This is a genomic window from Desulfuromusa kysingii (assembly GCF_900107645.1).
GTDB lineage: Bacteria > Desulfobacterota > Desulfuromonadia > Desulfuromonadales > Geopsychrobacteraceae > Desulfuromusa > Desulfuromusa kysingii.
Window position 1 is genome coordinate 173014 of record NZ_FNQN01000004.1, and the last position, 57671, is coordinate 230684.

The 57671-nt window shown below is 48.7% G+C and carries 47 protein-coding genes, 1 tRNA gene and 1 pseudogene (2 of these 49 only partly in view); 21 read left to right on the forward strand and 28 right to left on the reverse strand.

Annotation, left to right across the window (positions count from 1 at the left end):
- Positions 1-1159 carry the 5' end (the start) of a cation-translocating P-type ATPase gene (locus BLU87_RS08155; protein ID WP_092346582.1) on the reverse strand. 1439 nt of this gene lie to the left of the window's left edge, so the window shows 1159 of its 2598 coding nt (coding positions 1-1159); the start codon lies at positions 1157-1159; the stop codon falls past the left edge of the window.
- Between the two features lie 113 nt (positions 1160-1272).
- Between BLU87_RS08155 and BLU87_RS08160 the strand changes: the two genes are divergently transcribed.
- Positions 1273-1349, forward strand: a tRNA-Pro gene (locus BLU87_RS08160).
- Positions 1350-1581: 232 nt separating this feature from the next.
- Here BLU87_RS08160 and BLU87_RS08165 read toward each other — a convergent pair.
- Positions 1582-2553: a quinone oxidoreductase family protein gene (locus tag BLU87_RS08165; RefSeq protein ID WP_092346585.1), complete on the reverse strand. Its 972-nt coding sequence runs from the start codon at positions 2551-2553 to the stop codon at positions 1582-1584.
- 1154 nt (positions 2554-3707) lie between these two features.
- On the opposite strand from BLU87_RS08165, the gene BLU87_RS08175 reads away from it, so the two are divergent.
- The 3 genes from BLU87_RS08175 (at position 3708) to BLU87_RS08185 (ending at position 7380) form a co-directional block, all read left to right on the forward strand.
- Positions 3708-4937, forward strand: coding sequence for an FIST signal transduction protein (locus BLU87_RS08175; protein ID WP_092346591.1), 1230 nt, complete (start codon positions 3708-3710; stop codon positions 4935-4937).
- Position 4938: 1 nt separating this feature from the next.
- On the forward strand, positions 4939-6630 hold the full coding sequence (locus BLU87_RS08180; RefSeq protein WP_092346594.1) for a hybrid sensor histidine kinase/response regulator: 1692 nt from the start codon (positions 4939-4941) through the stop codon (positions 6628-6630).
- A 384-nt stretch (positions 6631-7014) separates the two neighbouring features.
- A complete protein-coding gene (locus BLU87_RS08185) occupies positions 7015-7380 on the forward strand; it encodes a TM2 domain-containing protein (protein ID WP_092346597.1) in 366 nt (121 codons plus the stop codon).
- A 118-nt stretch (positions 7381-7498) separates the two neighbouring features.
- Here the strand turns inward: BLU87_RS08185 and BLU87_RS08190 are convergent, their stop codons facing one another.
- The 3 genes from BLU87_RS08190 to BLU87_RS08200 form a co-directional block, all read right to left on the reverse strand.
- Complete coding sequence (locus tag BLU87_RS08190) at positions 7499-8401, reverse strand: rod shape-determining protein (protein ID WP_139167498.1); 903 nt, start codon at positions 8399-8401, stop codon at positions 7499-7501.
- Positions 8402-8546: 145 nt separating this feature from the next.
- Positions 8547-8963 carry a nucleoside diphosphate kinase regulator gene (gene rnk, locus BLU87_RS08195; RefSeq protein ID WP_092346603.1) on the reverse strand — a complete coding sequence of 139 codons (417 nt, stop codon included), beginning with the start codon at positions 8961-8963 and terminating at the stop codon, positions 8547-8549.
- 88 nt (positions 8964-9051) lie between these two features.
- Positions 9052-9471: a hypothetical protein gene (locus BLU87_RS08200; RefSeq protein ID WP_092346606.1), complete on the reverse strand. Its 420-nt coding sequence runs from the start codon at positions 9469-9471 to the stop codon at positions 9052-9054.
- Between the two features lie 211 nt (positions 9472-9682).
- Here BLU87_RS08200 and BLU87_RS08205 point away from each other — a divergent pair, with 211 nt between their 5' ends.
- A complete protein-coding gene (locus BLU87_RS08205; protein WP_092346608.1) occupies positions 9683-10621 on the forward strand; it encodes a helix-turn-helix transcriptional regulator in 939 nt (312 codons plus the stop codon).
- 57 nt (positions 10622-10678) lie between these two features.
- Here the strand turns inward: BLU87_RS08205 and BLU87_RS08210 are convergent, their stop codons facing one another.
- The 3 genes from BLU87_RS08210 to BLU87_RS17285 form a co-directional block, all read right to left on the reverse strand.
- Positions 10679-12238: a sensor histidine kinase gene (locus BLU87_RS08210; RefSeq protein WP_092346610.1), complete on the reverse strand. Its 1560-nt coding sequence runs from the start codon at positions 12236-12238 to the stop codon at positions 10679-10681.
- A gap of 247 nt (positions 12239-12485) precedes the next feature.
- Positions 12486-14639 (reverse strand): polyphosphate kinase 1, encoded by a 2154-nt coding sequence (gene ppk1 / locus BLU87_RS08215; RefSeq protein WP_245706418.1) that lies wholly within the window; start codon positions 14637-14639, stop codon positions 12486-12488.
- A 199-nt stretch (positions 14640-14838) separates the two neighbouring features.
- Positions 14839-14988, reverse strand: coding sequence for a hypothetical protein (locus tag BLU87_RS17285; protein WP_175498305.1), 150 nt, complete (start codon positions 14986-14988; stop codon positions 14839-14841).
- A gap of 117 nt (positions 14989-15105) precedes the next feature.
- Here BLU87_RS17285 and BLU87_RS08220 point away from each other — a divergent pair, with 117 nt between their 5' ends.
- The 8 genes from BLU87_RS08220 (at position 15106) to BLU87_RS08255 (ending at position 21720) form a co-directional block, all read left to right on the forward strand.
- Positions 15106-16674, forward strand: coding sequence for a Ppx/GppA phosphatase family protein (locus tag BLU87_RS08220; RefSeq protein WP_092346612.1), 1569 nt, complete (start codon positions 15106-15108; stop codon positions 16672-16674).
- A complete protein-coding gene (locus BLU87_RS08225) occupies positions 16671-17162 on the forward strand; it encodes a SixA phosphatase family protein (RefSeq protein ID WP_092346614.1) in 492 nt (163 codons plus the stop codon). The genes BLU87_RS08220 and BLU87_RS08225 overlap by 4 nt, the downstream gene beginning before the upstream one ends.
- An 18-nt stretch (positions 17163-17180) precedes the next feature.
- Positions 17181-18041: a polyphosphate kinase 2 gene (gene ppk2, locus BLU87_RS08230; protein WP_175498306.1), complete on the forward strand. Its 861-nt coding sequence runs from the start codon at positions 17181-17183 to the stop codon at positions 18039-18041.
- A gap of 288 nt (positions 18042-18329) precedes the next feature.
- Positions 18330-19853 (forward strand): CHAD domain-containing protein, encoded by a 1524-nt coding sequence (locus tag BLU87_RS08235; protein ID WP_092346616.1) that lies wholly within the window; start codon positions 18330-18332, stop codon positions 19851-19853.
- Entirely contained in the window at positions 19850-20602 is a 753-nt protein-coding gene (locus tag BLU87_RS08240) for a ParA family protein (protein ID WP_092346619.1), read from the forward strand. The genes BLU87_RS08235 and BLU87_RS08240 overlap by 4 nt, the downstream gene beginning before the upstream one ends.
- Positions 20602-21123, forward strand: coding sequence for a CYTH domain-containing protein (locus BLU87_RS08245; protein ID WP_092346622.1), 522 nt, complete (start codon positions 20602-20604; stop codon positions 21121-21123). The genes BLU87_RS08240 and BLU87_RS08245 overlap by 1 nt, the downstream gene beginning before the upstream one ends.
- Entirely contained in the window at positions 21120-21299 is a 180-nt protein-coding gene (locus tag BLU87_RS08250; protein WP_092346625.1) for a hypothetical protein, read from the forward strand. The genes BLU87_RS08245 and BLU87_RS08250 overlap by 4 nt, the downstream gene beginning before the upstream one ends.
- Before the next feature lie 25 nt (positions 21300-21324).
- The gene (locus tag BLU87_RS08255; protein ID WP_175498307.1) at positions 21325-21720 is read left to right on the forward strand and encodes a helix-hairpin-helix domain-containing protein; all 396 of its coding nucleotides are present in this window, start codon (positions 21325-21327) and stop codon (positions 21718-21720) included.
- Between the two features lie 331 nt (positions 21721-22051).
- On the opposite strand, the gene BLU87_RS08260 is transcribed toward BLU87_RS08255, so the two are convergent.
- The 3 genes from BLU87_RS08260 to BLU87_RS08270 are packed head-to-tail and all read right to left on the reverse strand — an operon-like array spanning position 22052 to position 26961.
- Positions 22052-23269, reverse strand: a complete 1218-nt coding sequence (locus BLU87_RS08260) for a hybrid sensor histidine kinase/response regulator (protein ID WP_092346631.1) — start codon at positions 23267-23269, stop codon at positions 22052-22054.
- Positions 23250-24524: a radical SAM protein gene (locus tag BLU87_RS08265; RefSeq protein WP_092346634.1), complete on the reverse strand. Its 1275-nt coding sequence runs from the start codon at positions 24522-24524 to the stop codon at positions 23250-23252. Before BLU87_RS08265 ends, BLU87_RS08260 begins: the two co-directional genes overlap by 20 nt.
- A 4-nt stretch (positions 24525-24528) precedes the next feature.
- Entirely contained in the window at positions 24529-26961 is a 2433-nt protein-coding gene (locus BLU87_RS08270) for a glycosyltransferase (RefSeq protein WP_092346638.1), read from the reverse strand.
- Positions 26962-27264: 303 nt separating this feature from the next.
- Here BLU87_RS08270 and BLU87_RS08275 point away from each other — a divergent pair, with 303 nt between their 5' ends.
- Complete coding sequence (locus tag BLU87_RS08275) at positions 27265-28779, forward strand: hypothetical protein (protein ID WP_092346641.1); 1515 nt, start codon at positions 27265-27267, stop codon at positions 28777-28779.
- 134 nt (positions 28780-28913) lie between these two features.
- Here the strand turns inward: BLU87_RS08275 and BLU87_RS08280 are convergent.
- A pseudogene (locus BLU87_RS08280) lies at positions 28914-29564 on the reverse strand (IS256 family transposase); the annotation flags it as partial.
- A 688-nt stretch (positions 29565-30252) separates the two neighbouring features.
- On the opposite strand from BLU87_RS08280, the gene BLU87_RS08285 reads away from it, so the two are divergent.
- The 5 genes from BLU87_RS08285 (at position 30253) to BLU87_RS08305 (ending at position 36558) form a co-directional block, all read left to right on the forward strand.
- Positions 30253-32688 carry a hypothetical protein gene (locus BLU87_RS08285; protein ID WP_092346644.1) on the forward strand — a complete coding sequence of 812 codons (2436 nt, stop codon included), beginning with the start codon at positions 30253-30255 and terminating at the stop codon, positions 32686-32688.
- A complete protein-coding gene (locus BLU87_RS08290) occupies positions 32663-33703 on the forward strand; it encodes a phosphatidylserine decarboxylase (RefSeq protein WP_092346647.1) in 1041 nt (346 codons plus the stop codon). The genes BLU87_RS08285 and BLU87_RS08290 overlap by 26 nt, the downstream gene beginning before the upstream one ends.
- Complete coding sequence (locus BLU87_RS08295; protein ID WP_092346650.1) at positions 33696-34736, forward strand: prolipoprotein diacylglyceryl transferase family protein; 1041 nt, start codon at positions 33696-33698, stop codon at positions 34734-34736. The genes BLU87_RS08290 and BLU87_RS08295 overlap by 8 nt, the downstream gene beginning before the upstream one ends.
- A 186-nt stretch (positions 34737-34922) precedes the next feature.
- Positions 34923-35267: a hypothetical protein gene (locus BLU87_RS08300; RefSeq protein ID WP_092346653.1), complete on the forward strand. Its 345-nt coding sequence runs from the start codon at positions 34923-34925 to the stop codon at positions 35265-35267.
- Between the two features lie 211 nt (positions 35268-35478).
- Positions 35479-36558, forward strand: coding sequence for a metallophosphoesterase family protein (locus BLU87_RS08305; protein ID WP_092346656.1), 1080 nt, complete (start codon positions 35479-35481; stop codon positions 36556-36558).
- A gap of 151 nt (positions 36559-36709) precedes the next feature.
- Here BLU87_RS08305 and BLU87_RS08310 read toward each other — a convergent pair whose 3' ends face one another.
- The 14 genes from BLU87_RS08310 to BLU87_RS08375 all read right to left on the reverse strand — a co-directional run bounded on the left by BLU87_RS08310 (position 36710) and on the right by BLU87_RS08375 (position 55088).
- Positions 36710-37837 carry an ABC transporter permease gene (locus tag BLU87_RS08310; RefSeq protein WP_092346659.1) on the reverse strand — a complete coding sequence of 376 codons (1128 nt, stop codon included), beginning with the start codon at positions 37835-37837 and terminating at the stop codon, positions 36710-36712.
- 2 nt (positions 37838-37839) lie between these two features.
- Complete coding sequence (rbbA, locus tag BLU87_RS08315) at positions 37840-40569, reverse strand: ribosome-associated ATPase/putative transporter RbbA (protein WP_092346662.1); 2730 nt, start codon at positions 40567-40569, stop codon at positions 37840-37842.
- Between the two features lies 1 nt (position 40570).
- On the reverse strand, positions 40571-41575 hold the full coding sequence (locus BLU87_RS08320; RefSeq protein WP_092346665.1) for an HlyD family secretion protein: 1005 nt from the start codon (positions 41573-41575) through the stop codon (positions 40571-40573).
- A gap of 20 nt (positions 41576-41595) precedes the next feature.
- Positions 41596-43989 carry a TolC family protein gene (locus tag BLU87_RS08325; RefSeq protein ID WP_092346668.1) on the reverse strand — a complete coding sequence of 798 codons (2394 nt, stop codon included), beginning with the start codon at positions 43987-43989 and terminating at the stop codon, positions 41596-41598.
- 141 nt (positions 43990-44130) lie between these two features.
- Positions 44131-45954, reverse strand: coding sequence for an ATP-dependent zinc metalloprotease FtsH (gene ftsH, locus BLU87_RS08330; protein WP_092346671.1), 1824 nt, complete (start codon positions 45952-45954; stop codon positions 44131-44133).
- Between the two features lie 362 nt (positions 45955-46316).
- The gene (locus tag BLU87_RS08335; RefSeq protein ID WP_175498308.1) at positions 46317-46688 is read right to left on the reverse strand and encodes a chaperone modulator CbpM; all 372 of its coding nucleotides are present in this window, start codon (positions 46686-46688) and stop codon (positions 46317-46319) included.
- Positions 46689-46743: 55 nt separating this feature from the next.
- Positions 46744-47706, reverse strand: coding sequence for a DnaJ C-terminal domain-containing protein (locus tag BLU87_RS08340; protein WP_092346677.1), 963 nt, complete (start codon positions 47704-47706; stop codon positions 46744-46746).
- Between the two features lie 80 nt (positions 47707-47786).
- Positions 47787-48290, reverse strand: coding sequence for a nucleotide exchange factor GrpE (locus BLU87_RS08345; protein WP_092346680.1), 504 nt, complete (start codon positions 48288-48290; stop codon positions 47787-47789).
- 289 nt (positions 48291-48579) lie between these two features.
- The gene (locus BLU87_RS08350; RefSeq protein ID WP_092346682.1) at positions 48580-49341 is read right to left on the reverse strand and encodes a sulfite exporter TauE/SafE family protein; all 762 of its coding nucleotides are present in this window, start codon (positions 49339-49341) and stop codon (positions 48580-48582) included.
- A 279-nt stretch (positions 49342-49620) separates the two neighbouring features.
- Complete coding sequence (locus BLU87_RS08355) at positions 49621-50217, reverse strand: FmdE family protein (protein WP_092346685.1); 597 nt, start codon at positions 50215-50217, stop codon at positions 49621-49623.
- 338 nt (positions 50218-50555) lie between these two features.
- Positions 50556-51473 (reverse strand): sulfurtransferase, encoded by a 918-nt coding sequence (locus BLU87_RS08360; protein ID WP_092346688.1) that lies wholly within the window; start codon positions 51471-51473, stop codon positions 50556-50558.
- A gap of 91 nt (positions 51474-51564) precedes the next feature.
- Positions 51565-51801, reverse strand: a complete 237-nt coding sequence (gene extJ, locus BLU87_RS08365; RefSeq protein ID WP_092346691.1) for a selenite/tellurite reduction operon protein ExtJ — start codon at positions 51799-51801, stop codon at positions 51565-51567.
- Positions 51802-51881: 80 nt separating this feature from the next.
- Positions 51882-53021, reverse strand: a complete 1140-nt coding sequence (gene extI, locus BLU87_RS08370; RefSeq protein ID WP_092346694.1) for a selenite/tellurite reduction operon porin ExtI — start codon at positions 53019-53021, stop codon at positions 51882-51884.
- 75 nt (positions 53022-53096) lie between these two features.
- Positions 53097-55088, reverse strand: a complete 1992-nt coding sequence (locus BLU87_RS08375) for a sulfurtransferase (RefSeq protein ID WP_175498309.1) — start codon at positions 55086-55088, stop codon at positions 53097-53099.
- Positions 55089-55244: 156 nt separating this feature from the next.
- Between BLU87_RS08375 and BLU87_RS08380 the strand changes: the two genes are divergently transcribed.
- Positions 55245-56159 (forward strand): LysR family transcriptional regulator, encoded by a 915-nt coding sequence (locus BLU87_RS08380; RefSeq protein WP_175498310.1) that lies wholly within the window; start codon positions 55245-55247, stop codon positions 56157-56159.
- Positions 56160-56341: 182 nt separating this feature from the next.
- Here the strand turns inward: BLU87_RS08380 and BLU87_RS17290 are convergent, their stop codons facing one another.
- Together BLU87_RS17290 and BLU87_RS08385 are read right to left on the reverse strand one after the other, a co-directional pair.
- Entirely contained in the window at positions 56342-56518 is a 177-nt protein-coding gene (locus BLU87_RS17290) for a hypothetical protein (RefSeq protein WP_175498311.1), read from the reverse strand.
- Between the two features lie 126 nt (positions 56519-56644).
- Positions 56645-56902 carry a hypothetical protein gene (locus tag BLU87_RS08385; RefSeq protein WP_092347052.1) on the reverse strand — a complete coding sequence of 86 codons (258 nt, stop codon included), beginning with the start codon at positions 56900-56902 and terminating at the stop codon, positions 56645-56647.
- Positions 56903-57374: 472 nt separating this feature from the next.
- On the opposite strand from BLU87_RS08385, the gene BLU87_RS08390 reads away from it, so the two are divergent.
- Positions 57375-57671, forward strand: partial view of a NifS family cysteine desulfurase gene (locus tag BLU87_RS08390; protein WP_092346703.1) — the 5' portion only. The gene runs 864 nt beyond the window's last position; 297 of the gene's 1161 nt are visible here — the first part of the coding sequence; it begins with the start codon at positions 57375-57377; the stop codon falls past the right edge of the window.

A 57671-nucleotide genomic window follows, 5' to 3' on the forward strand; every position in this document is an offset into this window, starting at 1 on the left:
GATCTCCCAGAGGCTTACCCTCGGCGTCAATCCTGATATCATTGTTCAAGGCAAGGGCGAGCAGCAGCGGATCATCTGCTGGAAATGGGGCACTCTCGACACGCTCATAGGCAGCATCAAAGAGCTGTTCGACATTCATCTGGTTCAGAGTCAACGTCCCGGTCTTGTCAGTGCAAATAAAGGTGGTGGACCCCAGAGTTTCCACTGCGGGCAAGCGGCGAATCAAACTATTCTGCAACACCAGCCGCCGCGCCCCAAGTGCCAGAGAAATAGTCACCACCGCTGGAAGCGCCTCGGGAACAGCAGCCACAACCAGACTGACCGCCGTCAGAAACATCACCACAATATCTTCTCCGCGTAACAAACCGGCGACAAAGACGATTCCACAAATCAACAAGGTGACCAGAGCTAGGTTGCGCCCTACCCTTTCAAGGCGCTTTTGCAGCGGCGTTTTTATCTTCTCCGTGGTATCGAGAAGGTGGGCAATCCGCCCCATCTCGGTATTCATTCCGGTCGCGGTGACATAGCCACTCCCATGACCATAGGTCACCATGGTTCCCCGGTAAACCATATTGCGCCGCTCACATAAAGGTAAGTTCGCGTGATTTAAACATTCAACCGTCTTTTCAATGGCAACAGATTCTCCGGTCAGCGCCGATTCATCGACCTTTAGACTGTGGACTTCATTAAGCCGCACATCGGCGGGAATAATCGCTCCGGTCTCCAGAAACAAAACATCCCCCGGCACCAACTCATCAGCAGGAACCTGTAGAATTTGCCCCTCACGCCGCACGGTCGCAAACGGGGCCGCCAATTGCTTTAAAGCCGCCAATGCCTTTTCTGCACGATATTCCTGAATAAAACCGATCAAACTGTTAAGGATGACAATAATCAGGATAACAAAGGTATCTTTAAACTCACCGATCACCCCTGAGATCAATGCCGCAACCAACAAAAGGACAATCATCGGATTCCGGTATTGTTCATAAATCATCTGCAACACAGAACGTTTCCGTTCATCTCGCAGTTGATTGCCCCCCACCTCCTGCAACCGTGCTGCCGCACGATCACCGCTCAGTCCAGCTGACGAGGTCTCGAATTTCTCCTCAATCTCAGTAAGTTGCAACTGGTATAAATCTTTAAAATTCCCATCAACCACAGCTCATCTCCTCGGTTATAAGCCTAGCAGATTTGTTCCGGGTTAAAAGAGCTGTGAAAAAAGATAAAAAAAGATTGATTTTCTATTTTCAGCATGGTACCTATTTCGTCCGTCGGAGCGTAGCGCAGCCTGGTAGCGCGCTTGGTTTGGGACCAAGATGTCGGAGGTTCGAATCCTCTCGCTCCGACCAAAACAAAAATAACGCTGGCCTTTTAAGGTCGGCGTTTTTTTGTATCTGCACGAAGAGAGGATTCGAAGCGAAATGAGCGCTGACTGAATGTCAGAAAAGTGACCAGGGATGGCCGCGTCAGTGAATGTAGGAGGTGAATCTTCTCGCGCCGACCAAAACTTGCGACAGTGAGCGTCAAGCGTGACGGGCTATCCTTGCTGGGGGACGGGTTATAAACTGCTTTTTTCTACAATCATATTTTAATGATGATTTTTCCAAAATGTAAATTTGAGACCATCCTATCTACCGCTTTTGGCAATTCATCAAACTTGTAAATTTCATCAATTATGGGTTTAATCTTTCCGTTGGCAATTGCAGGAAGAACATCCATTTTAAACTTATTCACCAATTCAAATGTTTCATTTTTCCCTCTCATTTTGCTTGAAACACCAAAAAACTTTAAACGTTTTGTATGTTGTAGACTTGAATCAAATTGTGCATTTTTTTCACCATCGACCGACCCAACTGTTGCCAATCTCCCCTTGTATGCCAACATACGAACACATTCAGCAAAAATACTAGCACCAATGTTATTAATAATGAGATCAACACCTTTGCCATTGGTTATTTCTAAAACCTGGGCTGCCAATGATTCACCCGGTAAAATCAGCCCATAATCAAGGTCATGTTTTTTTAATAGTTGGAGTTTTTGCAGAGATCGTGACGTGCCGATCACCCTTGCGCCGATAAGTTTGCCAAGTTGCAATGCTGCGAGGCCAACACCAGAAGAAATCCCTGCAATTAGAAGCCATTCGTTTTTCTGCAAAGATCCTCCAGGCCAGAGCATATCGAATGCAGTTTGGTAGGTTATGGATGCACAAGCTGCTGTTTCCCAAGACAGTCCTGACGGTAGCAACAAGGCGTTACCTGCAAGTAAAATAGCTTTTTCGGAAAAGGCTGCTCTGGATCGTCCCATGACCCGATCGCCTAAACGCAACTGCTTAACGTTTTCCCCCACTTTAATTACCACACCAGCACACTCTATCCCACAAGCTTGATAATCAGTTTCATCCGCTGAAACAGTTTTGTTTAGAAATTCTCCACGATTTAATGCGGCGGCCTGTACCTGAATGAGTATTTCGTCAGATTTTGGTTCAGGTGACGGCACATCACGCAATTGAAAATGTCTACCTTGAATGCTGTTTTTCAAAAACCATGACTTCATTATACTTCATCCATTCTTGGTTAAATATCTAAGATTGATATTGATGTTGTTCCCGCCCTTATGGCATTTTTTGACAATGTATCTGTGACGCTTTTGATCCACCGGTAATAAGGATCTCTCCTTTTACTCCCAAAATACTACGTTATGACAACTTTGATATTTTGCGCCACTGAGCGATACGAAGTTGATACCCATTGGTTGTGCAAGCACACTGATCTTCAGCGTCCCAACAATTATTCCGCTGGTTGACCCACCTGTATTGTTCCGAGGATAAAACTTCCCGCTGATCATAGGAGACAACCCCTGAAGCGCTAGAATAAACCTTTTTAGAATCGTTATCCAGTGCAGACAACTCAGGATCAAAAGAAATCATTGCGTTAAATAGTCACGTTTTTATTTCTCACCATCCTGATGTTGAGTTTGCTTCTCGAAGAGATAATGTCCATGGACAGAACCTCTATTTTCTGAAATCGGTATTATGTCCCCGTATACTCTTCCCCGAGTTTTGCGAGCGCAGCGCCGGTTTACGTAGCGGAAGCAACCTGCCTTGGCAGGCGCAGGTATCGGGGCGACCTCTTTTGGATACTTTTCTATGTCGCGATAGGAAAGTATCTCGGTTGGCGGGACGAAACCCGCTGGTCTGCGTTGATCAGATATAAAAAAAGACTATCTCTGGCTGATACTTCCACCAGAGTGATAGAAGCTTGAACCTGCCCCTTTTTGCCAACTGAACATTGATGACCCCTTATTGAAACTTCTCCATTGACATTTATATATCAGAATACTATTCTTTGATAAGCATATCCTAATTTTCCTCATTAGAGGAAAAATCGGCACCATCCGAGTAGCTAAAACTGCGGGTCTGTAAGAGAGAGTCGGGTTCTAAAAAATACTAAAAGTTCCTCTTTAGCATATAGAGGGACTTTTTTTGTAACCGATCAGTCTTGAGGAAACATTGAGTAGACCGACGGCCTGACGGTTGTTGCGCAAGGTAGTGTAAAAAAAGAAATCTACAACCATAAAGGTCCTTACCCACTGGTTGAAAAGTGGCGGTCAATATTGGCCCGTTTTATCTTAAGGGCAAGAGAACAGAACGAACACAGGATCAACGATGTCCCCTATATAACTTAGGTGGGGTCTGGCAGGAGATCACTATGAATGTTGGAATTGGATATTGCAATGATCGGGATGCCTTCGGCGCTGGTCATAGTGCAGCGACTGAAGCAGCGCGTAAAGGTGGAATGACCAAACCCGATTTAGCTTTAGTTTTTTGCTCTGGACAATTAGATCCCGACGAATATGTCAAAGGGGTCAAAGAGGTCATCGGTGATACGCCAATTGTTGGTGGTTCTGCACTAGGGATCATCACCAACGATGAGTTATCTTACAAGGGCGCACCTTCCGGTGTGGCACTGCTTCAATCTGAACAAATAAAATTTCAAATTGTCTCCGCTGATCAACTTGATGTTGATACGGTTGCTGCGGGTCAAAACCTGGCTGAACAGCTTGTAAAATCAGCAACCGATCGCCTCCTGCTGATGTTCTATGATTCAGTAAAAACTCCTGCTTCTGCAACTTCTCCCCCTCAAATGAACGCCTCTCCGGCTTTAATCGCCGGGATAGAATCGGTTCTATCCTCTGCGTTTCCGATCATTGGTGCCGGGGTCGTCGCTGATTTTCAATTTTCAAATACCCATCAATTCTGCGGTGACAGCATTGGTCAGCAAAGCGTCGTCGGTGCTCTGCTCTCCGGGGATATACATGTTTACAGCAGCGTGATCCATGGCTGCTCTCCAATTGATGGCCGCTATTACCAGATCACCAAAATGGATGGGGCTAATCTCTATGAACTGGATGGAAAGCCAATCGTTGACATTATTGACGAGCTGTATGGCAATCAAGACTGGCGCAATCAGTTTCCGCTCAAGCTATTGACCATTGGCGTGAATAACGCGGAGAAATTTCAGCAAAACCAGCAGGACGAAAGCAATTATGTCAACCGTCTTATCACCGGGATGCTACCGGATGCCAGTGGCATCGGGCTTTTTGAGCCGGACTTGAAGGAAGGGATGGAGATTCAATTCATGCTCAGAGATGGGAACCTGATGATTGAATCCGCCCGAGATAATTCTGAAAGGTTACTCAAGCAAATCGTTGCAGAGGGGAAAACACCTGTTTTTGGACTGTACATCAACTGTGCGGGGAGATCGGCAGAATATTCGAATACTGAATCCGAAGAGGCCGCAGAAATCCAAACAACAATGAATAAATATTCTGTCCCCTTGTTAGGGTTTTATTCAGGGGTTGAGGTTGCCCCTATTTATGGACGCAACCGGGGACTTGACTGGACCGGCGTCTTAATGATCTTAGCAGAGGACACCTAGCATGGAAGAACCTGTCTCTGGAACCGCAAACTTACAAAAAAGGTGTGCTGAGCTCGAAGCGCAATTGGCTTATTACAAAGCGATTGCTAACGATACGGGCAAAAAAAGATTGCGAGAAGTTGAGCAGTTAAATCACCTCATCGCGAAAAGCAGAAGCGCCGAACATGAAAAGCAACTTGGCTACGAGCGGCTACTGACGATATTAGAGAGTGTTGATGCGGGAATATATGTTGCAGATCTAGAAACCAATGAAATCCTGTTTATGAATAAAAAAATGGCACAGGCTTTTGGTCATGATGCACTCGGAAAACCTTGTTGGAAAGTCTTTTACAACGCACCAAAACCCTGTGATGATTGTATCAATAAACGGTTGGTCGACGAAAATGGAGAGCCAACCGGTCTACGCTCTTGGCAGGGAGAAAACCCACTGACAGGAAAACATTATGTCTATTATGACCGGGTCATCCCCTGGACTGATGGCAGAATGGCCAAGATTCAAAGCGCGACAGATATTTCTCAGCTAAAAAGCATGGAAAAACAACTACAACAAAAGTACAAAATGGAAGCCATTGGGACAATGGCGGGAGGTATTGCGCATGATTTTAATAATATTCTCGCCATCATCATGACCAACCTGGAACTCATGCACCGCATGGTAGAAGACGGGAACCCGTTACTGCCCAGAATTGAGAACGCCAAATCAGCGTCTTTGCGCGCCAGTGAACTGGTTAAACAAATCCTCTCTTATTCCCGTCACAGCGAGCAAAAACTCATCCCATTGCAACTGTCTGCCGGGGTGGAAGCCTCCTGTAAATTGATGCGCTCAACGATTCCAGCAAGCATTGAAATGTCAATTCAGATTGAGGATGAAGCTCGCTCAGCCATGATTAAAGCGGACTCAACTCAAATTGATGAAGTGCTAATAAACCTTTGCAACAATGCCGCTTATGCTATGGGCGAAAAAGGATTACTGACGGTTGCATTAACGCGAGAAAGTTTGAAAGAAGGAACTTTCCCCATGCAACCTCGAGGAATGACAGAGGAGTGGTTAAAACTTTCCATCTCTGATACCGGGCCAGGAATTCAGCAAAAGATTCTTGAAAAAATATTCGATCCATTTTACACCACAAAGCCCATTGGCGAAGGAACAGGGATGGGGTTGTCGATCTGTTATGGAATCGCCAAACATCACAATGGCTTTATTGTCGTCGACAGTCTGCTCGGTCAAGGGACTCATTTTTCAGTTTACTTTCCTGTTGTCGAAGCCAAGGAACTTCAAAAGAAGGAGAAGCAAGTGAAAACTTCTCCAAGAGGCCATGAAAAAATATTATTGGTCGATGACGAGAAATTGCTCGCTCAATCAATCAGTGAATATTTAGGAGCGCATGGCTACAGCGTTACGGTTGAAAACAATAGCCTAAGAGCGCTTGAACTCTTCAAGAAAAACCCTGCCATGTTTGACTTTGTGATTTCGGACCAAACGATGCCAGAACTCACAGGGATTGAATTTGCCTCAGAACTATTAAAAGTACAATCAGATCTGCCTATAGTTTTGTGTAGTGGATATAGTGCTTCAGCCTCAAAACAAAAGGCCAAAGAAATGGGGATTAAAGCATTCCTGATGAAACCATTAGCGCCTCAACGTCTCCTTGAAAAGATAAGAACGATCCTGGATGAAAACGCGTGTCTGTAATCAGGCTCATCATATTCTCTCTCCAGTCGGCACAGATCGAATCCAATAAACCCCAACCCTCAATCGATACAAGCGGTGACCTTCTACCAAGTGCAGAATACATGATAAATTTTCTTTAGCCGTCGATGATCGGCTTTCGACAGTCTGGTTAGTGTTTCCCCGCCACAAGAGTTAGATTCACCTATTGTCAACCTGAGAAAAAATCAACAAATAGTAATATTTAATTTGACACCTATAATTATTAGCTTAAAATAACCTTCGAAATAAATGGGAAAAGTAGCGATATCTGTGATCCTTCACGCGCGATACATCTTCTACTTCAACCCCTGTCTGTAACGACTTTGTCCTGCGTCAAATCATGATCAATTCAAGGAGAAAAAAAAGATGAATGAAGTTGCTGTAGCCCCGATCAAAGCAAGTGATGAAAAATTCTGTTCAGAATGTGGTGCCACTATCAAAGAAAAAGCCGAAATATGTCCAAACTGCGGTGTGCGTCAACTCGCCCCTCCCTCTGGGGTCAATCTTGGTCCAGTCACCGCTAATGGTAAAAATAAGATTGCTGCAGCGCTATTTGCATTCTTTTTAGGTAGTTTTGGTGCACACAAATTCTATCTCGGTCAAGTTGGCATGGGGATTTTGTACCTGCTTTTCTGTTGGACTTTCATCCCCTCCATTGTTGCCTTCATTGAATTCATCCTTCTTCTGGTCATGAGTGATGAAACCTTCAACCGGAAGTATGGCAGAGCGTAAACATTATCCCCAGTCGTTTGAACTGTCATCTCGATGACTAAAACCCATGACGCAGTGGAGTCATTCAGTGGCTCCGCTGTTTCTGCTTCCACATCAATCAACCGTTATTGACTTATTATTAGGGATGCAACAGCATCCTTCTGAGTCCTTTAATGACGGCATCAAGAGGTTTGGCCGGGATTGTGACTTGAATAGCAGTCGTATCGGTCAGTCGCTGTTGCAATCCCGGCAACAACGCTCCCCCGCCCGTCAACAGGATACCGCTCTCGATAATTTCGCAGTTACTCGTAGGGGGCAGTTTTTGTAACAGCTTGCTGACCGTATCCAGAATCTCAACAACCAAGGGCTCGATCATTGCTTGTAAGGCAATCTGCCGTACCGAGAGATCCCATGCGACAGAAGTGCTATCTTGTACTTTGACTTGAATATCGGTTGCCATCGGTCGCGCGGTGTAGGTCCCTGCCAAGGCAATCATTCTTTCGACTTCAGCGACATCGAGGCAATACCCCCAACAGCGTTGAATGGTCTCCTTGACCACGCTGCGAAAGGTGCCGCAACCGACGTTGGCGACCTGTGATTCAAGGATCTCACCGTCTCGAATAATGGCACAATCGGTCACCCCGTCACCAATATCGACAACCATCTGCGCATAGGGAGAGAGAATATCAACATCAGCGCCGATGGCAGCAGCATAGGGTTCGGCCACAAAGGTGACGGCACTGGCCCCAGCTTGATGGAATGCCATAACCATCGTCTCACGTTCGACAACCGCTAAATTGGTGGAGAAACCGGCAACAACACGGGGACAGAGCAGACCGAATCTTCTAGTTCTGGCGAGGAATGGGGTGAGTAAGTTCGCAACGGCTTCGGGATTGGTCAATACCCCATAATGGAGCAACGGAGACAGTACCGTAGGGATCGTCACAACCCCACTTTCTTTCGTCGCGACACGGACAAACGCGGTCCCCAGATCAATGGCCACTTCCTGACGGTAGCGGTTTTGACTCCAAGAGTTTGACATATCAGACAAATCTCAGTTCCAGTTATTGCGGTCGTGCAAACAAACCCTCGCGATCATAAATATTCACTTGGCGAGTGATAGTCATAAGCTGCGAGATCAATATGATTGCCTGACACGGCTGCCACGTTGATCGACGGCAAGATCGCTACAGGAGATAGTCCCCCGCCGCTTCAGGCTGATAGAGAACTTCCTCAATGCGGATAGTTTTCTTCCCGTTAAAGATTTTCCAGGTCACCTCATCTCCTGCGGCATATCCCAGGATCGCCGCGCCAATGGGACTGGTAATGGAAATTCTCCCCTCGGCAAGATTAGCACTGCTGGGAAAAACCAAAGAGACCGATCTCTCCTGCTGAGTGTCCAGATCAAGGTACCTGATCCGCGAATTGAGAGTCACGATATTGGCTGGGATTTCATGGGGAGGCACGATCGTACAGGTCTCCAACTCGTCTTCAAGAGAACTCAAATCTTCGCGGCTATTTTGTCCGCCCCGGCTCATACTTTCCAGCAGCAATTCTAAACGTTCGTAATCGTAGGCGGTGATGTAAACAGTTCTTGGCGTCATTCTAGCTTATCCTTTTTCAACCACTGAAACGCAGGTCAGCGCACGGAAATCTCTTGGTGTCCCGCAGTCAGAAAGTTAACTTCGTTATTCAAGCAGAAATGGAATCCCTGGCCGGCAAAGGGGCGTCGATATAGAGCATCTCGTTTATTTCATGGAGATAATAAAAAGCACTAATCTCTCGGCTGTGCATGGTTATCCCGTAGAGTTCGGACAACAATGCACCGGTATCCTCCCAGGTACGATCTGAGGCCCCACAAAAAAGGATATCGTTAATAAGCTGCGGGTTATTTAATTTCTGGCACATGAGCTGATAGACTTGTTTGGCTAACGATATGTGTTTCTCGTAGTAAGCCAAATCACCACTGTCCACAAGGTCGCAGTGCAGTGATGATGAGTGCTCAGCAAGCGCCAGACACTCTTTTCTTGACATGGTGTTCGTATGAAAATACGTCCCAAAATAGACAATCTGTTGATTGATATGGCTTGAAACCTTGATGTGATTTTCCAAAACCAGCACTCCACCCTGTTTAGAAGATCTCCACAGCGAACAAATATCGAGTCAACGCAATACCATTCCCCTGTCGAGAAGATCGTTTTTACATCTGCCGCGAAACGTAATGTAAAGAATCCTACGATTAAGAGGTATCGGCGTAAATACCATTATGTTACACATATAATGCCTATCAATTATAGGCATTGCTTGCAGAGGAGAGTTCATCATGTCAGAGAGAACCTGTCTCAAACCAGAAGAGTTGAAATCGTTGCCGACTCAGGTCCAGCCGCCCTGCCAAGGACAAAGTCTAGGAAAAGATCAAGCCGACAGTCAATTGACGATTCAACTCCGAGAGCGGGTCAAGGAGCTGAATTGTCTCTACAATCTCACTCGCCTGATCGAGCAGAGTGAGGCTTCAGTGGACCAACTGTTACAAGGGGTCGTCGAGCAACTCCCTGAATCCTGGCAGTATCCAGAAATTGCCTGCGCCCGGATTTGTCACAATAAGCAAACCTATCTATCAAATAACTTCAATGTGACACACTGGAAACAAGAAGCAGCGATTATGATTTCTGGTCGTCAAGAGGGGCTGGTTGAGGTTTACTACACGAAGAAGATGCCACAGCTCGACGAAGGCCCATTTCTGCAAGAGGAGCGGCTCTTAATCAACACCGTCAGTGATCACTTGGCCAAAGCTCTGGAACGGATCAAAACCCAGCGGCAACTGCAGATCGAGCGACAGGCACTGCAGGATGCCAATGCGGCACTGCATGATTCTCTGGCTCAAAGTCAGCGGGAAAAAAAGATGATCGGGGCATCGATTCAAGCCAAGATTGACAAGATCATCACCCCGATCTTTTATGCTTTAGAGGCAGAGATGGATGTTCGGCAACTCAAATATCTGCAGCTGCTCAAAAGAAACCTGACCGACATTGTGGCCCCTTTTGTCGAAGGACATCAGGAGATACTGACGCGACTCAGCCCGGCTGAACTGCTGATTTGCGATATGATCAAACATGGGCTGTCGTCTAAGGAGATCGCCAACATCCGCGGCATTTCACCTGCCACGGTGAATCGTCAGCGGGAAAGTATCCGCAGTAAACTCGGACTGACGAATCGTAAGATCAACCTCGTCTCGTATTTGAACTCTAGTCAGGAAGAATGAAAGCGACCGCTCAGAACAGAGAAACACACACTGACAGCTGGCATCAAGACAGAATCGTCAGCTGGATTCTGGCTCGTCTATCATCTCCACCCAGAACGTACACCCGCCACCGGGGGTCTCTTCCACCCAAGCCCGGCCGCCGTAACAATGGGCGATTTTCTGTACCGTGGCCAAACCGACCCCAGATCCCGGAGACCCTTTCCCTGCCGTCCCACGAAAGAAAACTTCGAAAATTCGGCTCCGCTCTGCAGGAGGAATCCCAGGGCCATGATCACGGACAAAATAGCGAACCTTCGCCCCTTCGCGTTCTCCGCCGACCTCGATGGGCCCACCGTGAACTCCTGCGTATTGCAAGGCGTTACCAATCAGATTGGCAAAAACTTGAAATAGTAATGACTGCGATGCATGGATAGTCACCGAAGGTCCATTGATCACATTCAATTCGGCCTCGGCAGATAAATATCCCAGGTCCAACAAAACATCATCGACCACCCCGTGAACCGAGATTGGCCTCTTCGACCGCTCAGCGCGTCCAACCCGGGCGAAACGAAGCAGGTCCTCCATGGTCCTCAGCATCCGCCTCCCCTGTTTCTCGATCTCAGACAAAACATCCAAACCTTGTTCATCCAACTGTTCTTGATACTGCTCCCGAAGAAACTCAGCAAATCCGATAATCGGGGTCAGCGGTGTCCGCAAATCATGCGAGACGGTATAAACAAAAGCATCCAGTTCCCGGTTAGCCGCCTCCAGCTTCTCCTCAGCTTCCTTACGAGCGCTAATATCGCGGATGCTCGAACGAATCCCGATGTAGTCTTTGTTGACGTCGTAGATCGGCTGCCAGGATGCAGCAACCCAAAGAATGGTCCGATCTTTACAACGGATGCGAAAGCGCACGTCGTTCCCTGAAGATTGCTTAGTGAAGCTACACAGAAACTCTTTGGCATCAACCTCCCAATCTTCCTCATGGATCAGGGCGCGGGGGAAATCAGCCATGGACAGACACTCAGCAGGAGAATAACCGGTGATCCGCAGCACCGACGGATTGACCCACAACAGGTGCCCGTCTGGAGCCTGCCAGCTTTCCCAATCGTGAGTGAAATCGGCAATAGCCTGAAACCGCTCTTCATTCTTACGCAGCGCATCCACTACGCGGCGACGCTCTATCTCGACCGCTGCACGGACGGCAATGACCGACAGCATTGATTCCGCTGACTTGGTTAGCGTCATCGGTTGACGCTTGCAACCGGCCATTATCCCAATGGCCTGCCCAGCAGAATCGTACAGAGCGACCCCGAGAAAACTCTCAGCAGCGCTTGCAGCCAACCACTGGTCCTCAGGAAAATCAACACCCACATGTTCCCGATACTGACAGCTGCCGTGACTGAGAATTTGCCCCCACACTCCATTCGTAGCCGATAAGTCTGTCAACTCGGTCAACTCCCCCTTTAGGGAGCGGGCAATAACATTAAGCCGCTTTTCAGGATCGGCCGACAATTCGATTAAGAGGGTGGCATCGAAGTTCAAGGCTTCGGCAAGAAGTTCAGTTAACAGATGGAAAAAACCGTTGCCACTTGCTGACGAAATACCCTGCACAATTTTCTGAAATATCTTTTCCATAAAAACAGGTCTCCCTACCAGTCAATGGGGCACGACTCCAAAAAAAGGAACAATCCAAGGAGAGATCATAGCAAAAGGTCTGACTTGACTTCAAACAGGCAGGAAAAAAAGTAACCCCCGGCAGTTTTCCGGGAACGGAAAATCAGGGCTGATTCGGCAAGGCAAGAGGGCTGAGCCAGAGCCCCTTACCCCAGATGCGCAGGCCCAAAAGACCATGGCTCAGGACGTGGTTCGGGTGCAACGAGGGTTATGACTTTTTCTTTAATGTCACGTCCCCTTTCTGACGTGATTTACGTTTGCGCAAACGCTGTACTTCATGTTGCCGTTTTTCAGCCAGTTTGATCAGCTTGTCCTGACAACTGGCGGCCCCTTTCCGTGGATTGGGATTTACCGACTGGTAACTGCCATCAGCTTGAAGCTCCCAAGCGCCTACTTTGTCGTGCAGTTGCAGTTCCATAAATTCTCGCAGTTGCTCTCGCAATGATTCCTTTTCAACCGGGACCAGTGCTTCTACGCGAAATTCCAGATTGCGCTTCATCGCATCGGCAGAGCCGATAAAGAACTCCTCGTTGCCGTTATTGTGGAAGTAATAAATCCGTGCATGTTCCAGAAAACGACCGACAATAGAGATGACCCGAACATTCTCGGACACCCCCGGAATCCCGGGAAGAATCCGGCAACTGTCACGCACTAAAAGTTCAACCTTCACCCCTGCATGCGCTGCCCGGTAGAGCGCCTTGACGATGTCAACATCCTCCAGAGCATTCATCTTGAAACGGATCAGCCCAGGATGGTTTTTACTGTGACAGGCCGCCTCCCTCCCGATTTTATCGATCAGCGTCTTTTTTAAGATTTTGGGAGCAGGAAGAAGTTTCTTGTAGTCACGTTTCGGGCTGAATCCCGTGGTCAGGTAATTAAACAGCTCTGTCGCATCCCGACCGACATCCTTATTGTAAATGAAAATACCAATATCAGAATAGAGCCGAGAAGTGACGGGATGATAGTTACCGGTCCCAATATGCACGTAACGGCGTAACCCCTTAAAGTCCTGCCGGATAACCAGGATCACCTTGGCATGCGTTTTTAGACCGACAACCCCATAGGTGACGTGAATCCCTGCCTCCTCCATCCTTGATGCCAGCTTGATGTTGGCCTGTTCGTCGAAGCTGGCTTTCAGTTCAACAACCACGGCAACCTGTTTGCCGTTTTGTGCGGCTCGAATCAGATAATTGATAATTTCACTGTCAGGGTCGGTTCGATAGAGGGTCATCTTTATCCCTCTAACCTTCGGATCCGTTGCCGCTTCATAAAGAAAACGGCCGACAGAGGTCGCAAAAGATTCATACGGATGCTGCAATAAAATCTCTTTGTGCTCACGGATGGTGTGAAAAATATTCCTCTCTTTGGTGAGCAAAGGATGGTCAATAGGCAGATGGTTCACCTCTTTGAGTTCGGGCATCTCCAAACGGTAAAGTTCCCAAAGGTCACGCAATCCAAGAAGACATCTGGAAACGGCAACATCCTTTTTCTCATCCAGACCCATTTCAGCGGCTAACTGACCACGGTGCAATGTGGACATATCAGGGACAACCTGAAGCCTGACAATCGGAGCAACTCTTCGATATTTCAGGGTTGTTTCAATCAGCTCTAACAAATCATCAGCATGCTCTTCATCTTTGCTGGTATTGGCGTTACGGGTCACCCTGAAGAGCTCACAACTGACGATTTCCATCCCGGGGAACAGCAGATCCAGGTTGTTTTCGATTAAATCTTCCAGTAAAACAAACTTGAGATCATGGGGATTCACCCGCTGGAACCGGTCTGCACCAGAGCCGACAGGGACCTTGACACGAGCCAGAGAGATATCCTGCTCATCCGGGTAACGGAGGGTCACAAACAGGTTAAGAGAGAGATTCGAAATAAACGGGAACGGATGAGCCGGATCGATTGACTGCGGGGTAATCAGGGGAAAAATATTATCATAAAACTGTTCACGGATTTGTTCCTGTTCCTCACCCGTCAGTTGATTGCACTTGAGGATCTCGATCCCGGCCTTGGATAAGTCATTAAAAAGGAGATCTTTGGCTACCCGTTCTTTTTCGGATTGGTAGGTGTCGATGTACTGGTGACAAGCATCAATCTGCTGCTGCGGGGTTAAGCCGTCCACTGTGGTCTTCAGAATTCCGGCGATCACCTGCTGCTTCAGCCCGCCGATACGCTTCATATAAAACTCATCCATATTGGAACCGGAAATAGCGAGAAATTTAACCCGCTCCAATAGTGGACTTTTTTTATTTTTGGCCTGATAGAGGACGCGATCGTTGAATTTCAACCAGCTCAGTTCACGATTCTGGTAGAGAGAGGGGTTGTTGAAGTCAATCCCTGGAACATTGCTTCCCACTGGAACCTCCTCCATAGGGAAAAGAGGCGAAGATAATAATTCATCAGAGACGTCTAAAGGGGTCAGATCCATATAAATGCACTTTCTGTTCTAAACTGATTCCAGTATCGGGGAAAATACAAAGTAATGCAGAGTAGAAAAGAAATGTAAGCATCCTGTTAGAAATCCTGAAAAATCATTTATTCTCTGGAAATTAATTTTATTTTTCCTTAGAGTTTTTCTTTTCTTTATCTTTCACCTTTACAGGTTTACAAACCTGCGATTTTTTTTTCACCTGCGAACCACACTTTTCGCAGACAAACTGTGCTTCTTTTTTTTTGACCAGCGAAGAACCTTTTAAACAACTCATATATTTTTCCTAGTAAATAATTTGCTATAGGCCAACTTGCTATTGTATATACGATTTAAAGTTAATCAAAAATGTCAAGAATAGCAAGAGCTCGGGTGCAAATGAAAGACACGAGACATGATCGACACAGAAGCAACTCCTAGAGAATTAAAACCGACCCGCTTGGCGGCGATTGATATCGGCACCAATTCGATCCGTTGTATTGTCGTCGAAGTTGATCAACAGGGCCATTTCCGTGTCCTTGATGATGAAAAGGCCATGGTCCGACTGGGGGAAGGGTTAACCAATACAGGTTTTATCTCCGAACCAGCCAGAGATCGTGCCATAGACGCTTTACAGCGGATGACCAAAATCAGTCTTGGCCTTGGAGCAGAGATAGCGGCCGTCGTCGCAACCAGTGCGGTCCGTAAAGCCCTCAACCGCAATCAATTCTTACGGAGCGTAAAAACAGCCACCGGGCTTGAAATCGATGTCATTCCCGGCACAGAGGAAGCTGAATTAGCCAGCTTGAGCGTCCATCATAACTTTGCCATGGAACAGCAACGTTACGGGATGGCTGATATCGGTGGTGGCAGCGTTGAAATCGTCATCGCAACCGGACGCCACACTGAGACAATCATCTCTCTGGAACTGGGAGCGGTATTTTTAACCGAAAAGTTTCTCCACAGCGACCCCCTTGAACCTGCGGAACTCAAACAACTGCGCAAGTATATTCGTAAAAAACTTAAAAAAGCGGGTATTGGTGAAGGACTTCCCGTCTCCTGTCTGATCGGCTCCGGTGGCACCATGACCAACATCGGCAGCATGGTTATGGCCATGCGCGGTGAACAGTATGAATCGGTACACCGCTACGAAGTCTTACATTCTGAAATCATCCACCTGCTCTCCATGTTATGCCGTAAAAGACATAAAGAGAGATTGCAGATCCCCGGATTAAATCCGCAACGGGCCGATATTATTCTTGCCGGAATGATTTTGACTGATGAGTTGATGCGACGTTGCCGCACCAACCAATTGCGCATCAATGGTCAGGGAATCCGTGAAGGATTGATTCTGCAAGCGATGCAAAAACGCGGTTTAATATCAGCGTCTGAACAACCTCGGGATTGGCGTAACTCAATCCTCGAATTTGCCAGTTCATGCCGCTTCGACAAATTACATTCTCTGCAGGTCAATCAACTGGCACAAAAAATCTTGCCCGCTGTCATCCCGGAACATCACCGTAACCAGCGGCATGCCGAACTACTTGAAGCTGCAGCGTTACTTCACGATATTGGTTATTTTATCAGTTATGATCGCCACCATAAACATTCCTACCATTTGATCCGTCACGCCAACCTGTTTGGCTTTACTCCGCGAGAACGGGAAATCATTGCCAATCTGGCTCGCTATCACCGCAAAGGCAAACCGAAAAAGAATCATGATAATTTTGCCGCCCTCGCCCCTGAAGATCAAAAGCTGGTGCGTGAAATCGGTGGAATCCTCCGCCTCGCCGATGGGCTGGACAGGCGGCGCAATGGTCAGGTGACCGATATTATTTGCCAACGACAAGGCCATACGGTTGCCTTAACACTACTGGGTCAAGGGGATCTTTCGGTTGAAAGTTATGGCGCACAAAGCAAGGGAGACCTGTTTGAAGCGGCATTCGGGGTTAAATTAAGTGTAACCACCAGAGAGACCGCATGAAACATCTGACCCTGATTCGCCACGCAAAGTCAGACTGGTCTGAGGCAGCCCTGGTGGACTTTGACCGTCCGCTGAATGCAAGAGGCAAAAAAGCGGCATTCATCATGGGGCAACGCATGGCCAAAGCCGGTCTGAGCCCGGACCTGGTTATCAGCAGTCCGGCTAAGCGGGCACGCTCTACTGCCAAGTTGTTAGCCCGCGAGATTGCGCTGCCCAAGACGGCAATAAGCTATCAGACAGAGATTTATGCCGCGTCATTAACAACCTTGCAACAGATCATCAGCAGCTTCCCCGACGTCGCCCATATCGCTCTGATCGGCCACAATCCCGCCCTGACTAACCTGGCAAAATGGCTCAACCCTCAGGCTCCGGACTGGCTGCCGACCTGTGCGGTTATAAACTTCCAGCTTGCTATCGCCCGATGGGAAAACATTTCTACAGGATGTGGTACGATTCTATTTTATGGCGACCCGAAAAACTCGACTTAAAGATGATGGAGGTGAGAGATGGGACATAAAGAGACCAAGAAAACTCCAGCGCAAGAACAGAGAAAATTTCACCGTCAACAGCACTGCCGCAATACCCCCCTGAAAACAATCAAGAAAAAAGATTACGAACAAGCCCTGGAAAAACTCCAGATTGAACTGGTCAAACTGCAAGAGTGGATTCGCTACAAAAAGCTGAAAGTCGTGGTCATTTTTGAAGGGCGCGATGCTGCCGGAAAAGGGGGCGCCATAAAACGGATCACCGAATGTCTCAGCCCCAGAATTGCACGCGTTGTTGCCCTACCAGCGCCGACAGAGCGGGAGCGAACCCAATGGTACTTTCAACGTTACATCCAACATCTCCCGGCCGGTGGAGAGATGGTGTTGTTTGATCGCAGTTGGTACAACCGGGCTGGTGTTGAAAGGGTCATGGGCTTTTGCAACAAAGAGGAATACCTTGAATTCATGCGCTCCTGTCCTGAATTTGAACGGATGTTAGTCCGCAGCGGAATCATTTTAATCAAATACTGGTTTTCCATCTGTAACGAAGAACAGGAACGGAGATTTCAAAAGCGCCTCGAGGAACCAACCAAACGGTGGAAACTCAGTCAGATGGATCTCGAATCCCGTTCACGCTGGGTGGAATATTCGATGGCCAAAGATGAGATGTTCTCCCACACCGACATCAAACAAGCGCCATGGTTCGTTGTTGACGGTGATGTGAAAAAACGGGCCAGATTAAATGTCATCTCCCATTTGCTGAGCATGATCAAATATGAGGATCTCACCCCCGCACCGATCGCCCTCCCGCCCCGCCCGGAAGAGATTGGTTATGTACGACCGCCATTGAATCAGCAGACATTCATCCCGGAAGTTTATTGATGGCTTTGTTGCTCCTCGTCAACCCCCTTGATGAGGGGCAACAAGACCTGCCCCGCAAACTGACATCCCCTGCTGAAAATCCCATAATCGCGGGACTCAGCACTATGAGTTTCATACCATTCCCTGCCATAACTTTTAGTTGTTATGCTTCAGAATAGCAGCAATCGCTGAAAGATAGAGAGCGAATCAAAATAAAAATGGGCTGATCACGGCTTGATTATTTTGTGCATCTAAGATATACAATGTATAGACGTTTACTATACAACATCGACAGAAAAGCAGAATAAAATGCAACCAAGCAGTTACTGGCGGCTCCATCAAAAAAGTTCTTTGCAAGAGATAGAAGCGTTGCTACCCCGAGACTATAGGTTACACACCCTGGACTCCGTGAACCAACAGTTAACCCTGCTCGACAGTTATGACTGGGACATCTGGCAAAGAGGCATGTTGCTGTTTCGCAACGGCAAACAAGAGTTACGCTTACTCCAACAAGATAATCGCTGTCTGGCGACCTGTGCCACAACGGAGGAACAACGTTTCTGGTGGCAATTACCCGCAGGAGAGCTGGCGAATAGACTCAAAGAGCTGGTCTCAGTCCGTGCCTTCACCCCGAAACATAAAGCCTTGTTGGTCACAGAACAGATTGTCGTCCGCAACGAAGACAGTAAAATCGTCGTTCGCACCACAAGGGTCCGGATAGAAACCCCGGAACAGACCGCCCAATTTCTAAAACTTACTCCACTGCAAGGTTATCAACGGGAATATCAGCAGACAATAACAGCTCTTGTGACTCTGAATTTGAAACCTGTGTCGGACTTCGGGTTGCAGTCGCTGTTGCAGGAAACAGGTTTAGAAGTCAACCCACCCCAGAGCAAAGCCATTTTCAAGCTACAAGCACAGGAAACAGCCGAGACAGCAGTCACCCGTATGGCCGCAACCATGATCCAATTGGCCCGGCAGCAGGAGCAAGGGATTATTGCCGATATTGATACTGAATTTGTCCACCATTATCGGGTCAACATACGCAAAACCCGTTCCCTGATCAGCCTGTTTAAAAAGACCCTCTCCGCGCAGCGCTTGCAACAGTTAAAAAGCAGCTTAAAAACCATTGCGAGCCAGACAAATGAACTCCGTGACCTCGATGTTTTTCTCCTCGATCAGGATTTCTATCGCCATCTGTTACCGCAGCATCTATGGCCCGGTCTGGAACAATTGTTCCACAGAATTAAGCGACGGCGTGTCCACGCTTTACAAAAGGTGGTCTGTCAGCTCAACAGCGATACTTACCTTGAGCAGCTTAATCATTTGTTTCTGACCCTGCAACAAGCGCCCGATTTACAGACCAAGCAGGCCCAGGCAGAGATCAAGCAATTGGCCGGCAAAAAAATTCTGGCACAATACCGACTCATCCAAGCGGATGGCAGAGGTATCGGAGCGGACACCCCGGATGACGCCATACATGAGCTCCGCATCGAGGGTAAAAAACTCCGTTACTTGCTGGAATTATTCAGAGAACTGTTTGCTAAAGAGACGATCCGGCGCTTGATCAAATATCTGAAGGGGCTGCAGGACAATCTCGGCAACTTTAATGATTATTCCGTACAGCAACAGTTTCTGCTCCAGTTTGCACAGGGGAAAAACATTTCAGCGGAACAACTGGCCAGTATCAACGGCTTAGCCGCAGTGCTCTACCATAAACAATCCGTTGAACGCGGGTTGGTTGTGCAGAATATCAACGAATTCATCAACCAGGAGGTCGAAAACCTGTTCCAGGAACTCTTCCATCCGGCCCCAGAAGGGATAAAACCGTGAAAATCATTGCTTGTTACAGTATGAAAGGCGGTGTCGGGAAGACCGCATCTGCGGTCAATATCGCCTATTGGGCAGCCAAGTCAGGCCTACGCACCCTACTCATTGATCTGGATCCGCAAGGGGCTTCTTCCTTTTATTTTCGAGTCAAATCTTCTCCTCAGAAAAACTGGAGTTCGCGCTTTTTTAAAGCCTACAGTCAACTCTTGAAACAGATCAAAGCCAGCGATTTTGATCAACTCGACATCATTCCTGCTCACCTCTCTTTTCGCCATTTTGACCTGTTATTACAACAGCTCAGCAAACGTCAAAAGCGTCTGCGGCAAGCGCTGAAAGGGTTAAAAAAAGAGTACGACCTGATCATCCTGGATTGCCCTCCGACGATCAGCAAGCTGGCGGAAAATATCTTTTATGCGGCAGATCTGGTTCTGGTTCCGGTCATACCCACCACATTATCAGAACGGACCTTCGATCAGTTAACCCAATTTTTTAAACACGAGAGCTATAGCCGGAAGAAACTTATCCCTTTTTTCACCATGGTAGACGCAAGAAAACAGCTCCATAAACAGACTGCCATTTCAATGCGCAAACGCTACAAACGGTTTTTACGCAACGCCATCCCTTTCTCGACAGACGTCGAAAAAATGGGGAAGTACCGGGCACCGATTGACACCTTTGCCCAGGACAAACAGGCCAACAAAGCATATTTGGCGCTATGGCAAGAAATCCAACAGGAGATACAGGCCCAGTGATGAAAAAACAGCTGGAAATCGAAAGAAAATTTGTCTTACACAGGCTGCCGGAAAAGCTGCTGAGCAATGCTCATGGTGATGAGATCAAACAAGGATATCTGCTGCGCGAGAACGGTCGAGAATTAAGAGTTCGCAAACGCAACGGTGAATACTGGATGACGGTAAAACAAGGAAGTGGCTTGTCTCGCAGCGAACAGGAGTGCCAGATCCCAGCGGAACAATTTGCCATGCTCTGGCCATTGACAGTCGGGCGACAGGTTGAAAAGACCCGCTATAGCATCAAACAAGGGGACCTCCTCTTTGAAATCGACCAGTTTAAAGAGAAACTGCAACCACTGATTCTTCTGGAGGTTGAATTCACAAACCTGGAAAAAAGCCAACTGTTTTCCGTGCCAACTTTTGTCAGCTGGGAAGTCACTGAAGACGAGAACTATAAAAACGCCACCCTGGCAACCGCTGGTTTGCCGGATTCTTTTGTAAAATCGCTGACATTTTCAGCACCCGGAGAAGGGACTCAATGAGCGAAGCTAAAAAAACTCGCAAAAAGAAAAAGAAAGATAGTCAACTGGTGATTCGGATTAACAGTGAGGAACGTGACCATTTTGTTTCTTTATGCGACGAACTCGACACCAGTGCAGCACGGGAAATCCGGCGCTTTATTAAAGGTTTCCTCGCCAGCAACAAAACAACAGATTAAACGACAACACACGGGAGGTCAGACAGTGTCCAACTCAATTCTGGAAGTGCGGGGAATCGGCCCTTCGACAGCGACAGCTCTCACCGAGAATGGCATCACAACAATTGCCGAGTTAGCCGCAAAAGATGTCGGTCAACTGGCTGCGATTAAAGGTTTCAGCGAAATCAGGGCAGCTCAAGTTATTACCGCCGCTAAAGCGCTGCTCACTGAAACGGCAGAACCAGTTGTCGCAAAACCCAGCTCAAAGAAGAAAGAAAAACCGCTGGAAGAGACGTCCAAAAAAGGAGATAAGAAAAAATCTAAAAAGTCCCAAAAGGCTAAACCCGAACCTAAAAAAGTTAAATCCAAGAAAAAAGGTAAAAAAAGTGACAAGGCGGTAAAGAAAAGCAAAAACAAAAGTAAAAGCAAAAAGAAAAAATAGGGGTCGGCCTGAAGTGGCACTAAGTTGTTGATTTGCCGCCTGTTTTACGACAGCAGGCGGCAATTCTCTGGGGATTAGCGCTTGCTGAAGTTAAGTCAGCAAAAATATTTTTCAGCATTAACACGCTACTCATAAAAGTTGCGTATTCTTCTGCCCAAACTTACGGAAGGATACAACGATGATTGCAGTGTTCATATTTTCAGTTCTTGTCATTATTATGACCTTTGGCCTCTATAACTATCGCTGGACAAGAGAGAAAGCCAATGCGTTATAGTGAAGGATATTCAAAGGCATACAAAATAGCACCGCCGCACCCTCTCTCCTCTCAATATCACTCGCATTGCAATAATGAGGACGGTGAGCAAGGCAATTGCAGTTGAAAACAACATCCAGGCAAATGATTGTCGATCAATTGCAAATGCCCACCCATCGCTTCAGCAAGAGAGCGTCCCATATAAAGCCCCAGACCGCTTCCAGAAGGTTTTTCCGACGTTGTCGTCCCTCGATAGAACTTAGCAAAGATCTGGTTGCGCTCCTCAGCGTCAATGCCCGGACCGTCATCCTGAATCTCAATGCAGACATGAGTGGCGTCTTTTTTCACAGAAATAACAATATTTCCGTCTAACATCGCATACTTGAGGGCATTGTCGAGCAAACTGGAAAGGATAATTTTCAAGCCGACAGGATGAAGATTAACGACCAGATCAGTGGCACAGAAGACATCGATATCACAGGATTTTTGCATTGCAGAGGCTTTAAACAGCTTGGTCACTTCAATTAACAACTCCGCTAAAACAACTCGCTCTCGATGTAATTGATCAGCATTGTTCTCCATATTTCGAACCAGCAGATAATTATCAGCCAAGGCACCAAGATATTGTGAACTGTCAACAATCTGTCCGGTTAGTTGATCTGCTTGTTCATGCAGCAAGTCGGTGGTCGAACTCTGCAGATGTTCAGCTATTCCTGAGATCAGGGTCAATTGATTGCGGAGTTCATGAAACAACACCTGCTGCCATTGATCCTGCAATTCTGACACATTTTGCAGCGAACTGAGATTCTGCGTCAATTGCAGATACTCTTGATGCTGCGCAATCAATTGCTGTGATTTGACGATAACTTCTTTAAGTGAATACGGCTTTGGCAGATACAGATCCGCTCCCAGATCATAGCCTTTAACGCGGTCCTCCGTTGCGCCAAGAGCGCTTAACATGATGATGGGTGTCTTTGCCAGGCGTTGATCATGATGCAAGCGGACCATCTTGCACACCTCCCAGCCATCCAGGAGTGGTAACATCAAATCCAGCAGAATCAGATCTGGGTTTTCCCGGCCAATCATCCGGCAGGCCTCCAGCCCATCATTGGCGACAAAAACCTCAAACCCCCGTCGAAGCAGATTAAACTCGAGGACTTCAGCCAGCTCAGCTTCATCTTCTACCACCAGGATCTTGCCCCGGTTCGGTGTCGCGAGCTGCAAAACCTGTGACGGCAGTTGTTCATCCTCTGCGGTAACTGTTGTTATTGCGACCTTATTGACCTGTCTCATCATACCCCCTTTTCTTTATACGCTGGCAAACTCCCGTCTTTTCCACGTTCGTCAGCTCACGACCGTTGAAGTAGTGACAACGCCGGTAATAACGCAGATCCTCCAGCCAGAGCTGAAAAAAGCGCCGATCGTTGCGCCACCGCTGCAACAATTGCAGGGGAGACTGCCGTAATCCCGTCAAGGGACTGAACAACTCAGAGGGGTCACGAAAGCACTCCCAATCACACTGACGACACTCTTTGCGATTCTCCACGGAATGAATATTCAGCGCAGAAAAGTCACCGAGATCTTCATCCCCCCGATAACCACAGGGGTAGGTGTGACCGTTCTGACTATCAATAAAGAAAAAATCAATGCCGCCACGACAGGGCGTCGAAAGCTCTGCATGGCCACGATACTGGTGTAATAATGTGTGGATGCTACAGCGGGGAGTAAAGATCCGAATCTTCTCCCGATGCACCGGAATACAATCACTAAGAGCCTGAAACAGATTGATCTTTTCAGCTCGGCTAAAATTGACGACCCGGTCGCTGGCGGTTGCGGCATAAACGGCTTGGTCAGAATCGGTTACCGCGTTGTACATGGGATAACAGACATTCGCAATGGTGAAACCGAGATTTTTAACAAAGCGATAGAACTGATCAAAGCCGGCATAGAAGAAATCGTAATCGAGATGATCATGATCCTTATCTGCCCCGTAAAAATTGCGGTTGATACCCAGATTTGCCGACAGGTAGAGTCCTCGCTCCGCAAAGATCGGCAGCGCTTTCTCTAACCCCTTGATCACCCCCGGTAAGCCGCGCATCTGCTCATGGGTGGCAACATCGGAAGAATCAATACTGACCCAGATATTGCGCAGAGGTGTTGCTGCTAACTGATCCGCGAGTTGCTCCATCCGGTCAGTAAAATCCGCCTGCCCGGAATTGCAAAAAAGAAACCCGTTGGTCCCGGTACGGATATATTCAATCCCGGATTGCCCTGCAACCTGCGCCAGATCACAGATTTGAGGCAAATGGAGAAAAGGTTCTCCACCAGTAAAAGAGAGCGCTTTTATCCCCTTTTGAGCGGCAGATCGGATCATCGCTGCGGTTTTATCCGTCTCCAGAGTCTTCCGGGGAAACTGATGACTGACCCGCATCCCACACTGAGGACAATGGGCGTTGCATTGATCGGTATATTGAATGATCAATTGTCCTGGAGCACGCCCCTGCAACAGCATCCGCATCAAGGCGACCGAGGTTTTCCCTAGCTGCCCCATAATTTTAGTGCACCATCATGTTAGAGGCCAGCTTGAGAATACGCTTTAGGGATGACTGGTGGCGATGACGATGTTGGAGGCAGTCATCCTGATGGTCGGGAGCAACCATCTGTTTGAGGATCACATCCCAACTGTAATTGCTGAGAATATGGTCACGGGCGCTTTGCCCCAGTTTCTGCCAGAGGCCTCCAGCTAGGGAAAAATCTTCAACCATCAGACTGATGCGCTCAACCCAGGATTGGACATCATCAACCGGAAGGACATAGCCGCTGCCACCATCAACAACAATTTCTTTCGGCCCACCGACGTTTGAGACCAGCGCCGGGAGCCCGCACGCCTGAGCTTCAAGAACCGCCATACCGAAGGTATCCGTCACACTGGGAAAAACAAACAAATCATGTTGATTGTAGAGCTGCGGTAAATCCGCATAAGCAACCCGTCCAAGAAAACGGACCTCTGCCAAGTGACGACACTGATCCTGTAACGATTGCAGATAAGGCCCCTCCCCGGCAAATGTCAGGCTGATACCAGGATAAAGGTCATGTAACCGGAGATAGACCTGCAGAAGAAAGTCAAGATTCTTGTCCTTGGAAATACGCCCGACATAAAGCAGTTTCGGTCGTTGAGAAGAGGCAGGTTGACTCCAGCGCTGTGGTTTGAAGTGTTCGGTGCGCAGACCTCGCTTAAAACGTTCCATGTGGCGGTAGCGATAACCGCGCTGTTTGAGCAGCTGAATATACTCGCTGCTTGGAACCAGCAGGGTATCAACCTGGTTGAAAAACCAGCGGCTGTATTGCTCAATCATATTTGATATGGCCGGTTCCGCAATAATCGCCTCTGACTCCATGGTGAAGTCGGTGTGATAAATCCCTTTAATCTCCGTCCCCAACATGCGCCCGATCAACAGCCCTAAAATCCCGACCGGCCCTGGGGTTGAGATATAGATTTCATCCGGATTGAACGTATAAATCTGCTTGAGCATGTGCAGCACAGACGGAACATTGATATCCAGATCTTCGTAATGGGGCAGTTGAAACGAATACAACGGCGGAACCACCAGCGTTGAAGATGGAATGTCGGTCTGCTGCTCCGGTGACAGGCTTGCCATGATATGGATATCATGCCCCTTCTCTTCAGCCAGTTTACCGACCGTCTGCAAAGTCATCGAAACCCCGTTCAAATCGGTCAAAGTGTCGGTCAACCAAAGAATTCGTTTCGGTTGAGGCGACACCTGTTTCCCCCATTTCCTTTCGAAGCTCTGAATCAACTCCCGTTCGCCGAACATGTGCTTGAAAGCGGAGAAAAAAGGAATTGACAGAAAAATTCCCGGAATACTGGATGAAAGCCCCTGAATAATCTGGATGATATCCATCTCTTCAATATTGGTATTAAGGGATGTCAGTAAGGAGCGGAAATATTGATCGGAGATATCACTGATACAATCATAAAGGAGCTCTAAGCGGGCATCGATATCATCTTCGTTGAGGGTGCGGCTGGTTTCAATCAGTTTGACAATATTCTGATAAATCGCGTTATTTTTCTGCGATTTCATTTTGTTCAACCGGAGTCGATCACGAATCCCGAGCTTTTTGTTTTCATTAAACAAATAACCGCTCAGGTCACTGATCGTTGAGCTGGCAAACGCGGTACTTTTATGTTGCGAGAAGTCAAAAGCAATCTTGTAAATCGCAAAAGTCAACCCCTGAAAATCATTCTGCCGCCCCTGTGGTTGCGTCTGTCCCAGCCTTAACTGCTGTAAGAATTCATCGGGAGTCTTGGCCTCGGCCTGGGTACTGGTTTTACCGATAAAAAAGCCGGCATGGTCATCAGAACCACCGGTTAATGCTTTTTTCCAGGGTTCAGCCCCCCAGGGTTCAATCAGGTGCTTCCGTTGCAGTCGCTCAATGTCAGCAGCTGTCAGCCCCAGAAGGACACGGGAAAGAACGTCATTATGCAGGGTGCTGCGACTGCCGTTACGCCCCTCAAAATTGTTAAAGAGCAGTATCAATTTCTCCAGATGTTCCAACCTGAGCTTACCGTTCACGGAATAGGTCGCGTGAGCGACAATGCAAGGCAAGTCCTGCTGTTTCAAGTAATCCCGGAGCTTATAAATATTCAGCCGTTTTTTTTGAATCTTGCTGAACTGTTCCCGATCCAGACCATAAATAAGGATATGCACCTTACAGTTATCCTCGGGGAAATAGGCCGTTGATTCGACCCCGGAAAAACAGTGCTGTGGATGTTTCTTCACTAACTCCAACGACGCCTTGATCCGATTATGGTCGGTCACAGTGACCAGATCCATCCCCCGCTTCCGAGCCAGTTTATAAATGGTTTCCGGCTCAGTATAAGATTCGGAAGCCCCTAACCGCTGTAAAAACCATTCCGATGGGTGATTGGAATACTTGGAGTGTACGTGTAAATCAACTTGCGCCATATTTATCTCCACATTGAGGGATTTGCTCCTATTATGGAACGTGGCGTTAGCGGTAGATGAGCAGTTTGTGAGGATTTTGTTTGCTTCAAGCGAACCACCCTAGGTAAGCCCCTTAAAACGTTGGCATTATCCAACAAAGCTTGACATCCAGGGTTTTATGAGCTTAGATATTGGCGGCAATTAATGCTCACCATCATATAAAAACCACCTCTGTTTGATATTAAAGACAAGATAAACTGTAACATTTAGCGCCATATCTCAGTGTGAGAGGGCAGAAAAAACCATCATAAGCGAGGGAGTCTCATGAAAAAAAGTGGGTTACTGGGTTTACTATTATTGATCACATTATTAACTTTCAGTGGTTGCGGGGGTGGTGGCAGCAGCAGTGGCAGCGATGGGGGATCTGCCGATGGGACTTCATCAGCGGTTGACTACCCTTATGGGATCGAATCGATGGGTTTTCCTTCCACACATTATGGCATTCCTAGAGTCATATCCATCGACTTTGACTACAACGACCAAGATCAGCTCATTGCAGCAACGGTTGCAGATCCCTACGATTCGAATGCATCAATAACAAATCATTATACCTTTGATCCAGACCTGCCATCGTTATTCTATCCTGTCGATTTAGATGGGGATTGGCTCATTCCGGATACGGTTTTATCCCCAAGTGCTGAAACTGCAAGCAACACCCCCACCCGTTTGCCTGGTGCCATCCTTGAAAGAGACGATAACTACGGCAGCATAAACTTTGTATACAGCTTCAGTTATGACTCTCAAGATCAGCTAACAAACGTCTCTGTCAAAAGTGAGGATCAGGGTAGCAGTGTCTTCACTTACAGCCATGATCAAGGGAAGCTGACGGCCATATCTAAGGAGAAATTCGATGAGGGCTCAAATCTCGTTGACGAAAAAAAAATAACATATACTTATACTGACGGTCATCTGACTAAGGAAGAAGAGTGGAACCTCAGTGAGACCCCAGAATATGTCGACGAAGAAAGCACGTATTCAAACGCCTTTGATACGGAGGGTCGGATTACAACAATAAGCACGGTCAAGAGTAGTCGGGATGATAACTCTAATGAACTCACCAAGGACGAGAAGACTATCCATATCTACACCTATAACGAAAACAATCGTCTTGCAACATACACAGAAGAAACTGTGTACAATGGCACCCCTTCCCCCGAAAAGTATGATTACACCTTCACATATGGGGAACAGGGTTATCTTACAAAATATCAAGGTAAACGTTATGTGTCTGATAATAGTGTGTTCTTAGACGATAATGGTGACCCCGTATCTACATGGAGCTACCCCGCAGATCCTGATAAGACCCTAACTCTCGAATTCACCTATGACGACAACCGTTTAATCGCTATTGATGGGGTAAGCACAAGTACGGATTCTGGTTCTACGACAACGATCGACCCCTATATAGAGGCAACATTCACATATGACGACAGTGACCGTTTGACTGTTTGGGATCTATTCAACCGTACAAGCAAGGAAAACGTTCACGGCACCCTCGCCTATAGTGATGATAACAATTCTGCCACGGGTGAGGTTGATATTCAGGAGTTGGATAATAATGGTGACCCAACAGGGCCCCCTACAACGCACACCATAAATTACTCTTTTGCTGCCGGTGCACCATCAACAACAGTAAATCTGTTAATAACTGATATTATCGATGACAATGATTTCGAAAATCCTTACACCGGTGAATTTGGAACCTACACAGAAGCCAACGTTGTTGTTCCTTACCCAGCATTGCTCGGTGCTGGAATCATGTTCCAGCCGACATATTAATCAGTCTCGTCTCCAATGATTATATGCCGAGATATAAAAAATCATTCCTAAACAATGGAGCATCCTGAAAAATGTTGGCTGCGGGGTTTGATATTATTGGGCCTGTAAAGTATTTTGTGTAAATGGGCCGCCGGTCAGAGTAGTGGCATTCGCCCTTCAAACATAATCGAAAACTGATTCAGTGCCGATCGCCAATGGGGGATCGGCACTGTCCATTTCTTTGAGATATTCTGCAATGCCAAGTACAGCAGCTTGATCATTGATTCACCATTGGGGAACGAACCCCGATTCTTCGTCACCTTACACAGCGACATGTTGACCGACTCAATAGCGTTGGTCGTGTAGATCGCTTTGCGAATATCTGGTGGATAGGAAAACAGTGGCGTTATCCGTTCCCAGTTGTTCCGCCAAGACTTACCGATGGTCGGGTGACTTCCGTTCCACTTTTCCTCAAACACTTCGAGATTATATTCCGCTTCTTCGACGGTCGGTACGGAGTCGATCGCTTTCAGGTCGGCTGCGACCTCCTTACGCTGCTTCCAGGATACATAGTTCAGGCTGTGGCGCACCATATGGACGATGCAGAGCTGAACTTGCGTATCCGGGAAAACCGTCTCGATGGCTTCGGGGAACCCTTTGAGGCCATCGACACAAGCGACAAAAATATCTTTCACACCACGGTTCTTCAGCTCAGTCACAACCCGAAGCCAGAACTTGGCTCCTTCGGTCTCAGCGGTCCATATCCCGAGAACTTCTTTAAGCCCGTCCATGTTGACACCAACCGCCTTATTGTTCGAGGGAGCGTTCTTCTCATAGCCAAGATGGTCGGTTATCTCGGTCTGCATGGCTTGCTCCAGCAGTTGCTTGGTCAGTTGTTTCAGTAGCCCGTATCGAGCAAATCTTTGGGTATGGTCATCAGTGCCTCCAGGGGTTACAGGTTGTAACCGACTGAGACCATTTACACAAAGTTTTTTACACCCTCATATTATTAACTTCTAACGATTATAGTGGGGGGGGGGGGGAAGTGGCAGTTGATCCTTACCACAACCGAAGGAGAAACTGTTCCCCAAAAACCTATACCGAAGCTAACGTCATCATTCCCTACCCTGCTCTCTTTGGAGCAGGGTAGGGAATGATGAGCCGTTACGTTGGTTATTAATGTCTGCAACCGTTGCCAGCACAGTGCAGGGAGAGAACGGGATAGAGTTATCTGCGCATGAGAATTTCGTGAGGATTAGGTTTTCTGGAAGATTATCTCGTTTGATGCTCAAACCGATGTAGAGCGAAAGGCTTCTCAAATCTCACTCCATGCCCCATGGGTTTCAGCAACATCACGACGAAAGATTAAGCAGAGATGTCGCAGGAATACTTTTTTGCCCGGCGCTAACAAAACCCTCATCAAAGCAAAATAGTATGGACACAGTTGGAGGCGACCATAGCGCTGGTCAATTCTTCTGAGAAAGTGGACAACACATGCTTAGCAATCTAAAACTCCTCTCTGCGACAGACACACGACGCCCCGCTGACTTGGAAAGTTGTTTTGCAGCCCTTGGAATCGATCCGGAAAAGAAGCTTCTCAGCCAGCTCCCTTTTACCGGTGACGATGCCACCGCTGGTTCTGAAACTGAATTACAAGCGGTGGTCGTCGGCTCTCGAGGTCAGGTTGACCTGCCGCAACAAATAGAAAAGTCCAGATTTTTTGCCAATCTGCAACGCCGCACCCGGAGTGGAGAAACGCCGGAAAAATTACTTTCAGAGCTACAGGATTTTCTCTCGGAACGGAACACCCAGATATGGGAAAACAGTTGGGTTCGTTTCCCCCGGCGACGATTATCCCGTTTTGCTGAAAGGGTCCTGACGCGCGACCTTCTGGCCAACAAACAGCGGCCACAAGAGGGTAATCGCAAGGATCTGAACCGCTATGAAGTCGTCGGCAAAAACAACGAACCCTACTTACGGGTGCCTATCAGTTACCTGGTCAAACTCTCCCTCGCCGACCTGCTCGGGAACCAGCAGTTAAAGATGGCCCACCTGAAGAGCGTCGGTGAATCATTACTGGAACATTACCTCAACGACAATACCTCACCAGAAACATTATCGTTTCATGTCGAAAGGCTTTCTCCCCAACGTGGCATGGGGCGTGCGCTCGCCAAAGAGACCGCCAAGCGCTTTCTCTTTACCCAACTGCTACTACGCTATGCTAACCTCCATTTTGGTCTTCTGGAAGAGGGGCAACAGGCGTTGATATATTTTTCTCCACACCCACCGCTGCGACAGAAAACCCTCAACGAAATCATCCCCGATGCCTTTTACCGCCAACTGTTCATGAGTCCGTGTCTTTCCGGCTGGAACTGTGGCGAAGATAAGCACAACTATATGGGGCTCTGTCATCAAGTCCTCAGCCGTAGCCAATTAAATGCGGTGGCCAAGTTGCGCGAGGCAGGCATCATCACCAACAATCTGGTGGTGTTGCCAAATGTTTCCAACACCAGTCTGTCAAATAACGGGGTCCATATAAGCATTGGCAGCCAGAAACTGACCGCGATCCAGCGGCAGCAGGAGAGCCCTTTCGGCCCTGAGCACGAAAAGTTCCTTGGCGACCTGAGCTGTAAAATCATGGAACACTTCCTCCCTTTGTTTGCCACGACCTACAGCGCAGCACCTTATCGTCTGGCTTTTGCCGATTTCCACCCCGAGAAAGTCCTCGGATTTCTCCCCCATCAGCTTGACTTTACCCACTTACGCATGTTCTGGCGACGCTGGAAAAAAAAGGCCAGCCTCTCCTGCTTTGGTCAAACACTCACCCCCTTCGGCCCGCAACGGTTGGATCGCCTCCTCAGTAACAGTTTAGCGATGCGTGGTGATCTGGTACCGGATTTCCGTCTGCTCGATTATCCCATCTGTTTTTTAAGTACCGAACAAAGTCCGGCTTACGATGGAAATATCGGTAATCAGGAGCAGTTGAAAGAAGATCTGGTGGATATGGGGGTATTTGACAAACAGATGTCGCTGTACCAGTTTTTCAAACTCCGCGAGTTCGCGGGGATGGGCTTCAGTGGGTTTGAAGGCCGCCACTACAGTTTGTTTCCAGATCTCGATAAAGACTTTTCCGGAGCCACCAACCTGCAAGTGTTAATCACGGCACTCGCATTTAAATATATGGCCAGCGGTCAGATCCGTCATCGCCATATTCCCGACACCCCTTTTGTTGAAAGTGAACGGCGGCAGATTTTTTTTGGTATGGCGGTTGGCATCCCGACCTTCTTCGTTTTACGCACCACCCGTAATCGCTTTCTGCTGAAAATCCTCAAGCAGACCGATCATATTCGCACCAGTCGCCGCTACCCCGGCTACCTGCGGGTCTATCATCAGGATTATTGCCAAGCGTTGTTGAAGCTGCTGCGGAAAGATGGTGCTGATTTAGTTGAAATGTTTGGGTTTACACCGTTGCTGGATGAGCTCCAGCAGCGCCTTGAGCGACCACAGCGCTATTCGGCTGCAGGGCGACTGGTTCAGGAAATTGCCGGCAACAAAGCGACAAGTCCACTGAAACTGGATGCGGATGATTTTAATCAGGCGGCTGAAAAGTATTACCGTGAGGATCTCCGGCTCCAGCATATGCAACAAGCCTTCGCTTTTTTGCAAGAAGATCTGCAAGAACTCGAAGCAGGAAACAGCAGAACAGACGCCGAGCTCCGGCCGTTGCTTGCCCAGCTGATGCAGGACAAAAGTGCGACAACCTTCTGCTTGACCGCCAAGCAGGATCTTCTCCATGACCAGCTCGGTAGTCAACCGTTACAACGCCTCCTTAATCTGATGTTATTGACGGAGCATCGCGACCGTCTTCTAGCCCATCAACGACCTTATAACCCCCAGGATAATCATGACTCAGACCCATCAATATATTGACAGAACAAGCGGTCGTGTCTGTAACGAACCCTTGTTCGCCGACCGCATTATCCAATGGCTGTATCATCCCGTGCGTGAGAAGGCTCCGCAACTGTTCCAGCTGCTGACCGGTTCAGGGGCCTCCAAACTATTGGGCTTTTTCAACTACGATCTGGCCTTGGCCACCAAGGTTCTGGGGAACCAGCAGTTTCTCCGTGAAGCCGGGGTTGATCTGAGAGAATGTCTTGAACCACCGCGAAAACTCGATACCGCCCGTAAAGTTTTTGAACGGAAAATCCGCTACTGGAATTGTCGGCCGATGCCGGAACAACCGCATGCGATCCTCTCTCCTGCAGACGCCCGGGTGATTGTCGGATCTCTGGATGAAAATTCCTGCATGGAAATCAAGGGAAAGTTTTTCAGTTTTGAAGAGTTGCTCGGTGAACAGAAAACATGCTGGCTTAATTGCTTTGCACGTGGCGATTTTTCCCTGTTCCGACTAACACCGGATAAGTACCACTACAACCATTGTCCAGTCTCTGGAAAGGTCGTTGACTATTATCAGCTCGACGGCTGCTTTCATTCCTGTAATCCCCAGGCCATCATCTCCGCAGCGACCCCCTTCTCAAAAAATCGTCGCGTCGTCACCATCATTGACACCGACGTCGAGGGAGGTAGCGGGGTCGGATATGTGGCAATGTTGGAGATCGTGGCGTTAATGATCGGAGACATTGTACAGTGCTATAGCACCTGCTGTTATGACAATCCAGAGCCGATGAAGATCGGGATGTTTCTGACCAAAGGGGCGCCCAAAAGCCTCTACCGTCCTGGCAGCAGCACCGATATCCTCCTGTTTGAAAAAGGACGCATCGAGTTTGCGGCAGACCTGTTAGAAAACCGACTGCGACAGGACGTCCAAAGCCGTTTCAGTGCCGGGTTTCAGACGCCTCTGGTCGAAACCGACATTCAAGTCAGATCATTATTGGGAACCGCTCTTCAGCCGAAGAGCAAACATCAGGGAGCACATCATGATTAACCAGCTATTTATCCTTTCATTGCTACTTTTCTTCAGTCTGGTTTTGGCCTGGGGTTTCAGGGTTCTCCCCCGGGAAGGGTGGCAGATGTTAGCCACGTTGCCAATCAGACCTCTCGGTAATGGTCAATGGCAGGGGATCAATCTGACTTGGTACGGGTTGCTCACCGCGAACGCCTATCTGCTCGGGATCCTGATGTTGATCGTCCTCCTCGGCGCCGCCCATGTGCCATTGACCGGAGTCTTGCTGCTTGTCGTCTGTTTGCTGCTCCTCTGCGTTCCAGCGTCTAGATGGATCGCCAGAATAATCGAGGGAAAAGCCCACACTTTTACTGTTGGTGGAGCCGTTTTTATCGGCATTCTCGCCGCTCCCTGGATGGTTAAGCTGGTCAATTTTTGTACCGGAGATCACCTGCCGGTGCTCACAACTCTGGCAGCCATCAGCATCGCCTACGCCTTCGGTGAAGGGCTCGGTCGCTTGGCTTGCATCAGTTTTGGCTGCTGTTATGGGAAGCCGGTGTCCCAGTGCCGTCCGCTGTTACGCGAATTATTTTCCCGTTGGCATTTCATTTTCCATGGGGAGACCCGGAAAATCTGTTATGCCAGCGATCTGGAGGGGGAACCAGTGGTTCCGGTGCAGGCATTGACGGCCATTCTCTATCTGTTGATTGGCTTATTAGGGATAGAATTTTATCTTTACGGTCATTTCGCCGCCGCCTTTGCCAGCGTGCTGCTGATCACCCAATTATGGCGATTCTTCTCAGAGTTTTTGCGCGCCGATTTTCGCGGTAACAACAAGTTCTCGGCCTACCAGATTATGGGATTACTGGTCATCCCTTACGCTCTGCTCTGCGCCTATTTTTTCAATTCCGCACCAACAACTCACCCCGATTTACTCCAGGGATTACAAAATTTATGGCAACCGGCAACGCTGTTGTTCTTGCAAATCGTCTGGCTGGTTCTCTTCGCCTATACTGGCCGCAGCACTGTAACCGGTGCTCAGCTGAGTTTTCATATCCATCGTGACCGAATCTGAACGTAATCATTCAAAACAACCTGCATTGCAACACCGGGACCGTCTGGTTGCTATTTTCAGCCTCGGTCTTGACTCTTCTCTTCGCAACCTTTCTGTTCTGGTCAGAAAGTTCCCCCAATGCCACGTGACCAGACCAGCGCCGTCAAGACATAGGGCTCACTTTATTAAAAGGACATCAAAGCTCAAATGGATAAAATAACAACCAAACTATTGCAACTCGCAAATGACGCTGAACAGGCTTTCAGTCGCAGCGCTCAAAACCAATCAGTCTGCCAATTACATAAACAAGGGCAGGTCACAAACCGCTTAAAATATTGTGAAGCACGCGACTCTGTTGTCAGACAGATATTGCGAACGACACGGGGCGATAAGCCGACAGTGGAGAAAATCATCCAGAACCTTGAACAGATTGAAACCAAGCACCTGGCGCTGAAAAATTCACTGGTTTTGACCAGCCCTGATTGGCAATCCTATGTTGCAGGGGCTCTATCCATGGTTAATGATATCAAAGCCATCCTTAAAGAGGAGTGAGCAGAATCGTTGAAAGATGTTCCTGTTATGCGACCTGCTTGATGGAATGCCCCCCGATCGGCTGAATCTGTCACCAGGCCAATCATCTCGTCCTGAACCCTGTCATTTTAAACATTTATAAAACCTTTTCCTAACCTGTTTTCAACAAACTTGATGAAGAATCAGACAAAAGGTAACAGAACATTCCCATCCAACAACAGGAGTCTTCATTATGAACGATCTGAGCAGACGACAGTTTATTCGAAAAGGTGGAATCTCACTTCTTGGCGCCGCAGTTGCTATGAACACTGGAAGTATAGCTTTTGCGAACACTTTAAAGGTTCCATTTGAGCCCATCCGCTTTGCGGTTATTTCCGACCTTCACGTCGATATTCAGGGTACAAACGGGTTCAGACTTAGTGCTGACAGTGTTGCATGCCTACATCACACCATCGCCGATCTCAATGCAGAAAAAGAGCTCGCTTTTGTCATGATCAATGGAGACCTGCTCACAGATGGTGAGGCAGAAAATGCCAGCATTGTCCGAGAAGCATTAAAGACCCTGAAACACCAATCTTTCGTCCTCTGTGGAAATCATGATTATCAACCAGCCGATACCAAGAAACACCGGGATGGCTTTACCTATCTCACCATTGATGATTTTGTCCAATATTTCTCTGGGTATGGTTACGATGGGTCGGGAAAGCGTTACTATGCTAAACAGATCGTCCCAGGCTTGCGCATGCTCGCACTCGATGCTTGCCTGCCACTCGAACAAAAGAAATGGGGCGGTCATCTCCCTGACGAACAGCTTAGTTGGCTGGACAATGAACTGTCACTCCATAAAGATCAGATCAACTTGGTCTTTATGCATCACAACTTCATCCCCTGGACCGTCGATGAGCTGAAGGGGGGCCCCAAGCAGTGGTTTTGCATCGATAACGCCGCCGAAGTCCGGTCGATTCTGGAAAAAAATAGCCAAGCCAATCCGATCGCCTTCTCGGGCCATCGGCACATTGGTCTACATACGCGTGAACTCAACAAGATAAACTATTTCGCCCTGCCATCGCTCAATTCTCACCCGATGCGCTACTCAATTTTCACGCTTTCGTCTGAGCAGATTGCATGGAAGACACCAATGGTTTCCGTCAGTGAAGAAAAACATATTGAAGCGCGACAGGCGCTTTTGAGTGCCACATGGTGGAGAGATGAACAGTACAGCCAACGGAATACTCGAAATGACAGTGAAGTCCTGAATCTGTATGAAAACAATGACAAGATTATCGGCACCCGTCCGTTGAAAAGAGGATAACGCTCCCGATAAGCTCTAAACACCTCGACTTGACAGCAACTATCTTAAACCAACCCACGGCATTGCACCTTTAAAGGCAATGCCATGGGTTGAAATAGATAACTTCAGCGACCTTTTATTTTGATTTTTCATCCTTAAAGGCCGCTTCGCTTTACATCTGCGCCGTGTTCAAGCTCTTGCGAAAGAAAGCCAGGGCGGCTAAGAAAAATATGGTACCGATGACGATCAGAGCCAGAAACCTCGGCCAGACAACTTCAAAACCAGCGCCGCGATATAAGATAGCTTGGGCAAAGCTGACAAAATGGGTGGTGGGCGCAGCCAACATAATGTTCTGGACCAGCTCCGGCATGCTTTCGCGGGGAGTGACGCCGCCGGAAAGCATCTGCAGGGGCATAATGATCAAGATCATCAACAGCCCGAACTGAGGCATGGATCGTGCTATGGTCCCTAAGAAAACCCCCATCGAAGCCGTGGCAAACAGATGCAACACGGCGCCGCACAGAAACAACGTCACAGAGCCGGCAATCGGCACCGCCAGCAGCCCCTGCACCATAAATTGCAAAGAAAGAGCTGCTGCGGCAAGGACGACCAGACTCATGGCCCAGATCTTGGCGGTCATGATCTCGAACGACGTGAGCGGCATCACTAACAGGTGCTCCAGCGTGCCATGTTCGCGCTCACGGATCACCGCGGCTCCGGTGAGGACGATGGCCAGCATAGTGATGTTGTTGATCACCTCCATCACGCTGCCGAACCAGGTGCTGGTGAGATTGGGATTAAACTTGGTGCGCACAGCCAACCCGATCGGTAGCGTTGTCTCGGCCCGATAAGCCTGCATAAATTCGTTGATCTCGCCGGTGACGATATTCTGGATATAGCTGGACCCGATAAAGGCCTGAGTCATCATGGTCGCATCCACGTTGACCTGGATGGTCGGTTGCTGGCCCGCCAACAGGTCGCGCTCAAAATCTGGAGGAATATCAAGAACGAAGGTATAAAGCCCTGCATCCATGCCAGGATCAATGGCATCCAAAGTGATCAACTCGGGGGTTTTGAAGTAAGGTCCATAGAAAGCATGGATGATCCGCGTTGAAAGTTGTGATTGGTCTTCATCGACCACGGCGATGGGAGCATTATTTAACTCTTGAGTCGTCGCGGTGGCCACGGTGTAGATGCCACCGGAAAACACCCAGATAATAAAGAACAGCAACACCGGATCGCGATAGAGGCTGCGCAACTCCTTGACTCCTAAACGGTAGATATTCGCCAGTCGTTTCATCCTCACTTCTCCTGTTTCCGCAGCAAAATCAGACTTAACAGAGTCAACACCGGGATAAACGCTGCCAGGGCTAAAAAGTCACGATAGAGTTCGCTGAAACCGAGCGCTTTGGTGAAAATTCCACGACTGAGAATCAGGAAGTAAGTGGTTGGATAAAGATGTCCAATCAGCGCCCCGGCACCATCCAGCGACGACACCGGATCGGTCATCCCGGAGAAATTAACCGATGCCAGCAGCGTCACCACCGCGGTCGCAGCAAGGGCCGCGATCTGCGTCCGGGTAAACGCCGAGATGAGGAGACCCAACCCGGTGGCGGCAGTGACATAGAACAACGCCCCCAGAGTCAAAGCCAGAAAGCTCCCTTTCAACGGCACCCCGAAGACGAACACGCAGAGCGCCACCAAGCCGAAGAAGCTGATCATGCTGACGCCGATATAAGGCAGTTGCTTCCCCAGCAGGAACTCCAACCGGGTCACCGGCGTTGCATACAGGTTGGTGATGGAGCCGAGCTCCTTTTCGCGCACCACACCGAGGGCCATCAGAATCGCCGGAATGAAAATCAGCAACAGTGGGATCACCGCCGGCACCATCGCATAGATGCTCTTAAAGTCCTGATTATAGCGGTAGCGTACCGCGATATCGGCGTAGGAGATTCGCGGAATACCACCCAGAGTCCGCTGGGCGAGATCGAGGATATAAGCGTAATGCATCCCTTCGACATAACCGCGGGTCGTCTCAGCACGGTAGGGCATTGCGCCATCAATCCAAACAGCGATCTCCGGGGTTCGTCCCCGTTTGAGGTCTTTGCCATAGTCTGGCGGAATCTCATAGGCGACCGAAAGCTCACCACTACGCATCCGCTGTTCCAGTTCAGCTTGATCGTAGAGAGCCGGGCGCTCAATAAAATAGCGGGAACCGGAGATATTCTGGATATAGTCACGGCTCTGCGGGCTCTGGTCTCGATCCAGCACCGCAAAGGGGAGATTCTCAACATCCAGAGTGATGCCGTAACCGAGGATAAACATCAGTAAAACCGTCCCCAAGAGTGCAAAGGTGAGGCGGATCGGATCACGTTTGAGCTCCAGAGTCTCGCGGCGGGCATAGCTGAACAACCGGAGGAGGCTGAACGCACCAGGCCTTTGCTTGCGGTGGCTGACAACAGGTGGAACAACAACTTCGGAGGAGGTGTTGCTACCTTCTCCACCGGCTTCTTCCAGATAGGCGATGAAAGCCTCTTCCAGCGTCTTGACCTGACGTTTCGCGACCAGGGCGGCGGGGGTATCACTGTCCAGCACCCGGCCAGCGTGCATCAGAGATATGCGGTCACAGCGCTCGGCTTCATTCATGAAATGGGTAGAGACGAAGATGGTCACCCCTTCGTTACGCGAAAGATTGATCAACAATTCCCAGAAATTATCGCGGGCAACCGGATCCACTCCAGAGGTGGGTTCGTCCAGGATCAGTATCTCCGGTTGATGGATCACCGCCACCGCCAACGACAAGCGCTGGCGAATCCCGAGTGGCAGCTTTTCAGCCGGCTCCTCGACATAAATATTGAGCTTGAAATGCTCGATCATTTCATTCACTCGTGCCACAATCTGTCCCTGTGGGAGATGGAATAATTGCGCATGCAGGAGCAGATTTTGCCGCACCGTGAGTTCGCCATAGAGCGAAAACCCCTGTGACATGAAGCCGACGCGGTTGCGTGTCGCAATATCTTTGGCATCTACGGGATGGCCAAATAAACTGGCCTGGCCCTCTGTTGCCGGGAGCAAACCGGTCAGCATCTTCATTGTGGTGGTCTTGCCGCAGCCGTTAGATCCGAGGAATCCAAAGATTTCACCACGCTCAATTTCAAAACTGACCTGGTTTACCGCCGTAAAGTCGCCGAACCGCTTGGTCAGATTCCAGGCTTTGATCGCCAGGGAACCCTCAGCTTGCGAGGTCCGCGGCGGCACAATCAACTCTTTGTGACCGCGCCTTTTTTCTTCGGGTAAAAGTTCAATAAAGGCCGCATCAAGATTGGCGCTGCCGCTACGGGTCATCAGCTCTTGCGGGGAACCGGTCGCGAGGATCCGGCCTGCATCCATCGCCACCAGCCAGTCAAACGCCTCAGCCTCGTCCATGTAAGCGGTGGCGACCAGCACACTCATCCCGGTGCTGCGTTCCCGAATCCGGTGGATCAGTTGCCAGAATTGCCGCCGCGAAAGGGGATCAACTCCGGTTGTCGGTTCGTCCAAAATCAGGAGATCGGGATCGTGGATGAGGGCGCAGCACAGCCCCAACTTCTGTTTCATCCCGCCGGAGAGCTTGCCCGCCGGGCGATCCCGGAACGGTGTCAAGCCGGTGCTTTCCAGCAACTCATCGATACGCTGGTGTCGTTCTGTGCGCGACTGACCAAACAACCTGGCGAAGAAATCAAGATTCTCGAACACCGAGAGGGTCATGTAAAGATTGCGCCCTAACCCCTGAGGCATATAGGCGATACGCGGACAGATGTTGGTACGATGCCGACTGCTGCGCATATCACCATCGAGGACCTCGACCTGTCCGGTCTGAATTTTACGAACTCCCGAGATCAGCGCTAACAGACTGGATTTTCCCACCCCGTCGGGGCCAATGATACCGACCATGCATCCAGCAGGGATTTCGAGGTCGATCTTATCAAGAGCTGCGATCTGGCTATAACAGAGAGAGACGTCATGCAGATGCGCTACGGACAGCTCGGCCATCTCACTCATGCTCCGAATTGACTTGCAGCAAAGCTGGCAGGGATTCTGGCCAGTGAGCATCGGCTGAAAGCCGTACATAAGCCACCCCCGGCAACCCCGTTTTGACCTGCTCAGCATAGGACTTCAGGAGCTCCTGATCGATCTTAACCTTAATACGAAACATCAGTTTTTCCCGCTCTGTGCGCGTCTCGACCGCGCGTGGGGTGAACTGGGCCTCGGGTGCGACAAAAGAAACCCTGGCGGGGATCGAAACATCAGGCAAGGCATCAAGGACGATCCTCGCTTCTGCACCAATCGTGACTCTGCCGGCTTGTGCCGTCGGCAGGAAGATGGTCATATAGACATCACTGAGATCAAGAACCGTCAACAGCTTGCGCCCAGCCGCCAGAATTTCTCCGGGTTCGTGTAGACGATAGAGGATGCGCCCCCCCACCGGGGTCCTGAGAATGCTGTCATTGATATCGACCTTGATTTTTTCGCTCGCGGCAACGGCCGCCTCGATCGCGGCTCCGGTCTCGGCAAATTTTGCTCTGGTTGCAGCCAGCGCTGACTTGGCGGTCATAACCGCTGTTTCATCGCGCTGCAACTCCTTAAGAGAAATGTTATCCCGCTCGTAGAGTTCCCGCGATCGGTCAAGCTCCTTTTCTACGAGCGCAAGTTCGCTTTTACGTTGTTCGATAACAGCCGCAGCGTAGTTCCGCTCCTGTTGCGCCTGCCCAATCTGCGCCTGCGCTTGCCGGGATAACGCATCCAAGTTCTCGGTGTCGATACGTGCTAAAATCTGTCCGGCTTTGACCGTATCCCCCTCGTTGACGAGCACCTGAGCTAAACGACCGGAAAACTTGGCCATGATATCAACCTCGGTCGCTTCAATGCGTCCATTCCCCGATGCAAAACCTTCAGGCAACCCCGGCTGGTGATACTGCAACCAGAAGATAACGCCGCTAATGGCAAGGATGATTGCCACCACAATCGTCCCCCATTTTTTAAAACTGCTGCTAATCATGCAATATCCTCCTTGAAAATTTACTGAATCTCCGCTTCGGCAAAAAATGTCGCCAGCCGGTCAAACCAGGCTTGCCGCTCCTGTTCTGAGACAAAAAAATCGAAGCGCCCTGTGGCCCGTTCCGCTTCCATCAGATCGATCAGAAAATTATAGACCGCATTAGAGGCGGTCTGTTCAGCCACCAGAGCTGCATTCTGAGCATCGAGCAGGTTAAGGATACCGACCGCTCCGCGTGCGTAAGAGTCGGTGACCAAGTCCAGGTTCTTCCGCGCCGCTACGGCCGCCTCATGGGACAGACGGATGCCAGCGAAGGAGCTGCCCGCCTGATGCAAAGCCGAACGGATGCGTTGGTCGATCCGTTCGACAATTGCGTTACGTTGCAAGTAGAGACGGGAGAGATCTTCTCGACTGCGGGCCAAGTCGGAGCTTCGGGCCCCGCCGGTAAAGAGGGGCAAAGAGAGATTAAGATTGAGGCTCCAGTCGGTATCGTCCGCCTGGGAGAGCGTCAATCCTTCAAACGATGGAGCTTCGACTCCCTGACCACCCTCAGCAAAACGGTGAGTTACGGCACCTTGAAGGCTGATGTCCGGCGCCCAGAACGCCCGTTTAGCGGCCTCCTGAATCCGTTTTTCGGCGACGATCGACGCGTTAAGTTGTTTCAGCTCCGGCGCTAGGGCGAGCCCTTCCTGCACCATAAAATCGCGAAAAAGTCCGAAAGACCAAGGGTTATCAATGTAGGGATCAAGCCGCTTGCTATCGGTCAGCAGGAGGGGATCATCAAGCCCCACTTCCACGGTCAAAAAAGGTTCTTCAGCAGGACGGTGAAGCAGACGGTTGAGGGCGATCTGCGCCTGTTGTCGTTGTGCATCGGCACGAATCACTGACTGCCGGTCGCTGGCGATACGGCTTTCCCAGCGGTAAACTTCCGCTGGACTGGAATAACCGACCTTGAGCCGCGCCCGGGCCAAATCCAGATTGGAACGGGTCAACTTGAGGTTATCCTTAAAAATACGCTGCACCGTCTTGGCGCGCAACAGATTGAGGTAGGTGATGGTTGCCTCGCGGACAATGTCGAGACGCAATTGTGCCAGTTCTTCTTCGCGGACAATCTGGCGTTGTTTCTCCACGCTGAAATTAGCCCAGACCCGGTCTGAATAGAGGAGTTGGCTGAGGGTGAGGGAGCCGGAAAAGGTCCGTTCAGCTTGAGAACCAAAACTGGCTTCTGCCCTGTCAGCATCGATCAAAGTGCTGTCGGCAGCGATACCGAGTTGGGGCAGGAGTCCCGAGCGGGCTCGTCGCACCTGCTGAGTCCCGGCAGCAACCAAGCGGCGTTGCGCAGCCAGATCGAGATTTGCAGTGATCGCTTGTTCGACGACGCTGCCAAGAGAGAGTCGTCGCGAAATATTGGTGCGTTCTTCATGCAGCAGCTCCGCCTCGGTAAGGGTGTCCCAACGCGGATGGAATCCGACCGCTCGAGCGGTGGCCATGTTGATGCTCAACCGTTCATCCCGTTCAAACTCCACAGGTATAGCAGCGGCTTTTTCGCCATGCAGGATACGCAGGACATTAAGGGCCGTGCGTCGAGCCAGCCGGGGGATATCCGTTGCCGGAGCGGCTCCAGCCATAATCCCTCGCTCGACTTCACTTTTGCCGAGCAAAGAAAAACTCGGCAAATGCCGCTCAATAAGTCCTTGCACCAGCCGTTCGAACTCACTCTCAGAAAGCTGCAGCAGCGGGGTGACATAGACAGCATCGATGCCAAGCGGCAGAGCCGTCAGGGCCGTCTCAGCAGCAGCATCCACGGGGATAAAGGTCACGGTGAAACCAAGCTCTTCCACGATCCCGCGAATACTCTTCCGCCCTGCGGGGATGTTTTCATGAAACGGACGATGGTTGAGTATGGCCAGATGGTTAAAGGGGAAAAGGTGGTGAAAAACTTTGAGATCCCGCAAGATCTCCGGCGACGACGCCAGATAGGTAAAATTTTTCATTCCGCTCGTGCCATTGTTGAAAGGAAACTCTTGAATTTCCCGATCCAAAATCAGAGGCGAAATGACAGGTTTGGGCAAGGTTCTGCGCCCAGCAGCATCCATAGAAACCAAAACCCCAAGGGGGATGAGGAGATCGACCTGAGGATCGGCCAACAGGCGATCCACGACTTGCCGCGCCCCACTGGCTGTCCAGTCGGCCAGGAGAATTTTATCTGCTGGAAAGCGCACCTCAAAATCCCCTGCGGTTAATTCCCGGATCTCCTTGCGGAACAGTTCAATAAACTCTTCGTTACGCTCCCATGGACCATCAGCGGCAATGCCGATAGTCACCCGTTGGAACGCTGCGGCCGAAGCGGTTGGCAACAAGCACAACAGCCCCAAGAGCACAAAAACCAAATAGGCAGGCAGGATCTTTTGTTTCATGATTTTTCTCTTCTTTCTGTTTCTCGCTTAAGGAGCACGTTTGTTTATGCAACAGTCCGAAACCAAACATCACAGCAAAATTTCATTGCTCGGCAGAAAAGCTCTAGATCGGTGACTGTGCTCCTGCTCCATCGTCATCTTTTATAACTCTCCCCCTTGAACCGGCCAGACAGGTTGCGGCAGTTCCGCAGCGGTTAACGTCTCTTTCTGTAAAAGTTTTTCCGAGGTCTCATTCAGGAGTTGTCGATTCTGTTTCAAGATGGCTGTGGCTCGCCCGAAGGCCCTGCCCACCATTGTCCGCACCGCTTCATCGATTTCCCGGGCCGTTTTTTCACTATAACTTCGCGGCTGGATTCGCGGCATGCCGCCACCCGCCAGGAACGGCGAGGGCTCCTCCGCGTAAGTGGCCTGCCCCAGGATTTCGTCCATGCCATAACGCATTACCATGTTGCGTGCGATGTCAGTCGCTTTGTCCAGGTCGTTGGCAGCCCCCGTGGACAGTTCTTTGAACACCACCATCTCCGCTGCTCGACCGCCAAGCAACCCGGCCATTTTATTTTCCAGCTCCACACTGGTCATCAGGTAGCGGTCTTCGGTCGGGCGCTGGATGTTATAACCGAGCGCACCAATACCGCGGGGAATGATAGAGACTTTATGAACTTTGTCGGTCCCCGGAAGCGCCAGCGTGACCAGCGCATGGCCGGTCTCGTGGTAAGCTACGACCTCGCGTTCATGAGGGTTGAGGAGACGATTTTTCTTTTCCAGCCCGGCGACAATACGTTCGATAGCCCGGGTGAAATCATCCATGGTCACGGAAGCGGCATCACGACGGGTCGCCAGAATCGCCGCTTCATTCACCAGATTGGCCAAATCCGCACCGCTGAAACCGGTAGTCAGCGCAGCAATCTGTTCCAGAACCACGTCAGCATCCATCTTGATGGCTTTGACATGGACATTAAGAATAGCAGTCCGGCCGACCTTGTCCGGTCGGTCGACGAGTATTTGCCGGTCGAAACGGCCAGCCCGCAGCAGCGCAGGATCGAGGATTTCAGGACGGTTGGTAGCCGCCAGCAAGACAATACCTTGCTGCGGATCGAATCCATCCAGCTCACTGAGGAGTTGATTGAGGGTTTGCTCCTTTTCATCGTGTCCCCCGGAAAGGGGTCCGGCACCACGGGCGCGTCCAAGAGCATCCAACTCGTCAATAAAAATAATGCATGGAGAACTTTTGTGTGCCTGCTCAAACAGGTCCCGCACCCTTGCCGCCCCAACACCGACAAACATTTCAACAAATTCTGAACCGTTAATCGAAAAGAATGGGACACTCGCCTCACCGGCCACCGCCCGAGCTAACATGGTCTTACCGGTACCCGGCGGACCGATCAGCAAGATCCCCTTTGGAACGTGGGCGCCAATCCGGCCATAATCCTTTGGATTTTTGAGGAAAGCCACAATTTCTTTGAGTTCCTCCTTGGCTTCATCAACCCCGGCTACAGCGTCAAATGTCGTCTTCATGTCTTTTTCGACAAAGATCTTGGCCTTGCTTTTACCGATGGACAACAACCCACCCCCCTGTTTGTCAGCCATTTTTCTCACTAAGAACATCCAGACGACGAAGAACAGCGCCATAGGGATAAGCCACGACAACAGGGTGCTCATCAATTTACTGTCAATGATTCCAGAAAATTTGACTTTATATTTGGCTAGATCGTTGGCAAAGTCGGGATCGACCCGCACGGTATAGATGTATTGATGGCCATCGGCGGTGACCTCTTTGAGTTTGCCGCGAATATTCGTATCAGCGATCGTAATCTCGGCAATCTTTTCGTCCTGCAGAAGCTGTTGAAACTCACTGTAAGGAATCGTCTCAAGCTGTCGCCCCTCTATCCACGCTTGCTGAAAAAGCATAATGCCGATAATGGCTACGGCAAAATACCAAAAATTTATATGCGCTTTCCTGTCCATAAAACCTCCAGATCCCTACCTTCAGCATGATGAGAAGCCAAAAGGTAATAACGTTTCGTGTGACAGATAAGTTGGGAGATGTACTTCCTGCGGGAGGGGATAAGTACTTAAAATCTATGAACCAACTCAATTGCCAAATAAAATTTGTTCTTTCAAAGTATAGCAACAATTTGCGGCAACGTGAGATGGCAGATAAATAATTAGCAATGAAAACTTGCAGCGGAAACATGACGGACACAATAGAAGATCGAGGGTATTAAGGCACCGGTGATACCGATCAGGACACTCAAGAGCGTCATTCGAAATGTCAGGTGTTGCCGTGTTAACCAATCCTTTGTTGTTTCCACACCAAAGTCATGATCCTACTGAGCCAAGCGGCGACAAAGCGTTAAGATTTCAGCTTGGTGGTCCAATTCTTTTTGGCGGAGTTGTTGCTTCATGTCATTAAGCTGCTGTTCCATCGTCTTGACACGCTCCCGATAGCGGAGCACAAAATCTACAGCCTCCAAGGACAGTCCCATATCTTGATGCAGATAGCGAATAAGTTTAATTTTACTGACGTCCGCAGGGTTCAAACCCTTTGCTCCATGCAACATAGGATGTGCCGTAACCAGCTCTTCGTGCTCGCATTGCAAGATGAACTCTTCTGTGACTCTTGTCAGCTGGGCGACTATCCGATATTCAAAGTGAATTTCGGAGTCAGTGCAAAAAACAGAAAGTGGATATTTCTTCATGGCATTCTCCTCGCCAGATGGACGGCAATCGTCCAACGGCACACAAACCATTTATTTAGTGTATGGATTTCCATTCTTCGACCAGGGCCTTTTCTTTAGCTGTCAGCTTTTCTGGCAAAACAGCTTCTACTGTGACATAGAGATCACCACGTTGCTTTGGATGTTTGAGTTTAGGCATCCCCAATCCACGCAACCGGAAAACCCTCCCATTACGGGTCCCCGGCGGAATAGGCAGATTCACTACGCGGTCGATACCAGGGACCGCAAGTTTGCCGCCTAATAACAGGATAAATAGATCAGCAGGAACCGTGAGTTTCAGATCATCCTTGTCGCGTAAAAAACGCTTATCAGGCAAGACCTCGATCGTCAGAAACAGATCCCCCGCCTCTCCCCCAGCAGACCCCATAGCGCCCTGCCCTTTAAGCCTGACCCGAGACCCGGTATTGACTCCAGGGGGAATTTTGACATCGATCTTACGGCCACCCTCCCACTCCAGAACCCGCTGAGTCCCGGAGAAGGCCTCATGGAGACTGACTTGCAAAGAATGCTCAAGATCTTCACCGTGACGTGGACGTGGCTGACGATAGAAGCGCTGATCCCCCGCGCCATCATGACTCTGATGCCGATCAGCACCACCAAACAGATTGGTGAAAAAATCGGAATAATGACCACCAGCTCCAAACAGCTCTTCAAATTCCTCTGGCTTCACCGTTCTATAACCATAATTCTGCTGATCAGCAGCCGCTCTTGCACCCCAATTGAAATCCTCGGGTTTTCCTCCGCTGTGTTGATACTGTTGCCATTGTGAGCCAAGGCGATCGTACTCCTTGCGTTTTTCAGGATCGGACAAAACTTCATTAGCCTCGTTGAGATCTTGAAATTTACCTGCGGCAACATTGTCATCTGAGGTCACATCGGGGTGGTACTTGCGGGCGAGTTTGCGGTACGCTTTTTTAATTTCTTGAGTGCTGCTTTTGCGGTCAACACCCAATATTTTGTAGTAATCTTTGTACTCCATACGGTCCTCATCTACTCACATTAGGACAGGATTAATCGTCTAAACACAACAGGGCTCACCAACGATCAAAAGTTGTCGAGTCAACGTGACGCAATAAGCACCTGCGCCGGGCGTAACAACTTACCATCGTGCAGATAGCCTTTCTGTTCCACCCGCACCACAGTGTTGGGGAGAACCCCTGGATATTGAACCATACCGATACTTTCGTGCAGACTCGGATCGAAGGGCTGTCCCAAAGCCTCGATCTCTTCGACATTGTATTTCGTGAAAAACTTCTCTAAAAGATTCAGATTCAACTCGAGCCCCTGTAAGATCCCCCGGCTGTCCTCTTCGGCTGAGGTATGCCGTAAGGCAAGACTCAGACCATCAGCGACAGGAAGAATATCTTTCAGCAAGGCTTCCTGTTGCAGATGAATATCTTGAGCCGCATTCCGTGCCAACCGCTTTTTAATGTTCTCCAAGTCAGCAAGCAGACGGAGATATCGCTCCTTCCAGATCACGACTTCCTCCAGCGGCTGATTGTCAGCTTCGGTGTCTATCTCTCCATGTGTTGCACTGAAATTTTGCCTACGTTCACCGTTCATCACCACACCCCTTTGACCAATGTGTCAGTCCCGAAAAAAATACGTTCACCAGCTGCATAAATCTTCCTCCTATGATTTAAACTTTACCACTTTTTTTGCACGACAAGGCTTTTTGACATCTAAAGATCTGCCATTTCTTGTTCAGCCAATAAGTTAAGTAAATGCGTGGAGTTGTGTGGTCAAAAGAATGGCCCCCTCTTCATTGTGCAAGGGGGGTTGTATTGATATCAAGAATCGAATCCAGGTTTCTGAAGCGATGAATTTCCGGACCAAAAGCCAATGTTTCGTCCTAACCAAACAATTGCAGTCCCATTTTCAGAGCCAGCAACAGTAACAAGCCACCAAGAAATTTCTTGATCGTTCCTGGTTTGAGTTGCGCGTGCATAACCTTGGTACCAAGGCTTCCGCCAAAGTAAGCGGCGATCGCCACTGGGAACATCAGCAATAGATCGCTATGCCCCATAGCCAGATAGGCCACCAGTCCGCTCAGAGAGGAAAAAGGGACCACAAAGGCAGTAATCACTGCAACCTTCTTCGGGTTAAAACCAAACATAATCATCAACGGAGCAATCAATCCGCCACCGCCGACGCCGAGCAAACCCGACAGGTAACCGGCAACAACACCGATCAACGCCGGAACCAGAAACGGCCGATCCTCCCGAAACTGGTTTTCAAACTTATTGGCGCGAAAGAAGACCAGCATCACCCCAGAAAAAAGCAGGAACAGGGTGAAGACCGCCAACACCGCCGATTTCGGCACCCAATGGTTCGACCAGGCACCGAGCGGAGCAAACAGAAATGAACTAACGATAATCGGCACGCCAAGCCGAAAGTCAAGCCGGTGAGCGCGGATATTATTGACACTTGCCCCAGTCATGCTCAGAGTATTGACCAACAACCCAGTCGGCTTAGCGACCAGTAACGGCACCCCGAACCAATCGAGTGCGGGCACCAATGCAATGGCAGAACCAACACCGCCAAGAGCAAAGATAAAGCTCAAAACAAAAGCGAGCAGCGAGATGATGAGTTGATTGAATATTTCAGTTTCCATAAACTATGCCTGGTCAAACAACCAACTCCCTGACAAAGAATTTTTCGCCCGGTTAGCTGCCTTGATTCCCAGTGATATAACTCCCGGGTTCAAACTGCAGGGGGAGACATGGTTGATAATAAACTTCTTATGCAAACACCGCTCTATCGGATTGGCAAAGGTTACGGTATCACTCAAAAGGGTATCGTGGTCATCGCCCTGCCACAGATGAATATGATGCACATTGTTGCCCCCCGGGGATCAATATTTATGGTGGTGATGTTCGGCCATGAGTGTCCTCTATTTTGCACAAGGAATACAGACACGTCCGGCATCAGTATCCTGTAATTTATTCGTAAATGTAAGTTCACCACATATGGCACAGGGTTCAGCGGTAAAAACCCCTTTTGCCCCAAGCAATTCAACCTGCTCGATTTCACCGATATTAAGCAGCATTTCTTCAGGAATTTTAAATATTTTTTCAATCACAGGATTGGTGATCTCAGCCGGAATATTCTGTGGAAGGACACCAGCCTTGCGTTGTTCAATAAAGGGAGATTTCAACGCCTGGCTGAAGACTTCATTCTTAAGTGACACCCTCACGGAACGGCCAGTTTTGACATCAATCAGAGTGAACGCCATCTTGTTATAATAAAGTTTTTCGATGTTAGATTTACCATAAGTGCACCCGGTTGCCGTCATGATGCCATCAACAAAACAACCGGCGGCATGACCGTCTCCGGTTTCGGCTAAAACTCGCAACTCTTTGTCTTGTGAACGTTCTACGCCGAGCGCCTTCATTGCCGCAAGTCCGGCACGTAAACCCATCGGCATAGCGGGACATTTATGACCATGAAATTTCAATCCTGTTGCATAATATTCTTCAAACGAGTGCATCCTGTTTCTCCTTTGTAAGTTATTAGGCGGATGGTTAATACCCCAATCATTTTTTCAATTCTTGCATAATAAACAAGTGTGTGGGACGAGCCATTGATTTAAGAACTTGGGCGCGGGATGGGGAATAATTTTCAAACTTAAATTTCATCACGTTGATCTCCTTGGCTATTTGGTAATATAGCCAAGGAGATCAATTGTTGTCAATTTTTTTCTCTATCTTTGTTGCCATTCCACGTCATTGAGTCAGTTGACCTGGAGTCATAAGAAAAACCCAACATGATAACAACATCATGGGAAATAACTCCCATATTGGTAATCGGGCCCCATAGATTGGTTATTTATTGTTCCCACAACCAATGAGTGTCTTGAGCAGGTAAAAACAACTTCGAACTCCAGGCATTCCACCCCCCGTCGTAAATTCTGACATTTTTATAACCCAACAAATACCGCAACTGCATATAAGCATGGGCAGCACGATCACCACTATGACAATACAGATAGACAGGACTCTCTGCAGTGATCCCATTGTCAGCATAAAGCGTGGCAATCTCCTTCAGACTGAGGAATTTCTGTGTTTCTGAATCATTAGCCTTGGTCCCTGTGATGTTGATTGCTCCGGGAATATGTCCCCCCCGGATCCCACGGATTTTCTGCCCCAGGTATTCATTTTCCGGGCGAACATCCAACAGAATGATAGCGTCAAGGTTCTTTGCCAGCTTATCCCGATAGATGTCACTCCAAGCTAAACGAATCCCAGCCCTGTTATCGACTATGGTATAGTCTGACGCTGGTAATTGGACGCTAGCCGTACTCTCTTCTCTGCCCTCCTGTTCCCAGTTATCGATCCCCCCGTCCAATAACATTAACTGCTGGGTATCATGCCCATACATTTCCATAATCACGAGAAAGCGACTGGCAAAAAGGCCGAACTTATCATCGTAAGCGATAACCGTTGAATCATTCTCGATACCTAGGCGATCAAGAACTTGTTTAAATTGTTCAGGTGAAGGGTACAATGTTGGCGGCTCCTGAGTGTAATCGCTCAGGTCAGCATGTCGGTTGACTTTAACGGCCCCAGGCAGATGCGCTATCGCATAATAGTCAGATTGACTTTGCACATCGACGATTATGGTTTTTGCTTTGTGGATGTTTTCTGCAACCCAAGAAGAGTCAACCAATTCAATAGCAAATACCGGAGAACAAAGGGTCAATACAACGAAAAGGATCAGCCATACAGGGGTAATAATTCTGAGCATAAAACACCTCCGCTGTTGATATGGATAGGTTTAATGTCCGCCATCCCTGAAGAGCAAACGGCGTGGATGCAACACAACTATTTGCAATAAATTAGCAACCTTGCAGCATGCTTCCGCCACCTTTTTTAGGTGCACCTTTTGACTCGTCAGCTTCAATTTCTACCTTGGTTCCTACTTTGAGCTTGGAGGCTTTCCCTTTGGTGATCTGGATGGTCACGGTTTTTCCTTTGACCTTGGTCACTTTTCCTTTGAAATCAGCGGCAAAGGTGGTGCCTGAGATACTGATGACGAAGGCAAGTGCGGCAATGAGTGCGAGTGTTTTTTTCATCTTATTCCCCTTTGGTTGATGAGTATAAAAATACCTCCCTGAAAGTGATTTTCCAGGGAGGCGGTTGGACGGTTAGCGGTTTAGAAGATCACCTGGACTTGAGCAACGACAGTGTCAGAATCTTCAACTGTAGAGCTACTGTCATAATCGCAGTTGGTGTACTCAACGGTGACTTTCAGGTTTTGACCACGGACATAGTAATTGAGTCCGAGACCGAGCAATTCAACTTCATGATCCATCACGCCATACAGATCGGCAAAGGACCAGCTCTCTGAACGACCGAAGAATTGTAGTGGCAGGTTAGGAAGCATGTAACCGGCTTTAACATAACCACCGTTTTTCTCACCGGTCATCCCTGTTACACCTGCGTCTGGATTGGCTCCTTGATAGGCATCATCCAGATCATAATCAACATAGGCGGCGGAAAGAGTGATGGCGCCCATCCCTTCGATGGGATACTCGAAGAAGGCATCAACGGTCCAGGCGCTATAATCAACAGCCTTACTTAAAACAGAATTCGAGTAAGCAACATCATTTTCCATCTGGTACGCAGCACCAAAGGTAAGAACTTTTTTCTGTCCCATGTAAGTCCCTTTGTAGCCATACCCTTTTTCTGGATCAAGGAGGCTGACATGGACACGAGCGGAATAACGGAGGTTGGAATCAACTTCTGAGTCATTACCATTCATCGCGTCAACCCGATACTGGATCATGTCATTAGCCAGGTTACCCCAGACGGCGATCCCTTTATCACGGGTGCTGACAAAAGGTGCGCGGATCATACTGGAACGATCCAGCGTCAGTGGCATTTCACAGGCTTCAAGATTTTCCCGGGTGAGGTTGTATTTGAACTTACCCATCCACAGGTTCAAGCTGTTATTGAATTTGAAGCGGAGAACAGCGTCCAGCAGTTGGAATCTATCGCCATCGGAGGAGCTGTAGTCGTTGTCTTCAGTGTATTCGGTCTGCACATACAAACCAAAGCTTTCACCATAAGCACCCATCAAAGCAATACGGTTACGACGGAAGTTGAATTCCAGTGAATCGTCATCACCATTGTCTTGATTGACCAGTTGGAATTGACCTTTATAGTCCAGCTTCAACAGCCCTTGATCTTCATCACCAAAGGACCAGATGGGGCCGGCGAAGGCGCTACTTGCCAGCAGGCAGAAGCCTACGGCAAAGGTGCAGAGCAATGCGGCTTTTTTATATAATGTCATACGAATTTCTCCTTATTTTAGATTTCACTCCGCCATAGGCATGTATAGCGGAGTAAAAGATCCATACAATCTTGATTAGCAACCACCACCGGTCGGGGTGAAGGCTGTTGGGGCTTCGCCACCACTGGTTGTTGAGGATGAGCCATTATAGTCCTCATCTTCATATCTCACCTCATCCCCAAAGCCATCATAGTCAGGATAGGTTTCTACTGATGGCCAGTTGACTCCAGAAACATAGGTTTTCTTTTCCAAGAAGCTGTCGGAGTTATTGTCTGCGGTATTTGCACCATTATCATTAAGGACCTTTGTCGCCCGGAACATGACATTTTCCGAACGGCTGACGGTATCCCAAGCGGGATTCCCAGAGAGGGCACCACCGAGTTTAATGGCACTGCCAACAGACACTCCGGTCGCCGCATCCACAAACCAGTTTTCGGTGTCATCCCACTGAAAGTAATTGTTTCGGGCGGCGAAAATGACTGCGCTGGGGATACCAACTGGGTACGCAGGGAATGTTGTATAGTGATTGTTTTTAATATAGGTTTCGTCGGCAGGTTCGTAGGCGGTTAAAACTGCCCATTCATTCCAAGAACCATCGTAGGTACGAACATCTTCAAAGCCACAGATCTCTTGCAAAGCAAAGGCATAGACAGAGGCCAAAGCGCCAGAGTTACAATAAATAATGATTGGCTTGCTACCATCAATTCCTGCCGCAGCAAAAGCGTTCAACAGGGTTTGCTTTTCGGCATATTTCGTTGAAGGCATCGCCCCAGGGAGATAAGCTTCAGTCACCACGGGAACTGTTACGTTCCATTGGGGGCTGCCATTTTTGACCAACTTGGCCCCTTTCACCTTCCCTTCAAACGCTGCGGGTTTGGCCCCTAAAGGGAGAACCAACATGCCTTTGCTCGGATCAGCATCATCCTTCCATTGATATTTGATCCAAGCAGCACCATCTGCTGGGTCAAACGGCAGCGGATTCGCCATATTGAAAACAGGAATACGCGGGGTCGTTGTCGCCGGGTCAATCTCTTGAAAGAGAAGTTCACTTAAGGTTAAATCACCAGTGAACAACTGGGTGGTGTCATCGTAAGTATATCCGGCAACTTCAAAGATATCAGGAGCTCCGTTCGCATCGGCATCAGTAAAATAGAATGGTGTCGGCGGCTGACGGGCATCAAGGACAACAACTTTGTTCGCATCGTCATCGGCCAATGAAGTGCGACCGCTATCAACCTGATCGATCAATTCACCAATGCTGATACGGACATCAAAGAAACGTTTCGGCAGCTCGGTCACACTGAAATTTGATGGCGTGACATTCGCCAAGGTCACAACCCCTTGAGCCAGAGGCTCCTCAGCTGGGAAGTTAGCTTTCATATAGAGGGCATAGGCACGGTTGCCACCATCGAGAACTCTGATTTTTTCTTTGGCAAAGCCCCAATAACGGAGTGTCCACCACAGTCGTGAAGAGCAGAATCCGGGATAGTCCTGACGCGAAGTGGTCATAACAATAACATCATCCTTGGTAATTCCGAGACGACACAGCATCTGATCAATCAAAGACCCTGTTCCCACTTCATGGTCTGCCAGAACAGGACCGTCGTTTCGTGGTGTGACCTCATACCCTTCATGCGAGACGCTGGGAAGAGCTCCGGGAATATGCCCGAGAACTCCAGCAGCTTCCAAACCCGCAATCATTTTATACTGGGGAGCGTTCAAGCCATATTGCTCCTCCATGTTGGTGCGAATTTTATCTGCATCACCGGCAAACCAACTCTCGGTATCAGAATAGGTAAATGCTCCAGCAGTATTCGGGACACAATCAAGAATAACGACACGATGACCATCGGCAGTTTTGTAACCATTATCAACCCATGACTTTAAGGTTGCGGCGTCAAGCAAAGCACTGACATTGTCATCATTTTCGTAATACTTGACATCAACGTCAGTGTAACTCTTACCACCACCACCTCCACAACCACCGAGCAGCAAAACGGCCAACACAGTTGATAGCGTTATTAATAACTTTTGATACCGCAACACCTTTGTGATCCTATTCATCATACTTCCTCCATAAACACAAAAGTCGAGGACCATCCTCAACTTGCTTCGATTTGATTTGCTAGTAAAGCGCTTTATGGGGTAAAAATATAATCAATACTTCGCATGATGATCATGCGTTTTGTGCATATCGTCCTGTTCTTCTTGGGGAAATACGTCATGGAATCGAATTACCTTAAGACCCTTATCGTGGTTGGTAAATATGGAAATATAACGCGCGCATCAGAGATTCTCCATGTTTCACAACCCGCAATCTCAAGGCGCATCAAATTGTTGGAAGATCAATTTGGACAAGTTTTATTGGATCGTTCTGGGACGGGAGTTGAGCTTACGGCAGCAGGAAAAATCGTGGCTGATAAAGCGGTACAGATGCTTGAGTTGGAAAAAGAGTTAATTTCTGGGCTGACAACGGTTGAGACAAATGAAAAATTGACCTTTGCATGTACCCCCAGTTTCGGCATCGCCCACTTACCTCAAATCATGCGGGACTTTATGCTCAAAAGCTCAGCCTCACCTGATTTGCTCTTCCATTTTGACGTACCGAGAAAGATCATTGCAGGACTCAACAGTGAAATTTATTGCTTTTCCGTTTTTGAACATACAGAGGGATTAAATTTGACAGGGCTCCAGACCATCTCTTTACCTGGAGATGAAATGGTCTTTGTTGCCTCTCCCAAACTGGAGATATCCGAAGAAGAGATTGAAATTGACGACGTCCTTCACCACACTCTCTATGGACGTCATGAGGGCTGCTGTTCCCGTTCACTGCTCGAAATCAACCTGCAGAACAACGGACTCAGTATTTCATCCTTTGAACGCCTCATCATCTACGACGACCTACATCTGCTTATTGATGCAATATCAAATGGAGATGGCATTGCTTTCTTGTCCAAAGACGTTGTTGCAAAAGAGCTTGCTACCGGAAATTTGAAAGAATTCAAAGTTGCTGGATTCAGTCTCGCAAGAAATCGATCACTCGTCACCCCATCTAACTTTGTCCACAGCAATATTACAAAACAGTTGACTGAGAGCATCTTCGATTACTTCAAGGCACAACCTTTTTGTGGCAAATAAAAGTCATTAACACCTTGAAACAGCAACGCCAGGAGATGAAGGTCAAAACCCCGCGTATCATCCCTGACTGTCCCTTTCAGAATCCCTGTCTCTGCTGAGCCAAGTGAATACCGTTTGGCTCAGCAAATCAGCAGCTTTTGGGTCTAAAGCTATTGAAGTTGTTAATCTCTTTTTTCAATCACTTAAGGTCCGAAGCTTTCTTTAGCCAATTCTTTCAAGGGACGGTCGCAACAGGTCATTTGACGTCTCTGTGCCTCATCTTTATGGTATTTCTTATTGCAGCTCACACAGATAAACGCGTTTTTATCTTCGAGTTCCTGTTCTGCTTGAGAAAATCTGTCTCTATATTCTTTTGACATGTTTTTACTCCTTTCCGAAAGCGTCTACAGTACTTTGCTACGCCTTTCCCCGCCCGAGAAAACTGACGGATTTTGAGATTTCAGAAAAAAATAAGCACACATGCGTTGCAATGAAGGCTGCCAAATTCAAGAGCTTTCACGTTGTTTAGGCTCTGAGACCCGATCAGCGTTGAGACGACAAAGAATTTGCACGATTTCATCCAGCTGGTTCGGTGGACCTCCCGGCATGTTTTCATCGTCTGCAACAGCCAATTCACGGGCATCATATTCCCATTGACGAAGGATCTTGATTTTTTGTTCCCGGGTCAGAGATTGCTGTTGGAAAACGTCAGTCGGGTTAGTAAACTCTGCCGCCGGATTAAGCATTGCTCTCTGAATATCCATGACTTGTCCTTTCATGATCCGCTCAATCGGCCCCACATTGTTGTCGTCGTCTCCTGTTGTGCATCAAAAAATATCTGTCACATTCTCCCTTCGCCGCCCAAAACATAACCATTTTGGTTGTAATTAAACATTATCACAAATATCCGCAGGTGCAACTTTAACGGCTCAGAACCCAACCGTAATCTCATAATGGCGGCATGCAAAATAATCAATAATTGATAACTTCGATCGTGCATAAAATGAATATAAGTCGATCTGTATCCCCGGGTGAACATCTCTGATTTGAATTGGCTGCCGTCCACACAAATTAATGACTATTTCAGTCAGGTAATTGACTTGCGGCTTTTACCGGTTTAACCTGTGTAGGCATGTCGTTAAATTATTCAGGTTTTGATTAAAAATAGGCTTTCGGTGTATGACTGTATACAGCAATTGCCACGTGATCACCTTTAACTATAGACAGAGTGGAATTATGGAACGAATTTATCTTGACAACAATGCCACCACCATCGTCGATCCAGCGGTGCGCGATACCATGGAACCCTTCTACTGCCACATGTACGGCAATCCCAATTCACTGCACCTCTTCGGCATTGAGGTACGTCCGTACCTGCATCAAGCGATGGAGCAGCTCTACTCAGGGATCGGTGCGAGCGACGCAGACGATATTATTATCAACTCCTGCGCTACCGAGGGGAACAACACCGTCATCCTCGGTTTCTACTTTAATCTCCTCAAGGATACGCGCAAGAAACATATTATCACCACT

Bases quoted from the DNA above. Each gene is read 5' to 3' on its own strand.
- BLU87_RS08165 (WP_092346585.1), bottom strand. From the start codon at position 2,553: ATGAAGTCATGGTTTTTGAAAAACAGCATTCAAGGTAGACATTTTCAA.
- BLU87_RS08175 (WP_092346591.1), top strand. From the start codon at position 3,708: ATGAATGTTGGAATTGGATATTGCAATGATCGGGATGCCTTCGGCGCT.
- BLU87_RS08180 (WP_092346594.1), top strand. From the start codon at position 4,939: ATGGAAGAACCTGTCTCTGGAACCGCAAACTTACAAAAAAGGTGTGCT.
- BLU87_RS08185 (WP_092346597.1), top strand. From the start codon at position 7,015: ATGAATGAAGTTGCTGTAGCCCCGATCAAAGCAAGTGATGAAAAATTC.
- BLU87_RS08190 (WP_139167498.1), bottom strand. From the start codon at position 8,401: ATGTCAAACTCTTGGAGTCAAAACCGCTACCGTCAGGAAGTGGCCATT.
- rnk (WP_092346603.1), bottom strand. From the start codon at position 8,963: ATGACGCCAAGAACTGTTTACATCACCGCCTACGATTACGAACGTTTA.
- BLU87_RS08205 (WP_092346608.1), top strand. From the start codon at position 9,683: ATGTCAGAGAGAACCTGTCTCAAACCAGAAGAGTTGAAATCGTTGCCG.
- BLU87_RS08210 (WP_092346610.1), bottom strand. From the start codon at position 12,238: ATGGAAAAGATATTTCAGAAAATTGTGCAGGGTATTTCGTCAGCAAGT.
- BLU87_RS17285 (WP_175498305.1), bottom strand. From the start codon at position 14,988: ATGAGTTGTTTAAAAGGTTCTTCGCTGGTCAAAAAAAAAGAAGCACAG.
- BLU87_RS08220 (WP_092346612.1), top strand. From the start codon at position 15,106: ATGATCGACACAGAAGCAACTCCTAGAGAATTAAAACCGACCCGCTTG.
- BLU87_RS08225 (WP_092346614.1), top strand. From the start codon at position 16,671: ATGAAACATCTGACCCTGATTCGCCACGCAAAGTCAGACTGGTCTGAG.
- ppk2 (WP_175498306.1), top strand. From the start codon at position 17,181: ATGGGACATAAAGAGACCAAGAAAACTCCAGCGCAAGAACAGAGAAAA.
- BLU87_RS08235 (WP_092346616.1), top strand. From the start codon at position 18,330: ATGCAACCAAGCAGTTACTGGCGGCTCCATCAAAAAAGTTCTTTGCAA.
- BLU87_RS08245 (WP_092346622.1), top strand. From the start codon at position 20,602: ATGAAAAAACAGCTGGAAATCGAAAGAAAATTTGTCTTACACAGGCTG.
- BLU87_RS08250 (WP_092346625.1), top strand. From the start codon at position 21,120: ATGAGCGAAGCTAAAAAAACTCGCAAAAAGAAAAAGAAAGATAGTCAA.
- BLU87_RS08260 (WP_092346631.1), bottom strand. From the start codon at position 23,269: ATGATGAGACAGGTCAATAAGGTCGCAATAACAACAGTTACCGCAGAG.
- BLU87_RS08265 (WP_092346634.1), bottom strand. From the start codon at position 24,524: ATGGGGCAGCTAGGGAAAACCTCGGTCGCCTTGATGCGGATGCTGTTG.
- BLU87_RS08270 (WP_092346638.1), bottom strand. From the start codon at position 26,961: ATGGCGCAAGTTGATTTACACGTACACTCCAAGTATTCCAATCACCCA.
- BLU87_RS08275 (WP_092346641.1), top strand. From the start codon at position 27,265: ATGAAAAAAAGTGGGTTACTGGGTTTACTATTATTGATCACATTATTA.
- BLU87_RS08285 (WP_092346644.1), top strand. From the start codon at position 30,253: ATGCTTAGCAATCTAAAACTCCTCTCTGCGACAGACACACGACGCCCC.
- BLU87_RS08290 (WP_092346647.1), top strand. From the start codon at position 32,663: ATGACTCAGACCCATCAATATATTGACAGAACAAGCGGTCGTGTCTGT.
- BLU87_RS08295 (WP_092346650.1), top strand. From the start codon at position 33,696: ATGATTAACCAGCTATTTATCCTTTCATTGCTACTTTTCTTCAGTCTG.
- BLU87_RS08300 (WP_092346653.1), top strand. From the start codon at position 34,923: ATGGATAAAATAACAACCAAACTATTGCAACTCGCAAATGACGCTGAA.
- BLU87_RS08305 (WP_092346656.1), top strand. From the start codon at position 35,479: ATGAACGATCTGAGCAGACGACAGTTTATTCGAAAAGGTGGAATCTCA.
- BLU87_RS08310 (WP_092346659.1), bottom strand. From the start codon at position 37,837: ATGAAACGACTGGCGAATATCTACCGTTTAGGAGTCAAGGAGTTGCGC.
- rbbA (WP_092346662.1), bottom strand. From the start codon at position 40,569: ATGGCCGAGCTGTCCGTAGCGCATCTGCATGACGTCTCTCTCTGTTAT.
- BLU87_RS08320 (WP_092346665.1), bottom strand. From the start codon at position 41,575: ATGATTAGCAGCAGTTTTAAAAAATGGGGGACGATTGTGGTGGCAATC.
- BLU87_RS08325 (WP_092346668.1), bottom strand. From the start codon at position 43,989: ATGAAACAAAAGATCCTGCCTGCCTATTTGGTTTTTGTGCTCTTGGGG.
- ftsH (WP_092346671.1), bottom strand. From the start codon at position 45,954: ATGGACAGGAAAGCGCATATAAATTTTTGGTATTTTGCCGTAGCCATT.
- BLU87_RS08335 (WP_175498308.1), bottom strand. From the start codon at position 46,688: ATGAAGAAATATCCACTTTCTGTTTTTTGCACTGACTCCGAAATTCAC.
- BLU87_RS08340 (WP_092346677.1), bottom strand. From the start codon at position 47,706: ATGGAGTACAAAGATTACTACAAAATATTGGGTGTTGACCGCAAAAGC.
- BLU87_RS08345 (WP_092346680.1), bottom strand. From the start codon at position 48,290: ATGAACGGTGAACGTAGGCAAAATTTCAGTGCAACACATGGAGAGATA.
- BLU87_RS08350 (WP_092346682.1), bottom strand. From the start codon at position 49,341: ATGGAAACTGAAATATTCAATCAACTCATCATCTCGCTGCTCGCTTTT.
- BLU87_RS08355 (WP_092346685.1), bottom strand. From the start codon at position 50,217: ATGCACTCGTTTGAAGAATATTATGCAACAGGATTGAAATTTCATGGT.
- BLU87_RS08360 (WP_092346688.1), bottom strand. From the start codon at position 51,473: ATGCTCAGAATTATTACCCCTGTATGGCTGATCCTTTTCGTTGTATTG.
- extJ (WP_092346691.1), bottom strand. From the start codon at position 51,801: ATGAAAAAAACACTCGCACTCATTGCCGCACTTGCCTTCGTCATCAGT.
- extI (WP_092346694.1), bottom strand. From the start codon at position 53,021: ATGACATTATATAAAAAAGCCGCATTGCTCTGCACCTTTGCCGTAGGC.
- BLU87_RS08375 (WP_175498309.1), bottom strand. From the start codon at position 55,088: ATGATGAATAGGATCACAAAGGTGTTGCGGTATCAAAAGTTATTAATA.
- BLU87_RS08380 (WP_175498310.1), top strand. From the start codon at position 55,245: ATGGAATCGAATTACCTTAAGACCCTTATCGTGGTTGGTAAATATGGA.
- BLU87_RS17290 (WP_175498311.1), bottom strand. From the start codon at position 56,518: ATGTCAAAAGAATATAGAGACAGATTTTCTCAAGCAGAACAGGAACTC.
- BLU87_RS08385 (WP_092347052.1), bottom strand. From the start codon at position 56,902: ATGGATATTCAGAGAGCAATGCTTAATCCGGCGGCAGAGTTTACTAAC.